The following is a 57,255-nucleotide window of genomic DNA, read 5'->3' as shown; positions in this document are numbered from 1 at the left end:
CATTTAATAGGCTCGTTATCCAAATCTTCTTTCCGTGGCACATTGCAATTAATTTTACTAATTCTGATGTTTTTACATATTCTTTATTTTGAGGAAAAAACGTCCCATTTTCTTTATTGTCTATAATTAAACGAATAAATTCACATAGGTTATTAATAAATAACATTGATCTCTCATTTTTCACATCCGGAAAAACAGGTAATTTTTTAGCTAACTTTGCAAGTAACGGATAATTACCTTTGCTATTTTTACCATAAATCATTGGCGGTCGAATAATTGCGACCTTAAAGTTTTCCGAAGTTAATAGTGCTAATCCCTTTTCCGCTTGCAACTTACTATCACCATAAAAGTTTGTTGGTTTAGGAACTGTATCTTTTGTAATAATTTTAGCTTCTTTAATAGAACTACTAATATCATATACAATAATTGAACTCATAAATAGTAATTGTCCAACTCCATCTTCCTTTGCCTTCTTTGCAACCTCTAGAGTTAAGTCAGTGTTTACTTTGTAATACTGTCGTTTTCTTTCTTCCGAAACATTCCCAACATCTGCATGTGCTATCCCAGCCACATGCAGAATCACATCGTACTCAGAGAAACTTTTTTCCCTCCACCTACTATCTCTCAAGCTGATAGTGCTGATGTTATAAAGACCTGGGAACTGCTCCATCCATTCTTTAAAACCAGAACCTACATAACTATTTACACCTGTTATTAGTATTTTTTTCATTTCGAAACGTTCTCCCTTGATATCTCAGAGTGCTTTTTAGCTCCAGTACCACCTTCCAAAACCCCATCGCGCTTTAATACACTCAAAATGGTTCCATAGAAGCACTTAACATCCAGCAAGAAACTAATTCTCTCAACATACTCCCCATCCAACTTGGCCTTAACCTCAATAGCCAACTCATCTCTCCCATTAATCTGCGCCCACCCAGTCAAACCAGGAGGCACATCATTAGCTCCATACTTATCACGCTCTTTAATAAGGTCATACTGATTCCAAAGGGCGGGGCGAGGACCTATCACCGACATCTGACCAGTCAATATATTAAAGATCTGCGGAAGTTCATCTAAACTAGTCTTCCTCATAAACTTCCCTACCTTAGTTATATACTGTTCCGGATTCTCTAGTAAGTGAGTAGGAGTGTCCTTTGGCGTATCAACCCTCATCGTGCGGAACTTTAATATACTGAAATGCTTTTTATGAATACCTACACGTTTCTGTTTAAAGAGAACTGGACCTTTTGATTCTGCCTTAATTGCAATAATTAAAACGATAAATACGGGTGATAATATCACAATACCTATTGAAGAAAGAACAATATCCATTACTTTTTTAACTTTCATATACATATGTAACTCTCCTTCTAAGTCAGTTAGTTGGGTAATTGCTAGTTCTAAGATAGTTTTTCTATCAATCTAGCAACTAACCAAGTACCCCACTATTTTGTCTATCTTTAAATTACACTTAACTTCTTATTGTTAAAGGTGTTAAGTGCACGTAAATCTGAGTGTACTTAACACCTATATATAATAACTAGTTGAAAATTAGTAAGAGTAGTTTATTTCGCATATAACATTTCCTTTTCAGAATTGACCCTATTATGCGCAATATCCAAAGCCCTTTCTCTAACACCCAGCTTATCCATATACTCAAACCGCTTAACAAAATCCATCACAACGCTCAAATCCGCATTAATCGACTTCCCAACATAAATCTTAGGATAAATCTGCTCATCATGAACCTCATCTTTCCCAAGAAGCTCCTCATACAACTTCTCTCCAGGTCTCACACCCGCAAACTTAATCCCAATCTCATCAACTGAGAAACCGGAAAGCTTGATGAGATTCTCCGCTAGATCAACAATCTTAACCGGCTCACCCATATCAAGTACAAAGATCTCTCCGCCTCGTGCCATAGCACCAGCCTGAATCACTAGTCTTGATGCTTCTGGGATCGTCATAAAGTAACGAACCATATCCGGATGCGTAACCGTCACCGGTCCACCTGTTTGAATCTGCTTCTTAAATAGTGGAATCACACTCCCACGACTACCAAGTACATTACCGAATCGAACAGCAACAAAGCGTGTGGCACTAATGTTATCCATCTGCTGCACGATCATTTCCGCAAGACGCTTCGTCGCACCCATGACGCTTGTTGGATTAACGGCTTTATCAGTAGAGACCATTACGAAGGTATCAACATCCGCATCACTTGCTGCTTCGGCCACATTTTTTGTACCGATAACGTTGTTTTTCACCGATTCATGCGGGTTTGCTTCCATTAAAGGAACGTGTTTATGTGCTGCTGCGTGATACACAACATTTGGACGATGAAGCTTCATCACTTCACCAAGACGTTCTCGATCTTGAACATCCGCTATGACTGGAATGAAGGTAATGGCGTCACCGTACGTATTTTTTAATTCCATTTCAATTGTATAGATACTATTTTCTCCATGACCGAGTAAAACAATTTGATCAGGGTTGAATTTTGAAACCTGGCGACAGATCTCAGAACCGATTGATCCACCGGCACCTGTGACAAGTACCGTTTTTCCTGTTAACGTTTCTGCGATGTTTTCCGTATCCAATTTAATTGGCTCTCGACCAAGTAAATCTTCAACTTTCACATCACGGAAGCTGTTAATCGAGACTTTACCAGTCATTAAATCTTCAATCATTGGAATGATTTGCGTCTTCGCAGCTGTTTTAGAACATTCTTCATAGATGCGCTTCATTTCAATTTTAGATAGAGAAGGTATTGCGATAACAATCGTATCAATTTCCAGTTGTCTTACTTGGTCTTCAATGTCTTCCGTTGATCCTAGGACAGGAACTCCCATGATTTCTAAGTTCTGCTTGCGGATATCATCATCAATAAAACCAATTGGATTAAGGTCAGAATCAACACTTTGTCGCAGCTGTCGAACAATCATCATTCCTGCTGATCCTGCTCCGATCACAAGTACTCGTTTCTTCTTATTCCTTGTATTCATATATGTATCCCTGAACATTCTCCATGCAAAGCGAGAACCACCAATCAACAACATGTGAAGCATCCACGTAATAGATAATGCGCGGAAGTAGATGTCCTGAAGCAAGATAAACTGAGCTAATGCTGCAAGAATGACTGAGAAAGTGACTACTTTAAATATAACGACAAGTTCTCCGATACTCGCATACTGCCAGGCTCGTTTGTACAGATTGTAATAATAAGAAAAGAAATGATGACCGAGTAGTAGAACAATTGAGCTAGCAACAATCGGCTTGGATGTTAGAAAGTCATTGTAATTGAGAAGGAATGTACTGATAAAGATGGCAAATGCAACGATGATGGAATCTATCACTATCAGATAAGATAACCGTTTTCCATAGGTCATTTACTTGCACCCCACTTCTGATTTTGCCATTCTTTCTTCAATAGACTTATTTACTAACCCCTGTATTTCAAGTAACTTCTGTTCAGGTGCATCTTGCTTAATGTATCGAATGGCTTTTCGAATCGACTTTGGCAATTGATCCGTCCCCTTCATTTCACCACTCCCCTTTTTGATAAACGCTTTTGGTGACTTAAGACACGCGCCTTTAGTCACGCTAATCTCCCAAAAAAATACTTCTATCAAGAAGTATTTTGCTATCTACTTTTGCGCGTAGTAGTAGTAATAGCTGCCGTCTTTCATTTTCTTACGGTTTAGCACAACTCCAAGCAATTTCCCTTTAGCTGACTCTAATCGTTCTTTTGCTTTAATCGCTGCTTCTCTCTCCGTCGTTCCACTACTAATAACAAGAACCGTTCCCTGCACTTTATTAGCAATAATTTGCGAATCTGCCACCGCAAGTACGGGAGGACAGTCGAAGAGTATAACGTCATAGTGCGAAAGTGCCTCTTCGATTAACGTATCCATCGCTTTTGAACCAAGAAGTTCAGATGGATTTGGTGGTACTGGACCACTTGTTAGGACTTCTAAATTTGGTACTTCAGTTTCGAGCGTCACTTCTGTTAGCTCGGCTTGACGAGTAAGAACATTTGTTAACCCTCTCGTATTCATCACGCGAAATGTATAGTGTACTGTCGGTTTGCGAAGATCCGTATCAGCAATTAGAACGCGCTTCCCCTGTTGTGCTAGCACAACGCCAAGGTTTGCGATCGTGGTCGATTTCCCTTCCATTGGTCCTGAAGAAGTAACCATGATCGTGCGGATTTCTTCTTCAACCGCTGCGAATTGAATGTTCGTTCGGATCGTTCTGTATTGCTCAGCAATTGGTGACTTCGGATTTTGATGCGTTAGTAGACTTCTTTCTTTGCTAACGCTAATCGCGCCTCTCTCTTTACGACTCAACTGCTTCACCCCTTACTGACTTTTTAGACTTCTTAGAAATGCCTGCTTCTTTATCTTCAATAACGGCAATCGTACCGAGTACTGGAAGACCAAGAATCTTCTCAATATCTTCTTCATCTTTAATCGTGTTATCAAGGTATTCTAGTAAGAATGCTAGTCCAACGCCAACCATTAAACCAACAACTAAAGCAATCGCCATATTGAGAACTGGATTTGGATTAACTGGAGCTGGCGTTCCTTCGAATCCTGCTTTTGATAGGATGCTTACGTTGTCGACGTTCATAATGCTCGTAATCTCTTTTTCAAATACGGTTGCTGTTGTATTTGCAATCTTCACGGCAAGTGTTGGGTCAGGATCTGTAACAGAGATCAGGACCACCTGCGAGTTTTGTGCATTGCTAACAGAAATTTTATTATTAAGTGCACTAGTCGTCATATCTAGTGATAAACTGTCTTTTACTTCATCAAGAATCGTAGGACTTTTAATAATAACGCTGTATGTATTAATAAGTGCTACATCTCTATTTACTTGGTTTACATCTATAGTGCTTTCTTTATCTGCTTTTTGATTTACAAGAATTTGGGTTTGAGTTTCATAGATTGGGGTAAGAAAGAAATAAGAGACAACTCCGCTTGTTGCTGTAGCGAGTAGGGTAATAAGTAGAATAAGAGCAAGTCGTTTTTTAAGTACTTCGAATATTTCCTTTAAACTGATTGTTTCTTCCATAAGGTGCCTCCAACGCAATCGTAATTTATTTTGATACAGAAAGAATTACAGGTTTTACTATAACACAGAAAATCAGTAAAAATTAGGGTTTTTTTTAGCTTAAAACCAATATTGCGTCAATTAGTAAGATAGGTACATAGAAGGGTGTCGAACGCTGTCGAAGAAAACGCTGTCTTTACAAAAACAACACGAAATTTCTTTATAAAAAAATCCGCTCATTTCGTTTGAGCGGATTTTCTTGTCCTAAAAGAGACCGAGTACTTTCTTCTTTTTAATTCGTTCTGGCATGTCTTTGTCGATCATTCTTCCTTTAATCAATTCCTCAGGATTCTCCTGCAACATATACCGCATTGTCGTTCCAAGCTCTTGCTCCACTGTTTCATAAGCGTGTCTTAACTCGAATGGTCGAGTTGTTGTATTATGCGAGTCGGATGCGATGAAATGGGCAAGGTTGTGAGATAACAGATCTAATGAAAACTTCTTAATTTTCTTCCCCATACTCCCTGTGACACTAGACGCTGTTACCTGACTGAGCGCGCCTTCCTTAATGAGTTGGTATAGTTTCGATGGGTTCTCCATGATTTCCCGGTTCCGCTCAGGGTGAACAATGATCGGCACAATACCTTTTAGTTGAAGATCAAATAACAGCTTGTTCGCATAGCGTGGAAGGTGGCTTGATGGAAACTCTACTAATAGGTAGACGCCCGAATTATTAACCGTTAATAGATCAATATCAAGATCGTCTATCATTTCGCCATACAATCTAATCTCCTGACCAGGGAGAATTTCAAGGTTAATTCCTTCTCGCTGAAGATCACTGTTTAATTCAGACACTTTCTTCAAAACATCGTGCAAAGCGTTATCAAAGCTCCCGTTTTTATGATGGGGGGTTGCGACAACTTGGGTGATTCCCTGAGACACCGCTTGTCTTGCCATCTCAACACTTTCACTTGTATCCTTAGCCCCGTCATCGATTCCGGGTAGAATATGACAATGGATATCTATCATTCTCCCATTCTCCTTTCGTATTAACTGTTAACAGTTTAGTAAGACCGATTGTTCTTTTTGAAGAACATGCATTTACTATATCCTACCATATCATTCAACCATTTGCACATAGAGAAATGAGATGACTGGTAGGTATTTACTTTACAAAATAGTTCGACTTATAATGGAATTTAGACTATCGCAGCGTCAAGACTACTACTCTATGGAAAGCTGGAATGTAAAATGAAGAAGTTCCTTATTATTACTGGTGTTATTGCGGGCGTCCTTCTCTTAGCTGGTGGTGGATATGCCTATTACTTATACTCTACGGTGAAGAACACAGCGAGCGATATGCATGAACCGATTAGCCGTGAAACATCTACACTACGTTCGGAGAAAATTAACACCGAAAAGAAAGACCCTATCTCGATTCTATTAATGGGAGTGGACGAGCGTGAGGATGATCAGGGTCGTTCCGACACGATGATTATGATTACGGTCAATCCAAACGAAGATTCCATGATCATGTTCAACCTCCCTCGCGATACGCGTACAGAAATCATTGGCCGTGGAACCGTTGAGAAAATGAATCATGCGTATGCGTATGGGGGCGTCGAAATGGCGATGGATACCGTTGAGAATTTCCTTGATGTCCCGATTGATTATTATTTTAAGGTTAACATGGAAGCTTTTCAGGATGTGGTCTCTGCCTTAAATGGCGTAACCGTGGATAACCCATTCGCGTTTGATTATAACGGATACTCCTTCCCTGCAGGTGAAGTGAAGTTAAATGCAGACGAAGCCCTTGCGTTTTCACGTATGCGCTACGAAGATCCAAAAGGTGATATGGGTCGTAACGATCGCCAGCGTGAAATTATTAAAGCCATTATCGACGAAGGCGCAAGCGTCGGAAGTATCAATAAGATTGATGAACTGCTTGCAGCTGTTGGAACAAATGTGAAAACAAACATGACATTTGAAGAAATGAACAACATCTTCAAGAATTACAAAGGCGCTCGTAAAGACATGGAAACCTTTGAAGTTCAGGGGAGTGGTGAGATGATTGATAACCTCTGGTATTACATTGTCCCTGATCAAGAGAGACAATCGATTACACAGAAGTTGAAGAATCATCTAGAGATTAGTTAATGTAAGAAGGCCGCTCACTGGGAGCGGCCTTCTTTGTAGATTCAGTCTGTTTTCAAGTTCGATGTCATGCCCATGTTCTTTGATAGAATGCTTCGAATCTGTTCAATGTATGGTTTTGCTTCGCCCGCCTGCTTCTGTTCTTTTTCGACCTGCTGCACAAATTCCTGCAGCTCCCCCCACATGGGGTTCTGTTTCTCTTGCCCTTTCATTCCGAATCCTCACTCCGTTTTCTAGTAAACTATTTTGAGAGTATACCACTATCTTCAAGTAATTCCCATTAAAATTTTGTAAATAATCTGTAAAATATTTTTGTCACAATTATTTCGATACCGTTTCGTTATCCTATCAAAGCGTTTACTCCGGAATAATCATACCCTTATCCGGGTATACTTAATCATAGCCTCATAGATTCAAAATTAACCAAAACAAGCCTATTTCTTTTTCATAGACCGACAGATTATGATAACGCTTTCATATAAAATAAAAAGAAAGTCACCCTGCTTTAACCGGATGAATTTCTTAAAAGGGGTTGAGATCATGCATTACCAAGAAGAAGGCAACTTCGCCAAAGGAATGGTATGGGGCGTCTCATTAAGTATTCCTCTCTGGATCGCAATTTTTGGGTGGGCTAAGGTTGTCATTAAACTAGTAAGTTAACATCCTTTACAATAGAACAAACGAGTAGCGCCAATGTGGCGCTACTCGTTTTTATTTAGGATTTATTAGTTAGAGTGGCACTGGCTTCGTCAACTGCTTCTCTGTATGGCCATGATAAATATTATTATAAGCAATCTCAGCTTGCACTCTTCTTAAATCTTCTTCTACCATCATCTTCACTAATTGTTCGAAGCTTACTTCTGTTTCCCATCCGAGTTGCTGTTTGGCTTTCGTGCAATCACCAAGTAGCAGATCCACTTCCGCCGGGCGAACAAATTTAGGATCTAAGACTACGTAGTCTTGATAGTCGAGATCAACCTGTGAAAAGGCAATGTCCACTAGCTCCCTTACTGTATGCATCTCTCCTGTAGAAATGACATAATCATCAGGAGTATCCTGCTGTAGCATGAGCCACATCGCTTTCACGTAATCCCCCGCGAATCCCCAGTCTCGCTTCGCATCAAGGTTCCCCATACGAAGTTCAGATTGAAGTCCAAGCTTGATTCTCGCCACAGCGTCCGTTACTTTTCTTGTCACAAATTCATGTCCGCGTCGTGGTGATTCATGGTTGAAGAGGATTCCTGAGCAGGCATACATATTGAAGCTTTCACGATAGTTCACTGTGATCCAGTGTCCGTACACTTTTGATACACCGTATGGACTTCTAGGGTAAAATGGTGTTGTTTCTCGTTGCGGTGTTTCAAGTACCTTACCGAACATCTCGCTGCTTGAAGCTTGATAGAATCTGGCATTTGGTTTCACAATACGAACGGCTTCAAGGATATTATTAACGCCAAGCGCTGTCACTTGCGTTGTTAAAGAAGGTTGGGGCCATGATGCCGCAACATACGATTGAGCGGCAAGGTTATAGACTTCATCTGGATCAGCTTCACGTACCGCTTCAATCATAGAAGGAAGATCCGTTAGATCACCAGAAATCCACTGGATTTGATCCTTGATAAGCTCGACGTTTTGAAAGTTAGGTGTACTCGTACGACGTCGCATGCCATAGACTTCATATCCTTTACTAAGAAGAAACTCCGCTAGGTATGATCCATCCTGTCCTGTAATTCCAGTAATGAGCGCTTTTTTCATGCTATTCCCTCCCATTTAATTAACAGCTTGCGTTTCATAGTTTTCGAGATACCAGCGATACGTCTCGTGCAACCCTTCTTCAAGAGAAGTTGAAGCTTCAAAGCCTAATGAGTGTAGCTTTGTAACATCAACGAGCTTCCTCGGTGTGCCGTCTGGCTTGTCGGTATTGTAGATCACTTTCCCTTCGTACCCAACAACAGCTTTGATTTTCTCGACAAGTTCAGCGATTGAAATATCCTTCCCAACACCGATGTTTACAATGTCGTTCCCATCATATGTTTCCATCAGATGAACACACGCATGAGCGAGGTCATCACTATAGAGAAACTCTCTTCTCGGTGTTCCTGTCCCCCATACTTCAATCGATGAACTTCCATTCTTCTTCGCTTCATGACATTTACGAATGAGCGCAGGAAGCACATGAGAACTGTGTAGATCGAAGTTATCATTTATGCCGAATAAATTTGTCGGCATCACAGAGATGTAGTTCGTTCCATATTGTCGATTATAAGACTGACACATTTTAATACCGGCAATCTTCGCAATGGCGTACGGCTCATTCGTTTGCTCAAGCTCTCCTGTAAGAAGGTACTCTTCCTTCATTGGTTGCGGAGCGAACTTCGGATAGATACACGTACTACCTAGAAACAATAGTTTCGTAATCCCTGCTTCATGTGCTGCCGTAATGACGTTTGTCTGAATGAGTAAGTTATCCCGAATAAATTCAGCCGGATAGTCGCGATTAGCGACAATCCCGCCAACCTTCGCTGCTGCTAAGAAAACAACATCAATGTTCTCCGTTTGGAAGAAGTGATCAACGGCTCTCTTATCTCGCAGGTCGAGCTCTTTGCTCGTTCTTGTAATCAGTTGATTGTATCCTTCCTTTTCTAGTCTTCTTACGATCGCCGAACCAACAAGACCTTTATGTCCAGCTACGAAAATTCTGTTCTGTTTATGCAAATCGCCACCCCTTTTCTCTCATTCTTAATCGTTTGAATTTACTTTGAATGCATCAAGGCCGCTGAGCGACGCTTAATCTCTCTTGAGAAATTCCATCTACGGTGCTTCCATTGCAGCGCTCTTTTTTCAATGAAGTGCCAGGATACATACGCACAAAGGAGAACCAGTGGATACGCTAGTAAGAAGTTAATATACGGATCCATACTGCCACCGAACTGTTTCGATATGATTTGTTGAATCGGAAAGCCGTAAATATAAATGCCATAAGAAAAGTCACCGCGTTTACCAAATCCTGATAAATTAACTCGCCTACCATAAGCTAGATAGAACGTCAGGTAACTACCAACGATCGGAAAGGCTGCAATCATGCCTCCATATTCAATCGTTAAAGCGAGTACTACAAGTGAAAGTAGCGCTAGTCCACCGTGATACGGTATTTCTTTACGGTAGAGGTAGAACACCATGCCAGAAGAGAAGATGGAGAACAACTCAACTGTGTTTCCACCGAAAGGTAGTGGTACATTCGACAAAATGACTGTTATAACGAACATTAGTAGCATAAGAACCCTTTTGTACAACAGGCCTGTTATACCTAGACCTGCCACAACTAGATAGAACAGAAACTCGTAAGCAAGCGTCCAGAGTGATCCATTCACAATACCGGTATTGACGTTCCCTTCAAACACACCGGGAAGTTCATAAGGCATTGGCCATAATAAGGAAGCTCGTAAGTATCCATACGTTTCTGTTTGCATAAAGTACTCTTTAAGATTCATTGAGGTCATTAATGGACCAATGATAAAGACTGTTAGGGCTACAATAATAATTAGGGCTGGGAAAATACGTAGTATCCTTGCTTTAAGAAAGTAGCCGGGCGATCGTGATTTATCAAAGCTCATTGTGATAAGAAAGCCACTTGTAACAAAAAACACAAGGACTGAGAAATAACCTAGTGTGGATTGACCATGACTCAACAACATGAATGGTTCAGTATCTTCGTGACCCAGTGAAATAGCATATGCATGTGTGAAAACGACGAGAGAAGCGGCGACGAAGCGCAAGATATCGAAGTGATTTCTTCGGCCTTCCATCCGGTCTACAAGCATATCTTTCTTGGAATTCACATTTATCCCCCCTCGAAATTAAGGCATTACCCCCTGCCTTTTCTAACGAACGACATCCAATACACGCTCGGAGAGTAGAAGTTCTTCATATTGTGATTTCACTTTATCCGCATTGAACGTTTTTGCAATGGTCTCCTGTGCTCCACTTGCCATCTCTCTCGTTTCCTCAGGATTGAGAAGCATATAAGAGATTTGGGTCGCGAATTCTTGAGCTGTGTTCGCTTGAAGAATATTTTTGCCGTTTACAAGTGTAGATCCTTCCATCCCGGCTCGCGTTGATATGATCGGAAGACCATAGCTTGCAGCTTCAAGCGTCTTAATTTTGATGCCACCTTCTTGTCGCTCAGGAACTAGGAAAATATCTCCCGCTGTTAAATAAGGTTCAATTTCTGGAACATCGGAGTGATATTCGATATTTGACAACTTACCAAGCTCTTCCTCTAGCTGTGAAGCCGATTCACCAACAAACTTGAGCGAAAGATGTGGGAACGTTTCTCGTACAAGTGGCATCACTTCGTTTGCCAACCAAAGCGCATTCTTTCGTTTTGGATACCATTTGTAACTACCGATTAATAGTAAGTTAGGCTTAAGGATTTCGCTTTTGATGGCTGGTAGCTTAATAGGGGGTGGAATTACCTTGAATTCAGGTTTACTAGAAAGTTGCTTTAAGCGATCACGATCCTCTTCCGTTAGTGCTACGCATGTATCAACCGCATTAAGAATATCCGATTCTAATCTTGTTAACTTACTCGATTCGAGCTTCGTAATCTGTTTCATCACACCTGATTCGTTCTTTGAAATCGAACCAATCGCATGTGCTTCAGCATTGTGAGCGATATAAACCAATCTGGCGTAACTTTTAATATGAGGAGCTAGCCATGCACTTCGCATATGGTTAAGAATAATAACGTCCGGTTGGATCTTAGCGATTCGATCATTGACAACTTCAACAAGATCTCTATGTTTAAATTGCCAGGTGACCATGGAATCCTTGCTAATGATCGAACGGATTTGGGATACCTTCTTATTCTTTTTAGATTTGAAAAGGACGTTCATGGAAGCTAGGTTCTCTTTCTTACTATCTCTTATCAACTCGCTTCCTGCTAAAGCAAGCAGGTGAACTTCATGCTCTTCACTTAGCATCGTAAGAACTTGTCTTGTTAGTTTGTAATAACCATCCCGCCCCTCCCACGGATGATCACCATTTAGAAACAATACTTTCAACCTGATCACTCCTTTCTAGTTTGCTTCACGCTCTACTTTATAACTGTCTTCCTTTTTCGGAAGGGATAGCTTTGTAATCCACTTCATATGTGCCCAGATGCCAAGCTTGCGCTTCGTGACAACAATCATTAGGAAATTCTGAAGTAAGAGACCAGCTGATTTCACAACGGCTACACCTGTAGGTCCATATTTCTGTACAGCGATAATACTTCCACCAATCATCAGGACGCTTGAGAAAAGCGTAATATACATGATTGCTTTCTGATTACCTGTCATCATGAGCGTTGAACCAGCCGCTCCAGCAATCACATTAAAGAATTGACCGATGCAAAGGATGGAGAGAATGACTGCTCCTCCTTTATAGAATTCGCCAAAGATTAACCCAAGAATAAGCTGACCACCTGCTATAAAAACAATGATCACAGCAATGGCTGGGATGCTTGCGATCGTCGAAACACTTCTTAGCGTCCCTTCAATCTCCTTTAATTTGTTCTGTGCATTCATTTGAGCAATGAGCGGTGGTGTGATCATATCAGCAATTACAATCGGCATGGATACGAGTAAGACGAGACGAAAGGCGGCTCCATAAATCGCCACTTCTTCTTCTGATCCAAACGCCCCTACAATCCATAAGTCGGATTGATATAAGAAAAATGCCGTCACGGTAAAAATTAATAGCGGCATGGATACGCCGAGAATACCCCTGTAAGAAATCGTCTCAAGAGAAGGAAGTGTTAACGCTGGATCAGTTTCACGAACACTACTCACCTGACGCTTAAATAACCAGCCGGCAATCGTGACGCTCGTTAGTAAGGAAATGACCATCAAACCAACGACCGTGATCAGTCTCGATTCACCTAGAAAGTAGATTAAGAAAAGACTGATAACGAGCATAAGACTTGATAGGAATCCTCCAAAGATCGAAGCGAACTTAATGTTGTGAAAGCCTCGAAACCCTTCTGAGATGATTTGTTGGAAAATATCAATGAAGATCCAAACAGAGACAAGAACAACGATTGGCATCACGATCTTCATATTAAACACGCTTGTCGCAATCGATTGGAAAAAGATGACGAAGAATACTGCAAAACCGAGTGCTCCTACAAGACCTATTTTCAGGATCCGTTTCACGAGTATTCTCACTCGATCGGGCTCGTTTAAATTCTCAGCAATCAATCTCACAACCGTTTGACGTAACCCTAACATTCCTATATAACTACCGAATGTTACGATGCTAAATAGTAGGAAATAGATTCCTACCTCTTTAGGAGAAAGAATTCTCGCCAAAAGGGAATTGACTAGTAGGCTTAGGAAAACCGTACCGAACTTCCCTGCCATCGCCCATACTCCGTGACTTAACAGTCTTTTCGCTACTGGATTCTCCATGAGTCGTGCCCATGTATTCTGAAACATTACTCATGCCCACCTTTCTTACTTAGCCTTTCATTCGTTCTCGCGATCCTGTTTCTACTTCTGAAACCATCCAACACAACCACCGCTTCCCCTGATTGAAATCATACTATCCGATGACTGACTCAAACTTGTCTGTGATCCGTGTAATGTCAAAAGCTTCTTCTGCATAAGCTCTTGCGTTTATGCCCATTTTCTTAAGAGCAACGTCATTTGAAATTAAGAGCTCTGCTTGTTTCACGAATTCATCTGCTTCGAATGGTTCTACCACTTTACCTGATTCTTGTCGGGTAACGATTTTGGCTGCTAGATTTGTACGAGGTACGCTTAGCAGCATTGGTTTTCCAGCGCAGTGATACGTTAAGACTTTAGAAGGAACAGAGAATGCACCTGCGTCTGGCTCTAATACAGCAACAAGTAAGTCGGCTGTACCAAGCACGTTCGCAACTTGATCAAACGGCTGAAATCCGAGAATAAGAAGATTTTGTAAACCAAGCTTCTCTTTTTGCTGTTTCAGCCAATCTGCACCGGCACCTTCAGACACAACCACAACCTTCACATCACTTTGTTCCTTAAAACGAACAGCTAGATCTAAAAGGAGTGAAGGATTGTGTTTCATTCCGAGCGTACCAGAGTAAACAATGCATTTCGATTCGTGAAGACCATGTTCGATTGACCACTCATTTCTTTTGGATCTGAGCGGTAAATCTTCAATCGGTGCCCAGTTCTCAATCACATGGAGATTCTCTTCCTGTACTTTCCAATCTTTCATTTGCTGTTTAAAGTCTTCAGTGATGAGTACAATTTCTTTGCTTTTGCGTAATAGTGATCGTTCTAGATTCACATAGTATCGACCAATTAGTGATCCAATGACCGGGATTTTTTTGCGAAGAATCCGATCAACCGCTACTCCATACAAATCCTGAATCCAGAAGATAAATTTTGTTTCGGTTGCATGGCACTGCTTTAGTAGAAGCTTCTGTGTATCCAGTGGTGTATTTCCTGAAAGAACAACATCAGGTTTCCACCTTTTCACTTCTTCAACTAGCAGGCGACCGTACTCGATTTCTTGCTGGCGCCTCTTAAGATAAGACTGTTTTTCAATAACAGCGGAAAGTGAAATTCCTTCAAATGATAGGTGATCTGGATCTCCTTCTTTACGCTGAAGTGAGCCTTGTGGCGACAGAACAGATTTAGAGAACACATGCCGTACTTCATGCCCTCGCTGTGAAAGTGCTCGGCTTAATTGAATGGGGAATGAGTAACCTCCGTAATCATGAACCATAATCTTCATATATACTACCTCCTTTGTTCGATTAGATAGAGTGGCTGGAGTGAGTGATGATGAGGAGGAGGCTTCTTCTGAACAGCAACCTCTTCTTGGACACTCTCACCTGTCGCAAACATCATGATGAGTATGTAACACATATAGAAAGTTACCGCTTCAAGTAACGCTCCTGAGAGAATCGCATAATTCACGAACATACAGAACGAAAGGACTCGGTTCGGCGCATTTGCAACGAATGAATACGTAATAAGAATGCTGAAAGCTGCTCCCCCGAGAAGTCCGTACTCAATTAGTAACTTAATGAATGCTAGACTATGAGCCTGCTTTAATGGACTGTTCTCACCAAACGTGTACGTGACACCTTCATAAGCATCTAACGTACCTGGTCCTATACCAAATAGAACGGTCGATAGTTGTTGCGTTTGAAAGAACTCCCCGTAAGCAAGATATGGCGCAACAAAACGAATATAAGCGCTGCTTTCAGGATTTGTAAACTCTCCGACTCTTCCAAGCATTAATTCACCAAAATCACTCGTTAGAAAGAAATAGATTGGAACGAGAGATAGAATAAAGATCGGTACAAGCTGTTTCGCTTTCATTTGAAATAGAATCGGAAGTGCTGCTAGTAACAGTAGGATGAATCCTGTTCCAGAGAATCCAAAAAGGATCCCAATCACGAAAAGTATGATGATTTTCATACGTTTGAAATAGAAGAATTCAATGATGATCGCTGTCGCAATAAATTTCGAATAGAATGATGGCTCCAACAAAAACATGCCATGCGATTTAAAAATTGGTGAGCCGAACACGAGTGGAATATGTGTATTGTAGCCCTGAAGCATGACGGTTGGTGGCAAGCTCTCGAAAGGATCAATAAATCCACCTACGAATTGAAACAGAAACTGGAAGATTCCAATTAGTGTAATGGCAACAACGACTCCCTGAAAGCTCTTCAGTAAAAAATGAAAATGCCGCTGATCTTTATATGTAAAGATAATTGGCAGATAGAATGCTAGTAAGAACAAGAGAGAAGTTAAACTAAAGCTTGTTGTAGCAAACATCGAATAGACACTCGATAGTAACAAACAACATAGCGCTATAACGAACAGAAAGAACTTCTTAGTATCTAACACTAAACGATTAAACAGAAACAGGATGAGAATGATCGGCAATCCTAAACAAAATAGAAGAGGTACAACCATTCCACTAACTGTAACACCAAGGCGTTGGAAGAAAACGAGGAGGATGACGAAGAGAAGAAGCAAGACACGTTCAATTGTTAGACCACTACGCATATCCATCTTCTTCGCCTCCTCTTATTCATGCAACTCACTTGTTTTGTTCTTTATATTGAACGATTACGCATATTATACTAATAATGTTATAAATGACAAACCATTAAAAAAGACCATTTAGTTGGAATAACATGCCATTTCCTTCTTTTATCTCACATATTCTTATATTATCAACCAAATGTACTTTATATCGAACGAACTTCTTACTCAATCTTTTTCCATTTGTATAGGGATCCTTCTTTAATACATATATAAAGTTCATCTGTTTGGCCGTTCTGAATTAAGATGATCCTCCCTCGCATTTCCTCTGTTGGATTAGGGAGTTTACTTTCATACTGCACACCAAGTTTCTCATAGAAATTCTGGTCGTTGTATCGCTTGAGGATCGGTGTGCCATCACTGTTTACTAACTTATTAAAATCCCCTATCTTCTCCACATCCCCAATGAACCGTTCGATAGTTGCAGAATTGTCTTCTTCCCCTACCGTTTCAAATATGGATAGTGTGCCACCTTCCTGGACTGTGTCCCTTGTATGGACACCATCAACAGAGAGGTTGGAATTTCCATACACTCTAAAAATGGAGCTATCTGAATGAATCACGTTATTAATGAAATCATTTCCCATCACTTTAACGTTAGAGTTATGAATATCGAAATATGATCCTTCTTCAAACAAATCGGTTCCCTCAATATGAGGACTTATAATGACGACATTTCTGCTGTTATTCAAGCTAAAAGCTGTCGTGATATCTGACCACTCGGCATTAACTTGGATAAGGGTTAGCTCAGATAAATTATCAAAGTAATAAGGTACCACTTTCTCTTCGTATCGATCGTCGCGAGTTCCGTTATGAGTATAAATGTTCTCCATGACGCTGCCCGAAAGACCACCTGTAGAAGGGGCGAAATGTAGAGCGTTTTTTGCATAATTGAATACATAAATATTACGAAGATTTAATGAGAACGCATGATTTGTTTCTTTACTAGAAGGCAGCACATAGAAACCGCGATAAACTGAAACGAGCTTAAGATTCTCAAAGCTCGAGTGCCCAACTTCACCTTCAAACACAATCGCATTTCGCTCAGGATGTTCGTCCTGGTACCAATCCTCATACTGAAGTGTTAGATCTCGTATATCACTATTTGATCCAACGACTTTAAAAATTGGCGCATCAGCATTGCTCATAATAACTGTATTCGCCATCCCTGAGCCATGAATTTTGTGTTTGTCGACTTCAAAGGATTGTGTCACAAGATACGTTCCTGCAGGAAAAAACAAATACGCGCCATCTTTAAGAGCCTTTCTAATCGCTACAGTATCATCCGTTACGCCATCGCCTTTCGCACCGTACTCCTTCACATTGATTCGATCTGGTTCAACAAACTCATCTGAAGTATTATCCGCATTAACAGGTGTCGTACGCTGAACATCATCAAATTGAATAAAGACTAACCCAGCTACAACAAGCATAAAGGCGATAACACTTGCAATTAACAGTTTCTTCATTAATCCCGGTGCTCCTCTCCACTGCCGTTCTCCTATTTTATCTGAAATTCTTTTTTACCGGATCGTTCACGAAAGCCATCAAGCGCCCCTAACATAATGAGATTGCTACGCCGTCTCTTGCTATCCTGATTCTTCACAACAACCCGTACATGGTACTCAAACACCCGCCAGAGAACATTCATAAATGCACTAATTCTAGCAAGGCCTCTCCCCTCATTCCTTAAAATCATGAGGTATGCATTTCGGATGTTGTAATACGCAAAAAATGGCGCTACTTCTCTTGAAGAAGACGCACTGGATATCTTATGGTAAACAATTGAATCTGGAACGTAGAGAATCTTCCAACCTAACCTCCCAGCTCGAATGTTCCAATCGGTGTCTTCGTAATATAGAAAATAATCTTCCTCAAGATAACCGACCGATTCAACCAGTTCTCTTCTGAATAGGAGGCTGCAGCCTACAATGTATTTCACACTCTTAATCTCATCATATTGCCCTATGTCTCTTTCTTTATATCCAATATGATGAGTTGAACCAGAATAACAGTTCACTTCGCCTCCAGCGAACCAAAGCAATCCTGTATCTGAGAAGTAAATCTTCGAACCGACAATCCCCACCTTTTCATCTCGATCAATAACCTCTACTAGTGGATGCAGAGCATTCGAATCAATTGTTGTATCGTTATTTAGTAGCCAAATATAATCATGGCCATCTTCATAAGCTTGCTTGATTCCTTTGTTGTTCCCTCCAGCAAATCCGAGGTTCCCGCCAGACTGAATAAACGTAACACCGATTGGATATGCCCCTGCATCATAGTCGTTTATAAGTTTCTGATAAGAATCATCACCCGATTGATTATCAACAATGTACACATGAAACGGGTCATACTTCAGCTCCCCTAGAGACAAGAGGCATTGAGATGTATCATCGTAGCTATTCCAATTTAATAGAATAATCGCCACAGAGCGCTTTTTAGAATTCACCATCATGATCCTCACTTTCAACTGTCATACAGGCGACTAACGCTTCTTTCCAATGTCGCGGTGTCATGCCTGCCTGATTCAGCCGCTTATGTTTTAGTACGGAATATGCCGGTCTGCTTGCCATTTGATAGTCTGGCGCAATCTTCTCTAGCTTCGAACTTATTGCCCCTATATCCAAAATGGCTTTAGCAAATTCATATCGTGAGCAAGAACCTCTATTTGTTACATGGTAGGTTCCAAACTGATCTGTCTCAACCAGTTTCATAACGATATGAACGAGATCTTCCGTATAGGTCGGGCTACTTATTTGAACATCCACAACCCCAATTGTCTCTTTCGTTTCCGTCGCATCTAGGAAGTTCAAGAAATAGTTCTGTCCTGACCATCCGTACACCCAAGACGTTCGGATAATGAAATAGTTGTTCAATGTTTGCCGAACGAATTCTTCTCCTGCTAGTTTGCTACGTCCATATGCATTGATCGGATCTTCTCTATCATCTTCTGAGTATGGTAGATCCGCTTCCCCATTGAACACATAGTTTGTACTAAGAAAGACAAGGCTTGCATTAATGCGCCTTGTCTCCTCAGCCAACCATTTCGTAGCATGAGCATTTATTTGGAATGCACGATCTTGTTCCCTCTCCGCTTCGTCAACACTTGTAAAAGCTGCACAGTTTACAATCACATCGGGTCTGACGTGATTAAGTAGGTTCGAAACTTTCTCATAATCAGTGATATCGAGATCTTCCCTTGTATACGAAAAAACCTGATGCGATGACCCTTTCAGCAATCGAACAAACTCTAATCCTACCTGACCACCAGCTCCAATAATCATCAGCTTCTTTGTAATCGAGTTGGCTTCCTTGGTTGCACCACCTCTAGACTCCATCACCATTGGACGCAATCACTGAAAATGACCGTTTGGTGGCCAACCTTCGCGCTCCATAGTCTCATCTTGCTATTCCTCCGTTATCCTTATTTAATAAGAGCAGTTTCTTTACTAAATAGTGGGCTAAAATCAATATCCTGAACAAGGAGGTTCGCTCTTGCAAGTGAGGAGTGTGTACCAGCATCTGTCCAATATCCTTCGAGCTTATTAAAGGTTAGAGCTCCCTTTGCAATATACGCATTGTTTACATCCGTAATTTCAAGCTCCCCTCTCGCCGATGGAATTAGCGTATCGATGATATCGAACACAGTTGAATCGAACATATAAATCCCAGTCACAGCATAACGAGATTTCGGAACCAGTGGTTTCTCTTCAATTGAAACGATAAAGTCTCCAACGATTTCAGGGACGCCAAAGCGTTCAGGATCATCTACTTCTGAAACCAACAGCTTTGCGCCAAGACCCTGATCTTTATAACTCTCAACATAAGGAGCAATATTATCTTGAAATATATTATCTCCAAGGATCACGACCATCGGTTCATGATGAGTAAATGTCTTCGCCAAACCTAATGCTTCCGCAATTCCACCTGCTTCATCTTGAACGCGATACGTTAAGCTAACATCAAATTCTGCCCCGCTCCCAAGTAAATTCACCACATCACCCATATGCTCTCGTCCCGTAACGATTAAGATGTCTTCGATTCCAGCTTCTTTCAGCTTGTAAATCGAATGATAGATCATAGGAAATTTCCCAACGGGTAATAAGTGTTTATTCGTCACTTTCGTTAACGGGTAAAGACGTGAACCAGTTCCTCCAGCTAGAATAATTCCTTTCATAACGATCCATCCCCCATTTCAAATTTGCCTCTCGCTAAATGAGAAGCATTCCGTTCCTTAGTAAGCACCTCTCTTTTTCAATACTGCCGAAAACGTTCCAATGATAATTTTGATATCCATCTTGATCGACTGGTTGTACACATAGAATAGTTCCACATCAATACGCTCTGGATAACCAACTGCACTTCTTCCACTTATTTGCCAGTATCCGGTCATACCTGGCTTGACTGAAAGAAAGACTCTTTGTTTGTTTCCGTATTGCTGAAGCTCTTCGTTCACAATTGGTCTAGGACCAACAAGACTCATGTCGCCTTTTAACACATTGATTAATTGAGGGATTTCATCTAAGCTCGTTTTTCTAAGAAAACGTCCCAATTTCGTAATACGGGGATCTTCATCAGGTTCGAGCTTAAAGTTATTGGTGACGTATTTCTGGTAAAGCGTCTCATCCTTCTTCAATACTTGTTCTGCATCAGTTACCATTGAACGGAATTTGTAAATAGAGAAAGGCACGCCGTCCTTCCCAAACCGCTGCTGTTTAAAGAAAATTGGACCTCTGTCAAAGATAGAGATGACCATTATGATAGCCATTAGAGGAGAGAGAAGAAGAAGGGCTATCAGGGCAGCTACAATATCCATTACGCGCTTGGCTGCATAGTATCCAGCTGATAATTGACTTGGAGTTACCGGTTCGGAAGCTGGATATGATTTAACTGCTTCTATCTCTAAATTAGACTTTGACACTGAACCATCATCCTCCAATCGTTATTATTATTCTGTCTCGTTAGCCTTGGATTCGTTCTTATTAAAGAACGATAGGGTGCAATATCTTTTATTTACTCGCAAAGGCACAGTGAGCCTCAATCTCATCCCATGTAAGGAAAAAACGCTCAATATCTCCTTCAATTAGCTCTGACCCGGTCTGAACTTCAATTAATTCTAGGTCAGTCAATGCTTTGATTCCATGCTTGCTACCAACTGGTACTTGCAGAACATCGCCCGCTTTAACAAATCGAATTTCACCATTTAGTGCAAACAGTCCTTCGCCTTTAAGAATTGTCCACACTTCACTTCGTCTCGTATGAAGCTGGTAGCTAATGTTCTTACCTTTGAATACTCCGATTCGCTTCGTAAGAACTTCATCACCTTCAGCATATTTAACATGATCGAGTACTCTGTACCAGCCCCACCTTCGTTCTTCAAACATTGGTCGTTGCACAAGATCTTTAATGAGATTCTTCACATTTGGACTCGACTGTTTATCCGTTACAAGAATTCCATCTGGACTAACGGCTACAACTGCGTTTTCAATGCCAAGGACGGTGACAGGAATATCAAGCTCATTAATGATGTGGGTGTTTGTTGACTTGTCACAGAGCTTTCCTTTGCCAATCTGCGTAGTCGACATTTCTTCTGTGAGCGTATTCCACGTTCCAAGGTCCTTCCAGCTCCCTGCATAAGGTAGAGCTACAATTTTCTTTGTTTTCTCCACAACTTCATAATCAAAGCTTGTTTTCATTAAGCGCCCGTATTGCTTGGTTAACTCTTCATAATGAATCGGTAACCCTTTCTGAACAAGTAAATTGATGATGTAATCGAGTTTGAAAGCAAATACACCACAATTCCACAGTGCTTTCTGTTTCATTAATCCTTCTGCATCCTCTTCGCTCGGTTTTTCTTTAAAATGACTAACAGTGAGTCCGCTTGTTCCAGGATGCTGTGGGAGCTCTGGAATGATATATCCATACTTTGAAGAAGGATATGTAGGCTCCACCCCAAGCAAGGCAAGATCAGCATCAGATGTCATCAATACGTCTTCCAGTTCCTTTACTTTCTTGAAAAAATTATTGTGCACATAAGGATCAACTGGAAGAACGCCAATGACCTCATTTAAACTAGCACCAGCCATTGAATATAAATAGGTTGCTGCTAGAGCAATTGCAGGAAACGTGTCTCTCCGTTCCGGCTCAATGATGAGAGGAACCTCCCCCCCAAGTTGGTTCTGAATCATATCAACCTGACTTTTGCTCGTTGCTACGAAAGCGGATTGGTCTAGATCAACGGCTTTAAGCTGTTTCCAAACACGCTGAACCATTGATTCCATTTCTCCATGTTCATTCTTCAGCACTTTAAGGAATTGTTTCGAGCGTGAATCATTCGATAGTGGCCATAATCGCTTACCCGATCCTCCAGATAACAACACAAGCTTCATAATCTCAACCCTTTCGATGTTGGAATATATCAATCGTTCTTTTTATGATTCGACAAAGTTCTTTAAAAAGAACGATATCACCAAAAGAAAGAACGTTGCTACTGACGTCCGTAGTAATAGAATGTTTTATCTCGACGTTTGTTCTTGCGATTTAGAACGACACCTAATAACTTCGCCTTCGCATGAATGAGGGCGTCCTTCGCTTGATTAGCAGAGTCAGACTCCGTTTTACCGCTATTCACGACTAGAATCGAGCCTTGGCAACGGTTTGCCATGATTTGTGCATCGGAAACAATAAGAACAGGCGGAGTGTCAACAAGAACAATATCGTAGTGTCGACAGGCTTCTTTCAGAAGTTGCTCCATTTGTGGAGAAGCAAGTAACTCAGATGGATTTGGTGGAATTGGACCGCTTGCTAGAATATCGAGATTTGGCACTGCTGTTGGAATAACGGCTCCTTTTAAAGAAAGTTGACCGGTTAAGACATTTGTAACGCCTTTGATGTTATTTCGTTGGAAAGCGTAATGCACAGAAGGCTTTCTCGTATCAGCATCAATAATCAACACTTTCTTCTCCTGTTGAGCCATCACAACAGCAAGATTCGTAATCGTTGTTGTCTTCCCTTCTCCAGCCATTGGAGAGGTTACCATATACGTTTGGATTTGTTCATTGATCGAAGCAAATTGAATGTTTGTGCGAATCGTTCGATATTGCTCAGCTACAGGAGACTTCGGATTAAGGTGGGTGACCAACATTTGGTTTCTTTTCATCTTCGGTTTATTAAGAGCCAATCATCTTCCCTCCTACTTCTTTTTTCTTTGCTTTCGTTTTCATTTGGGCTATTTGTTGAGGTGTTGTGGTTTCTTTAATCTTTGTAATTGCACCAAGGGTCGGTAGCCCAAGTTTGCTCTCAATATCTGCTTCTGTTTTGATCGTATTATCAAAATACTCTCTCGTAAAGGCAATGCCAATTCCAATAAAAGCACCAGCAAGTCCTGCGACAATAATATTCAGGAGTGGTTGAGGTTTAATTGGTTTCGGATCTGCTTTTAACTTTGCAGGATACAGGACATTAACGTTATCCACCTTCATGAATTTCTTAATTTGATCTTCAAATACTTTCGTAATTGAATTTGAGATGTTCACTGCTGTTTTTGGATCTTCATCTTCTACAGTGACAACAACTACCTGAGAATTTTCCTGACTGCTTACTGTAACCTGCTCATAAATCGTATCGAAATCACGATTCAGATCAAGTTCAGTAATCACCTTTTCAAGGATTAGAGGACTTTTAATGATGACGCTATACGTATTAATCAATTCAATGTTAGATTTCACTACGTTCACATCGAAAATGTTATCTGAGTCAGCTTGATTCACAAGAATTTGCGTTGAAGATTGGTAAACAGGCGTTATGGCATACTTCGAAACAACACCACTAATGACCATTGCTACAATTGCAATAAGAACAATCATAACCAAATTCTTTTTAACCATCTTATACAAATCTCTTAAATTCAATTTCTCTTCCATTACAGCCTCCATCCCAATGAATTAGACTTGTAGGAATTCGTCTGTACTTTAAAACGAACACCTAGATAAACAACAATACTGACTCTTTTGCTATCTATAACTCCCCCAAATACTTTATAAAATACCTATCTGTTCTTTTTAATGAACTTAATGTTATTATAGTGTATTCTATACAAAATACAAGTTTAAATTTCTAAGGGGAACTGCGATTATCTCAATTCACACTCTATTTTACTTTAATTTCCTTATAAAGTCTTCCGTTTTGACTTTTTGTGGGAAATTAAAAAGAAAGAGGGATCAGACACGTGTCTGATCCCTCTTAAGTCTTTTATTCAAACAACATTCTAATATCTTCTTCTACCCCGTCACCAACTGCGCTCTTTCCACCAAGAATCGTGTAGTACATTGTTTCGTTATCTTGGAAGAGTGTAGCTGCTGGATCCGGGAGGCTGTCTTTTCTCGTTAAGACAACTGGCTCGTACCAGTTTGCTGCGAGTACTGAACCTGTTAATGCGTCAGCAAAGCCTTGACCTGTTGCGAGAGTTGCTCCGAATACTGGGACATCAAGCTGCTTTACAACTTGTACAGATGTATCGTAGCGGTCTTTTCCAGCAATACGCTTACGGTTAGGGAGTTTTTTGTAAACAGTATCACTTATTACTGCTGTTCCACCAATTGCATACGTATCGTTGTAGTTCTTCAAAGCCTTAGCTGTTTCAGCTGGAAGCTCTTTTGTTTTTGTTAGAAGAATTGGGCTACCTTGGGAAGCAGCGATGGAAGCGACTGATAGGGCGTCTGGGAAGTTACCACCGTATGTTACGAACGCTGTGTCACTCCATGGCTCTAATTCAGCAGCAATTTTCGCAGCTGTGTCATAACGATTCGCACCAGCGATGCGGTCGAATGTAATGTTCATTTTCTTAAGCTGGGTTTCAACGTCTTTCGTAACAACAGATTGTCCACCAAGGATCGTCACGTGCTCGACTCCGAAGTAAGTTAACGCCTTTTTCACAGAATCAGGAATTGATTTTGTTTTCGTTAATAGAATCGGTGCATCCATTTGATAGGCAAGGGGCGCTCCTGCAAGGGCATCAGGGAAATCGAGTCCTGTTGCGAGAACCACTTCAGGTGTATTTCCTTCTTCAAAGCCAGCTTTCGCGATTTCAACTGCTGTTTCGTAGCGATCTAGGCCTTCGATACGAGTGATTTCTGGTTCACCTGTGTAGGCAGATGCTGTGAAAAAGTACTCAACGCCGTTGTTTTTATTAGCTGTATCAGATACGACGAAATAATAGGTTCCTGGTGCAAGGGCATCGAAACTAGCGTAGAAACCACCATCTTTATCCGTAAAATCTGGTGTGATCTTTTTCTGAGAACTGTTATACACATCAACCTGAAGTTTTAAAGATGGTTTCTCTTCATCAGTTCCAGCAATAAGGTCTAAGAAAACTTCCTTATCCGCATCAACTACGAGCTTATAATAGTCTTTATCATTGTTTGTTAGTTTACCTGATGCGAAATCACCATTTTGTAGCTTGTTCGCCTGAGCAAAACTATTGTTTGGTTCTACCTCATTAAAAAAGCCAAACTCATCATAGCCGTTCATTGAAATGTTCTGCGCTTTTTTGGCAAAAGCGTCCTGGTTATTGGCTGAAGCAGCAGGAGCACCAATCAAGCTTCCTGCAAGGATTACTGTAGATAACATAGCGAATGCTTTTTTCATTCTTTTCGTTTTCCCCTATCATTCTAATTTTCTAGTACACATCCGTTATCGAGCACGTCCCCCTGCTCCTTCATCACCCTTCCATTTTTTCACACTAAGATGATTATATATAGAAATGGGTGTAAGCGCTATAGGAAGATTTTGTCGGAAAATGGAGATGTTTTGAGAGGGGTCAGAGAGGGGTCAGACCCCTACCTACTTTTTTACTACAGTTCAAACTGTTCCTTTTGGTTTGAACTGTGCTAAATTGAGGAACTCAGTAAGAAAAGATACGGTTGTGACTCTCTATTCACATTTAAAACACCTTCACAATTTGTTTACATCTTGAAGGTACACATACACATACAGCACGATATGAGCGAAAATCCTAACAAAGGAAGGAGGTTTGTTAAATGGGCGTATTGCTTCGTAAAAGGATTACTGATCGTAGAACCTACCTTATTCGCAAGCTATTAAACTCACCTGACAACAGAAAAGACCTCACTCAACTTCATTTGCTTACACTAACAGAGCTTGAACGTGTGTATGCAAGGGATCTAAAGCGTAAATTAGTGCTGTAAAATAGAGAAGCGCAAAGTCCGCCTGAGGCGGACTTTGCGCTGTTTTTGTCTTTGTAGGGGGTCAGGCACGTGCCTGCCCCCCTTTCTTACTTCAACTGCTGATTCAATCCATACCAAATGACATCAACTCGATCTGCGGCCTCTGTCAGATCTTGATAAGCCCAACCTGTTAAGTCCCGCCAGTCGCGTTCTTCCCTTTCTAATGGGACAATCCCCTTCGTAATATCGGTCCCGATAATTACAACGGTTCTTTCTTTATTTTCACTTTCCCACGACTGCCAAATGCCTAATAATGAACGCCAGATCGCTCGGCATTCTTCAAGACTTGCGTCTTCAGTAAGACCTTTAATCCATTCCTCCATCCTTTCAAGAACGACTACATTTCCATAGAATCGACTAACATCAATTGGGATCTTCGGTTTATCGCTTGGCGATTTCCAATAGTGAATTTCCGTTAATCCATAGAACGACTTCACCCATTTTGCTTTGCCGTTATTGGCGCCTCCTGTAACGAAGTGCATCGCATCTCTCTCCTTCGTTCATCCTCTTCTAATTTAATTCCGTTCCTAAACCATTCGGAATGAGACAGTACTAGTACGACCGCTTCATTTGTAGTTGCTACGAAGAAATAACGGAGAACCTGTGAAAATCAATATTGCTTATGACATTCAAGGTTATCGTGTGTTTTTCCTTCTTGATTGTGAAGGAGCGGTTTTTTGTGGGTGGGGTCAGACAGGGGTCTGACCCCTTGTTACATTCTTCACAAAGTCTTAACACACAATAGCATCAAAACACGTTATGCTAGAGTAGAACGTGATTGTAATGGAAGGAGGTTGTGTAAACATGGGCGAACTGCTCCGTAAAGGCATGACCGATCGACGCACCTACCTCATTCGTAAGCTACTGAATTCACCAGACAATCGAAATGATCTAACAAAGCTTCACGAGCTCACTCTAACTGAGCTTGAGAAGATGTATGCTAATGAGAATCGTAAACAAGTACACGTACACTAATTGAAAAATAAATAGAAAAGCGCTCGAAGTCCGTCTGAGACGGATTTTAAGCGCTTTTTGTCTTTTTAGGGGGTCAGGCACGTGCCTGACCCCTCTTATTACTCTTATAAATATATTAATTCATCACTTCAATTTTTTATCAATCTCAGATACTAGCTCTTCAAAAAGCTCCTTAACAGTCATCTCCTTATTCAATCGCGTTCCTTGTCCTGCCCAGAGTGACATATAGTCTGCATTCCCCTGGTTAGCTGATTCTTTTCTGATTGGTTTTGTTAGGGTGTTTTGAATAGGATATGGTGCAATAAAGGCATTATCATTCATGAGACGAATAAAGTTATTCTCCATTCCTCTTGCTTCTTTTCCTGAAAAGGATTTGGTTATAACGGTATTCTCTTTGGTGGCATTCATAATTGCTTTCTTGTGAAGATCATGTGCCCCACTCTCGACAGTTGTTAGAAAAACCGTACCCATTTGTACGCCTTCTGCACCTAACATACTAGATGACGCGAAACCTCTTGCATCCATAATTCCGCCGGAAGCGATGACTGGAATCTTTACATGATCGACGATTTGAGGGACCAGGGCCATCGTTCCAATGAGACCACCTTTGCTCTCTCCTAAGAATGATCCACGATGACCTCCTGCTTCACTTCCCTGAGCGACTACCGCATCCATGCCAGCTCTTTCCACTGCTATCGCTTCTTCAACCGTCGTTGCTGTGCCGATAACGATGATGTTGTTTTCTTTTAGACGAGTGATGATCGATTGAGGAGGAATACCAAACGTAAAGGAACACACTGAAACACCTTCTTCAATAATGACTTCCACATGTCGTTCGATAGTTAAGGAAGCTTTTACATCTGGTACTTCATTCGGTATTTTTAATGCCTTACGTATGGGCTCTAGTGCATCGAAACTTTTATGTAAATCACTTTCTGAGATTTCCTGTTCTTCCACTACAAACAAGTTCACTCCGAATGGAAGCTTTGTTTGTTGATGAACTTCTTGAATCACTGTTCTTACTTGATCTGCGCTTAAGTAGCCCGCCCCAATCATTCCAAGACCGCCCGAATTGCTTACTTCTGAGACTAGTTGAGGAGTTGTTGGTCCTCCAGCCATTGGTGCTTGAATGATTGGATACTCGATTTGTAGAAGTTGTGATAGTACTGTTTTATTCCACATACCATTCCTCCTAGAGCATTATTTTTGATTATGTACCTAGCATAGTTGGGTTAGCTCAAGTTGTAAAATGCTGTTAATCATTTATGTAATTAAGATTAGTAGTGAAGGTAGGATGTCAAAGTCCGTGTGAGGTGGACTTTGACTTGCTTTTGTTCTTTTGTGGGGTCAGGCACGTGCCTGACCCCATTTCTTCTTTTCTTACATTCTTCCCATATCTTTCCTATACCACCTCATTTATAATGAACCTATTATCGATGAAAGGAGAGTTTCTATGAAATTTGTACACGTATTAGGCTCTATCGTTCTTGCGGCATGCTTTTATTTATTCATCCTAGAAGACAGTGCTTCTGCTTTAATGGATACGGGGTCAAATGGATCAGAAGTTGAACACATGCAGTCGATTTTGGAGAAGTTAGATTACTTCCATACAACGCCAACAGGCTATTATGGATCCATCACGAAGGAAGCTGTCCGAGATTTCCAAGTCGATTTCGGGCTCAGAGCAGATGGTATAGCGGGAACGAATACGCTGAACATGCTAAGCAATCTTGAAATGATGGCTCACACTGTACATGGCGAGTCGCGTGGTGAAACATACGAAGGAAAAGTTGCGGTAGCGGCCGTTATTTTAAATCGCGTCCAGTCTACTTCATTTCCTAGTAGTACATACGGCGTAATCTATCAGCAAAATGCCTTCACGGCTCTAAATGATGGACAGTTCTGGCTCACGCCGGATCCTTCTTCTTATCAAGCAGCTAAGGATGCTTACTTCGGATGGGACCCGTCCGGTGGGGCAACGTATTACTACAATCCAAGTGGCGTAACGGACGAGTGGATTTACTCTCGTGATGTGATTAAGACGATCGGGAAGCATGTTTATGCAAGGTAAGCTCTAAAGAAAGCCGCAAAGTCCGCCTCAGGCGGACTTTGCGGCTTTCTTGTTTGTGAGGGGGGTCAGGCACGTGCCTGACCCCCTTTTTATTTTTCGCTTTCTTCTTCTATTTCTACTTCGATCTGATAAAAGTGTGAACCTGCCTCATCTTTCACCTGCTCATGAACAGCTTCATCATACGCAACAATAAAACAAGTCGAAGGTCCTGCAGATTTATGAAGGTCGAGATCCACCGTCACCATTTCCTCTTCAATGTGTACAGAGGAGGATACAAGCTGATTCAATTCATAAAGAATCCCCTTTGATCCTACAGGAATAACACCTCGAACTCCTTCTTGCTCACACATCCATCTGAATAATAAGAGCGGTGCAATGACAGATTCCTGACTAACGACTTCTTCCCCAACTAGCGGCTCACCAATAACAGCAAATTTCAACTCGCCGATACGAATATCCGCTAGCTCATTCGTTTCCTTCTTCCCAATCACAACAACCCCAAGCGCTGACTGAAGCAACGGCATATTTGTTTCCGAACTACCTGTGATCGTTGTGTCGCTTAATCCGATCTCCCGTATTCCACGCTCAACTCCGCTTACTAGTGTCGCCCATTCTGAATCACCGCAAAAGTTATGCATGACAACGGAAGAGGGGGTAGCTCCAAGTGACAGGCACTCCATTACAGCGACCCTGAACGAATAGTAGGAAACAAGATCATACGGAACTTGGACAATATCGTGCTCTTTACGTCCAATCCCACCGCTGTTATCGCTCGCAATAACAAGATACTGATCTCCTAAAGGAATAACTGTCGCATCTCTCATGAATTCACCACCCCTTTTTTCTCAACTATCATCGCGAGGCGTGGGATTAACACGATCCCTAGACCAAGGTTAAGAAGAGAACCGACAACAAGGACTGGTACTAGAGCCACATAAAATCCACTTCCAAGTATAAAAAGGAACGGCAGTGGTGCTACGAAAGCATTTCCTACCAAGAATGAGACCGTAGCCAACTTTCGTTTATTATTCTTATACAGATTTCCGAAGAGCCAAACGAGCGCTGCCATTTCTGCTGCGATTAACAAGTGGAGCGGGCCAAGTGGCAAGCCAACGAGTAAGGCTGATAAAAGATGTCCGAAGCTTGCGATCAGCGCTCCGCTTCTACTTCCGAGCAGAACGGCTGCAACGAGGGCTGGGAACACGTCGAGGGCAACGCTTCCAACGATAGCGGGTATTTTAATGAAAGCTCCTATGACTGACAAAGCAATGAATATGGCAAGGATGCTTGCCCGTTTTCCATTCATTGCTTACTCTCCTTTACGCTTCCCACCGCGAAATACTTTCGCGCTTCTTGCGTATTCTACGTCATTTACGTTCAGACGGAAGTTGATGACTCTGGCAAGAGCGAAGAAGTAATCGGATAGTCTGTTCAAGTATTTCATTGGAACAGGTGGTAGATTCTCCGCTTCCTTTGCTAGTTTCACAACATGGCGCTCAGCGCGACGGGTAATCGTGCGGGCGATATGGATGGTAGCAGACGGTTTGCTTCCACCTGGAAGGATGAAGCGCTCGAGGGCTGGTGCTTCTTCAATGTATTCATCGATGCGTCCTTCAAGGTACGTAATCGATTCTTCCATTAGTTTGTCTTCACGTTTCGGTGAGACGTTCGCTAAGTCCCCACCGCAATCGAACAGCTCATGCTGAATTTTTTCTAAATCTTCTACTATGTCACTGAATTTCTCCTCAGCCAATTCACTCAGTTCAACGATTGCTTGTCCGACAAACCCATTCACTTCATCGACCGTTCCGTAAGCTTCCACTCTCACATCGTCTTTATCAACTCGTCCACCGATGATGCTTGTTTTTCCTTCGTCCCCAGTACGTGTATAGATTCTCATTTCTTTTCCTCCTTATTTTAGCTGTTGATTCAGGCCATACCAGATCACATCAACGCGGTCTGCAACAGCAGTTAGATCTTGATAAGCCCATCCTGTCAGGTCACGCCAGTCTCGATCTTCTTTTTCCATTGGCACAATTCCTTTTGATAGATCCGTACCAATGATCACAACGGTTCGTTCCTCTCGCTCGTTTTCCCATGCATGCCAGATGCTGAGCAACGATTGCCATATTTCTCGACATTCTAAAAGGTCCGCGTCCGAGGTTAGCTCTTTGATCCAGTGCTCAACACCTTCAAAGACGACTACATCTCCATAAAGGCGACGATCATCAAGGGGAATCTTTTTCTCATTGAATCCAGATTTCCAGCAGTGGTTCTCCGTTATTCCATAGAACGTTTTCACCCATTTGGCTTTGCCGTTATAGGCACCTCCCGTAACGAAATGCATCGTGCATCACTCCTCCATTCGCTCCGTTTCCATTCGAGCGAAACGCCTGTGCCGTGTTGAACGTGCCATTCCCAGAACGAACGCTCTATAGGTGCGTACTTCGATAACAAATAGCGAATAACGCCACCGTGCGTCACGATCGCTGCACTCCGATTTGGCGTTTGCTTGACCTGATCGATGACGGAATCGAACGCTTTATCAACACGTCCCCCAAATTCTTTGAAACTCTCTCCACCAGGAGGGGAAACGGTTAGAGGGTCGGATATCCACCTTCGATAGTGATCGTCATGCTCAAGGTCGGCATACGCCTTTCCTTCCCATTCGCCAAAGTGCATTTCTCGAAAAGCATCATTCTTCTTCTTTCCCTTGGATGGAAATAGGTGTTCTGCTGTTTCCGTACACCGGTCGAGATCACTCATCCAAATAAGAGCGTAGTCATCCTCATCTACTTCTGGAAACGTTGCTTCTTCACTCAAGTGAGAGTTCGTCCACCCGATATAAGCACCGCGCCGATTGTCTTCTGTTACCCCATGACGAAATAATGTAATAACCACACGATCATCCACAGCACGACCTCCGTTCCTTCCACACTAGCTCCAAGCAAATCACCCGTCACACCGCCAAACCAGCGAATGATTTTCCTTTTCATAAACCATGCTACAACCACCGTCACTCCGCACAGCAGAATGATAAGCATACTTCCAACGGTTGAACTAAAGAGCGTTGCGAAGATGATTAGCCCAACATAAACGAGATAGATCCATAGAGAAGACCTTGGCATTTTATTCTGAAAAAAGTAAGCGAGACCTTCCTGTTTTGCCGGCTCGATTGTTATGAGAAACAACCCCATCACACTTTTACTTAAAAAGGGGATGATAGCGATTAATAGATACGTCATCATCTCCGCTTGTCCGGCAATTTCATAGAGAAAGAGAAACCTCGCGCTAAGCAACACAGTGACTGACAGTACACCGAACGCTCCTGTTCGCGGATCCTTCATAATGTCTAGCCGCTTCTCAATATTTTGATAAGAAAAGAACGCATCGCTCGCATCGATCCAGCCGTCAAGGTGAATGCCACCTGTTATGATCATCAGAAATAGCCAGAGAATAAACGCGACGGCGAGCGTGCTAAACGGCGTCCATTCAATCAGCGAATAGAGAAGCGCTGACGAGAGAATGCCCTGGAGAAGCCCAAGCAGCGGAAAGGATTGGACCGAACGCTTGAGTTGCGCCTGCTCCATCGGAATCTCACGGTGAACGGGAAAAACTGTGAAGAATTGTAGGTTGATGAGAAATCCCTGCCACCAGCTCATTCGTGATCACGCTGGAAAAGAAATTCTTTGATCAGCTCCCAATTCAGGTGCGGCTTCAGCTGATTCGCGAGATTTTCGTAGATTTGCTCTTTCATTTGAGAGCGATTGACTTGTTTTTGGTGCATAAGTCCTTTTCGCGTACGAAGGCGGTTCAGCCACATTGTCCGCCATTCATCATTGTGAAAAAGATGATGCACATACGTTCCGATCACTCGACCGTCTTGGCTGTAGTACCCTTCCGCGCGACCGTCATTCAATTGAAGAAAGGGCTTTTCAGCTGGAAGTTCGAAAACCGTTTCTCCTAAATGAATCTCGTACCCTTCCATTTCGCACTCTACGTTTGTAGCTGGATGTAGCTTTCCGCTCACTCGAATGGTCGTTTTCCTACTGTGAAAGGATGTTGTCGCCGGTATCATTCCGACACCTTCAATTGATGTACCGGGCTTGCCTGTGTCTGATCCGTACTCATCAACGAGCGTATCCGTCAGCATTTGATAGCCACCACAAATGCCGATAACGCTTCCTTCATATTCGCGTAAATAATCGCCAAAGCCTCGTTCGTTCAGCCAGTTCAAATCGCGAATCGTGCTTTTCGTTCCTGGAATGATGATCGCATCGGGGTTCCCAAGGTCACGGACGTGCTGAACCCAGCGTATCGTGACATCTTCTTCAAGAAACGCCTCCAGGTCACTATAATTTGATAGATAAGGAAGCTGAATCGCAGCGATATCAATCATGCCTTTCTGGCTTGAAAAGCGATCGGTTATGGAGAGAGAATCCTCCCCTTCCACTCTGTGCTCGACGTAAGGAAGAACACCTACTACTGGAATCCCGGTTCGCTCTTCCATCCACGTAATCCCGTCTTCAAAAAGCTCCGGATCGCCGCGGAATTTGTTAATGATGATTCCTTTAACGCGCTCACGCTCATCAGGTTCTAGTAACTCAAGCGTCCCAATAACGCTTGCAAACACGCCGCCGCGGTCAATGTCTGCCACAAGAAGAACGGGTACATCGGCCATTTCAGCTACCTTCATGTTCACAAGCTCGCGATCTTTGAGATTCACCTCGACTGGACTGCCAGCCCCTTCCATGACAATCACGTTGTAAGTGTCATTCAGGTGACTGAGGGCACGCTGAATGCTTTCGATGCCCATGTGATAGTAGGAATCGCGGTAGTCTTTTCCGGAAAGCGTACGGTAGGATGTTCCAAACTGAATCACCTCAGCATGCTGATCAGACCTCGGTTTAAGCAAGATGGGATTCATCCAAACGCTCGCTTCCGTTCTCGCCGCTTCTGCCTGCGCGCCCTGTGCTCTACCAATTTCCTTCCCTTCCATCGTCACGTACGAATTGTTGGACATGTTCTGAGATTTAAAAGGAGCAACAGCGTAGCCTTCGTTTGCGAGCAGGCGACAAAACGCGGTCACGATTAGGCTTTTCCCAACGTCTGAAGCCGTGCCTTGAATCATGATTCCATTCATTCCATCACCTCTCCTTTCATTAATCGTGGTATTCCATTCTCTACGAGATAAGCTTCATTTGATTGCTCAACGATCCACTGATGAAGCTCACCAAGTAAGCGCGCGTAGACCTGGACAAGATCTGTTTTCAACGGTTCGTGCCCTAGTTCGTTGCTAACGATGATGAGTGTGGCACACCTTTTACCGATCGAAGCGAGATCGCTTTTTATCGACTGCATGACCTTTTCCTGAAAGGCTTGATCTGACCAATCACCGGTTTTGAAGAGTTCATTTGAAAGTAGCGTTGTTAAACAATCAAGGAGCACAACCCCGTTCGGGCTCAGGTGAGGTGCGACATTCCCTATCGCAGTCGGGCATTCGAACGTTTCCCACTCAATAGGTGCCTCCGCTCGCTGCCGTTTGTGATGGGCGATTCGTTCTCTCATTTCCGAATCGCTCGGTTCACCACAGGCAATATAGTGTAGGAATTGACCTCCGCTTCCAGCTATTGTCGTTGCCCGCTTTTCCGCAAAGCGACTTTTACCGCTTCTAACACCACCGCTAATAAAAATCACCTTCGCCATTTGCCTAAAACCTCCATCAGAGTTCGGTTCTCATCCTTTGTTCGAATGGCGAACCTAAGCCATCTTCCTTCGAGTCCCGGGAAGTTTTCGGTGTGTCTTGGAACGATTCCATTGGTCATGAGAAAGCGAAGCAGTGGCGTTTGATCGTCTAAATTCAGATCCTTTAAAAGGTAAAAGTTCACGCTTGATGTAGAATGTATGTAGTTGTTTTCCTTGAAAAATTGATGCAGCTTTCTTCGTTCTTTTTCAATCAGTTCACACGTTTTCGTCATATGATCCTCTTGATCAATGCACAGTTCGCCTGCTATTAATGCGAGTGCGTTCACGCTCCAATGTGGTTGTAGTGCTTTGATGGAGCTGATGATACCTGAGTGCGCAATCATGTAGCCGAGACGCAAACCTGGTATCGCATACATTTTCGTAAGTGAACGTAGGATGATGAGCTTTGAAAAGGTAGGTATCGCTTGCGCATAAGTTGCATCATCCGAAAGAAAATCGACAAACGCTTCGTCAAGAATGAGAAAGCAGTTGCGTTTCTCTGATTCTCTTAAAAGTGCCATCATGGAATCCCGCTCGTAGACGACGCCAGTCGGGTTGTTCGGCGTGCAGAGAAAGATCGCGTCGAGGTGATCCATTTTTTCGATAAGGTGCTCAGGATCAAGCTGCCATTCTCCATCTTTCAACGTGTGATCGATGAGGTCGCATCCGGCGCTTCGGCAAGCCGCCTCATATTCTGAGAAAGCAGGTTGCACGATGCACACACGCCCCCCTGCTAGAAACCGTCCTATCAACGTGATTAATTCGGCTCCTCCGTTTCCGACGAGAAGCTGATTTTCTTCTACATGACATTGCGTTGCTAGTTTACTCGTTAACGATGAAGCGTTCGGATCTGGGTACGTTGTGATTAACTCGTACGCTTCTGTCCATTTTTCCTGAAGTGCAGGAGGTGGTCCGAATGGATTCAGATTTGCGCTGAAATCGATGAATTGCTCCGGCTGAGATAGGTTAAGAGATTCATATAAATAGTGAGGGTTAGAGCCATGTGAAGGTAGCGCCAAGGATGAGACCTCCTATCCATAGTGTGATGAGAAATATTAGTGAAGCACGATGCATGATTGTGATGGACTTTGGGATATGTATCGCGCTGAGCTTTGTAATCGAATCACCCATACGAGCTCGATTTGACACTACACCTTTATATGTATTGATGCCACCAAGCTGAATGCCTAGAAGCGCTGCCGTTGCTGCTTCTCCCCAGCCACTGTTTGGGCTTGGATGTTGGTGGGCATCTCGAAATAGAATGTGCCATGCGTGTTTAGTTGAATGGTGATCAGGCTTTTGGAATAGCATCATACAAAACCCGGTAAGTCTGCTTGGAATCCAGTTCACAAGATCATCGAGTCTCGCAGATACCATGCCAAATTTTTCATATTGCTCATCGCGGTAGCCAACCATCGAATCGCACGTATTGATGGCACGGTAAGCCATCGCGGCTGTGCTTCCCCCCATCAATGCCCAAAAAAGAGGTGCGGTAATGCCGTCGCTTGTGTTTTCAGCGACCGTTTCGACTGCCCCTCTCACAATTTCGCTTTCTTCTAAATGCTCGGTGTCACGTCCGACGATATACGAGAGATTCACTCGTGCTTCGCTTAGCTCGCCTTTTTGTAGTGGCTCGTACACATTGAGAGCTGCTGTGCGAAGGCTTTTCTGTGAAATGGTCGTAGCGATTAGGACGGCTTCAAAGAGAACGCCAATCAGGGAAGAAAGAGAATAGGCGAGATACACACTGAAACCCGTTGCGCCGATCACAATAGCGAGAACGGTTAGCGTCATCCCGCCTCCCTTCAACTTGCGATGCGAGCCTTGGTTCCATCGCTTATCGAAAAATGAAATGAGTGATCCCATCCATTTGACCGGATGCGGCCATTTTGGCGGATCGCCGATGATGCGATCGAGCACAAAAGCGATGCTGATCGCGATCAGGTGGTTCGTGATCATACCGATACCCTTGCTCTATATTTCTGAAGCGCTTCTGTCGTACACGTGTAAACGCCTTGACTGATGAGTTTGCCTAACGTTGTAATCGTCCCGGCATACGGGAGATGCTTTCCTCTTTGAGTAGCGGCGATTAGAATGCTGTCAGTTGATGTGCCTGTTGCAGATGATCCTGTAACAGCGTCTTTCACATCCTGATCCTGCATCACTTTTACCTTCGCTTCAGTTGCGGTCATGATGCTTTGGATGAACGCTTCATCCGTTAATGTTCCATTGACGAAAACCCACGTGTTAATGGTGCCTGGTTGAGGTTCATAGATGTGCTCTCTACTTCTGGAAGCATCAACGGCGTTTCCAACACCAGCGGTTACAACGATAAAGACAGAAACCCCTTCTTCTTCGATCAGTTTGTAAGCTACATCTTCAAGCCTAACCGCTGTCATCATGCCTACTGTTTCAGTAGGATCGATCATGTGGCCTTTTAAATACTCCAACATTTCCTCACGATGATTCGAGCAGTTGTAGCTTTTATCAACATGGCGATTAACGAATGTCGTATACCAGCCTGTCCCAGATCCGACGACGCCTGATGACATTGTGCGAAGTGGGAATGGCGAGCGAAGCGTAATTCGTTCATCCGATCGATCCAGGTAACGCTCATCAATGATTAGTCCGCTCAAATCCTCCGCCTGCTTCTCTGGTAAAAGGAGCATTTGCGGTTTTGGCACGGTTGGGTGCGGATGCTTCTCGATCGTTGTGCGATACACCGTTTGAATGCGCTCCTCGTTTAGCACCTCGTTCGGCTTGTTGTGAAGATTGATCTTGCCGTTCTCAAGAAGAAGCAGACTATCGCAGTAAAGGCCAGCAAGGTTCAGATCATGAAAAATCGAAATCACCGTGAGCCCCGTCTCGCGGGTCCATTTTTTCAGTAAATCAAGCAGTTCTTTCTGATAAGAGAGGTCAAGATGGTTCGTCGGTTCATCAAGCAACAGAATCTCCGGCTCCTGCGCGAGTGCCTGCGCAAGAAAAACGCGCTGGCGCTCACCGCCTGATAACTCGTTCACGTAGTGATCCTGAAACTGAGCGATTCCGGTTTGCTCCATCGTCTTCTGCACGACGGTTTCGTCATGCTCACTCCACATTTGGAACCAGCCGGTGTGATGCGCATAGCGACCGAGCGAGACGGTTTCTTTGACGGTATACGGAAAGGCCTGTTCAGCATGCTGTGGCAGGACGGCGAGCACTTTCGCTAGCTGTTTCGCAGAGTAACTCGCGATCGTCTTTTCTTTTAGTAGAATCTCTCCTGCTTGCGCCTTTAGAATGCCGCTAACCATTTTGAAGATGGTCGTCTTTCCGCTTCCGTTCGGCCCCACGATTCCGAGGAGCTCTCCTTTTTCCACATTAAATGAAAGATCATGGAGTACGTCATGACCTGGATATCCTCCTGTTACGTGATTCACGCTTAGCATACTTATCCTCTTCTTTCCTTACGTCTTCGAATTAAAATGATCGCAAACACCGGTGCTCCGATTAATGATGTGATGACGCCGATCGGAAGCTCAGTTGGTGAAATGATCGTTCTTGAAATCAGGTCTGCCACGATGAGAAAAGCAGCCCCGAGTAGTATCGATAGCGGCAGTAAATGCCTGTGATCCGGTCCCCATAATAGCCGGGTAAGGTGTGGGATGACGAGGCCGACGAAGCCGATCGTTCCAGAAACCGCGACGGCCGCTCCTGTTAAAATGGAGCCTCCGATTAAGATCCATAGTTTTCGTCGTGCGACGTTCACGCCAATGTGCTGAGCGCGTTCTTCGCCAAACGACATCGCGTTCAGTTCCTTGCTACTGAATAGCAATATGGCAGTTCCGATGATGAAAAACGGAATGATAATCGCGATATACTCCCATCCCCGCATTGAGACGCTTCCGAGTAGCCAGCCGATAATTTGGCGTAGCTCCTCTCCCGTTAGCGCGATCATGAGGGAGAGCAGTGAGCCAAGGAATGAGCTGAATACGATACCTGTTAGAATGATAGTCTCCACTCGCATCGATCGTTCAATTTGTCTCGCAAAGAATAGCACGAGAAAAATCGTAAGGATTGATGCGGCGATGCTCATGATTGGCAGAGTGAAAATCCCGATGAACGGGAGCGATAGGTTAAAAAATAAGACGAGCACCGCTCCTACTGAAGCACCGGATGACACCCCGAGCACGTACGGGTCTGCCAATGGATTACGCAGGAGACCTTGAAAGGCCGCTCCCGCTATCGCGAGAGAGGCACCAACAAGTCCTGCCAGGATCACACGCGGCAGGCGGATGTCCATCACAATTGTTGTGTACATTGAATCAATTGTTCCCATTCCAGGGAGATGCAAGACTTCTGCCCCGATTAATTGAAGGATGGTGAGCACTGGGACAGAAACCGTTCCGATGGAAATGCCGAGTAGCATGGCTGCTATGAGCAATGCTGTTGCGATGACATAAGCGATCAGGCGATTATTCCGCAAAAACATCCGGGTAAACCGCTTTTGCAAGTTCCTCTACTCCTTCAACAAGACGAGGACCAGAACGTGTGACAAGATCAGAGTGAACGTCGACTACTTGCTTTTCTTTGACTGCCGTTACATCCTGCCATCCATCTCGGCTCATCACTTGTTCAACTGGTTTTTCTGTGTAGTAACCGTAGGTTGTCACGATCACGTCAGGATTCGCTTCGATAATCGCTTCCTGATCGACTTTTGGCCAGCCCTCTTCGTCGTGCGTTACGTTTTTCGCATGAATCATCGTTAGCATGTCATCCATGAACGTGTTTTTACCTGGCGAATAGATTTCTGGTGCAGGAGATACTTCGACAAAGACGTTCTTCTGCTCATCTTCACTAATCGCTTCTGCTTTTGTTTTCACTTCATCAAGCTTCTTCTCCATGTCTCTGATCGTTGTTTCTGCCGCTTCCATTTCACCGGTTGCTTGTCCGATCATTTCCATAGAGTTGTACACTTCATCAAAGCTTGTTGCGTCATTTACAACAACGACTTTTATACCCGCATCGCGAAGCTGTTGAAGTCCTGCTTCTGAGTTATGTGCGCTTGAGCCATGCGCTAGCACAAGGTCAGGCTCCAGGGAGATGATTTTCTCAAGGTTGAATTCCATCCCGCCAACTTTTTCGATATCAGCCGTTTCTTCGGGGTAGTTCGCGAAGTCCGACACGCCAACGACTTCTTCACCTGCACCGAGTGCAAAAAGAATTTCTGTGTTACTTGGAATTAGAGAGACGATTCTCTCAGGATCATTTTCGATCGTCACTTCCTGATCAAGCGCGTCAGTGATTGTGACTGGGAAAGCGCTATCTTCTGTATTCTCAGCCTGTTCTGTATTTGTATTTCCTTCATTCGTATTGTTCTGCGCTTCATTTGATCCACATCCGGCCATGATTCCTGTAACGAGTAGTAGTAAGACGAGTAATGAATAGAGCTTTTTCATGTGTGTTTCTCCTCCTGTTTTTAGAAAAACCCAACTTGGTGCCAGATGGCAGTAGTCTTCGTTTTCTTATGCTTTACTCCTCCGAAAGGGATTTTTCATTTTGGCTTTATTCTTATGAATTGTTGATTTGAAAAAGGTTTTGGTAAAAAACCACACTTAGCTGATTGGAGCGGAAGGATGCTCACCGCCCGCCCCGCGGAAAGCGAGCATCCTGGAGCGAAAATTAACCACTTTTCAGCAACAATATCTACGGAAATTGCCTTCAATAAAACAAAAAATCCCCACGCACGAGCATGGAGATGGCCGAATGGAAGTAGAGGTTGTTGAGTTGAAAAAGTATACACCAACACCTGAATCCGTTCGCACATCCCTATCCTCGTAGGTTGTTCGTGCTTGTGATTCAGGCAGGTCTCCTGGCTCATGGTTAACGCGCGCTGCTCCTTCCCATTCGCTGAGCGAACAGTGGATTTTGCAGCTTACGACCATTTACAGTGGCGGGACCGCGCTGGATTTACACCAGCTTCCCTTTTAAGTCTTCATCGTGAAGACACCTGGATCGAGTGATATGTAATTGCAGTTTTTATTATACACGATTGGAGTGGAAAGTGGGAAGGGGGTCTGGGAAGGGGGTCAGACAGGGGTCAGACCCCACAAGACCTTTTTACTATCTTCTCTTCGTCAGAAAGTACAAAAACCATACAGAGTGATTTTGTTCATCAGCAGCTGCTCGTTTGAACGTTTCTTTAATGTATGGATCCTGTGTTTGATCTGCAATATCTAGATAGAAATCGACTGTCTCTTGTTCATCTCTAAAGGCGAAATCAATAGCAGCTCTATAGTCATCAGGGCATTCCTCTGTCACCTGAGGTGAAGACGGTTGACCTGTGAGCTGGGTGTAAATGGTTTGGAAAGCTTGAAGGTGCATTTTCTCATCTTTTCTAATTTCCTTAATTTGCTTTCGCTCGGCTTCATTTGGTGCGAGCCTAGCGAGTTTCTTATAACACTGAACAGCACTGTATTCACCGTTGATTGCGGTGGCAATATCCTCTACAAGCGTGCGGTAATACGGATACATGATCTCTCTCCTTCTGAACACGTGATAGCACAGTGTATGATGGATGCCTATGTTTTGGTGAATGGAAAGGGCGGGGGGTCAGACAGGGGTCAGACCCCGTTCGTTATATAGCACATCCTCTAACCCCCATTTTCTCCTTTCGCCCGCTCTTCTCCCCTCACCCGCTCATATGCTAATAGCAATAATTACCTTATGTAGAAAGGAGAACGACTCAGTGATTGAACCACATGGAGGACTACTCATTAACCGAATAGCGGAAGACACTGAAAGGAAATCCCTATTAGAAAAAGCAGCTTGGTCACCGTCTATCACCTTAACTTCCTGGAGCTTATCTGATCTTTACCTGATTGCGACGGGGGCATTCAGTCCATTAACGGGCTTTATGAAACAAGCGGATTACGTGAATGTGCTTAAAGAAATGAGGCTCGAAAACGGGACAATCTGGAGCTTGCCTATTACACTTTCTGTTTCTAAAGAAATGGTCGAAACGCTCTCTCCTGGTGATACCGTCTCTCTAAAGGGTGAAGATGGAAAGATCTATGGATTACTTCAAGTTGAAGAGATGTATGAATATAGCAAGAAAGCTGAAGCGTTTTTTGTTTATGGGACGGTTGATCCCGATCATCCTGGCGTTCAGAAAACGCTAGAAAAGGAAGATTATAATCTCGCAGGTCCGATTACGCTCCTCACTCATCCTGAAAAGCTTCGTGAGAATTTCCAAACGCCGGCTGAGCTAAGGACAACTTTCGAAGAGCTCGGTTGGAAGTCAATTGTCGCCTTTCAAACACGAAACCCGATTCATCGCGCACATGAGTATCTTCAGAAAACGGCGCTTGAGATCGTGGATGGTCTCTTGATTCACCCGCTCGTTGGCGATACGAAGAAAGATGACATTCCTGCTCCAATTAGAATGAAGAGCTACGACGTTCTTTTGAAAAATTACTACCCGAAGGACCGTGTTATGCTGTCTGTTTTTCCAGCTGCAATGCGATACGCCGGTCCGCGTGAAGCTGTTTTTCATAGCCTTGTGCGCAAAAATTTTGGCTGCACTCATTTTATTGTTGGAAGAGACCATGCCGGGGTTGGCGATTACTACGGAACTTATGATGCTCAGAAGATTTTTGAACAATTCTCAAAAGAAGAGCTTGGCATCGAGATACTGGCGTTCGAGCATGCCTTTTACTGCATTACATGTGCGAGCATGGCGACGGCGAAAACGTGTCCGCACGAAGCGAATTTCCATATCCATTTAAGTGGCACGAAGGTTCGTGAGATGTTGAAGAATGGACAAATCCCTCCGAAAGAATTTTCGCGACCTGAAGTGATTGAGGTATTAATGGATGAAATGAATCGTACTAATGAAGAAAAATAACTGGCGATGGAGCATCTACAATGATTGAATTTTATTTTGTAGTGATTGCGATGAGTTTGATGTTAATGAGCCTACTCTTTGAAATCGAAAGGCCAGAAGTAATCCTCGCTTCCACGCTGATGGTATTTGTCTTAACAGGCATCATTACACCTGCTGAAGCGATTTCTGGCTTTTCGAATGAAGGGATGCTGACAATTGGGCTGTTGTTTATTGTCGCCGGGACAATCCAAAAAAGCGGCATTGTCGATCGTGCTCTTCAACGTTTACTTAAAGGCGCAACGTCCAATCATCACATTATGGCGAGACTGCTCCCTCCGATATCGCTCCTTTCTGGCTTCGTGAACAACACCCCGATCGTGATTGCGGCGACGCCGATGGTGAAGAAATGGTGTGAGGATAAAGGCATTTCTCCGTCTAAATTTCTCATCCCACTCTCCTATGCCACCATTCTCGGTGGCACGATTACGCTAATCGGAACGTCAACGAACCTCGTTGTTCACGGACTTTTAATTGAAAATGGGCATAAGGGGCTGTCCTTTTTTCAGTTAAGTGCTGTCGGAATTCCAATTACGCTTATCGGGCTTGGGTATTTGATTTTCTGTAGCTCGGCGCTATTGCCAGATCGCAAGGTGAACGTGATTACGGAATCAGAGGCATTAAGAGAATTCACTGGCGAGGTACTGGTGACTCGTGACTTTCCTTACTTAAATCAGACGGTAAAAAACGCAAAGCTTCGGAGTTTAAAAGGGCTGTATCTTGTTAGCATATTGCGAGACAACACGGCGATCGCACCAGTCTCAAGCACAACGCTCTTGCATGAGGGTGATCTTCTTCTTTTTACAGGTGATATCTCAACGATTACCGAACTTCAACGCGTAAAAGGACTCGAGCTTCAAAGCAGTTCAGGCTCTCATTTCCCTGAAGATCACCGACTTATCGAGGCGGTTGTCACGCATCATTCTTCGCTTCTTTTTAAGAAAATTAAAGACACCGATTTTAGAAGCCAACACCAGGCCGCTGTTATCGCGGTGCATCGTCAGAACCATCGATTGAAAGCCAAAATTGGTGACATTATCCTGAAGCCTGGCGACATTCTTTTAATGATTGTAGGAGACGAGTTTAGTAAAAAGAAGCGTTCAGCTGATTTTTATTCGATTACACTCCTTGATGAGAAGTTGGTAACGCCGAAGCAAATCAAGAAGGGCTGGTTAGCGATTGGCTTATTAGCTGTGATGATTGGGCTTGTGACGAGCGGGATCTTATCGATGTTAACGGCGATGGCTATTACAACGCTGCTCCTTTTTCTCTTTAAGTTCGTATCGCCTGGCGAAATTCAAAATCAAATCCAATGGCACGTCCTCCTTATGATTGCTTGCTCATTTGGAATTGGGTTAGCTCTAACAAATTCAGGAGTGGCCACGTCGATCGCCCATTTTCTTATGAATCTTGCGAGTCCGTATGGCCTGATCGCGGTGCTTCTAAGCGTATATCTTCTAACGAACATTTTCACAGAAATGATGACAAATAGCGCAGCAGCGGTCTTAATGTTTCCGATTGTTGTGGAGGTTGGAAAAACGATGCAGATCGATCTATTGCCACTCGCGATTATTGTTGCCATCTCTGCATCGTCGAGCTTTATGACACCAATCGGGTATCAAACAAATTTGATTGTCTATGGCGCGGGCGGGTATCGATTTAAGGATTTTATTAAAATTGGCGCTCCACTGACAGTCATTGTGATGATTGTAACGGTTATTACTGTTCGGTTTATGTGGTTCTAGCTTAGTCGAATGAGGTAGGAGGTGTTAAGTGGTGGAAGAGAATCATTTAACGTGGCATGAAGGAAAAGTGACGAAGCATGACCGCGAGACGTTAAAGAAACATAAGGGCGCAGTGCTCTGGTTTACTGGACTTTCCGGTTCAGGGAAATCAACCATTTCGGTCGAGCTTGAAAAAGTGTTGCACGGGTTGAATGTTCATACGTATCGGTTAGACGGCGATAATGTGCGGCACGGGTTGAATCGTGATCTTGGATTCGCTGATAAAGATCGGGTTGAGAACATCCGTAGAATCGGGGAAGTGTCTCGGTTATTTGTGGATGCTGGGATCGTGACTCTGACGGCGTTTATTTCTCCGTTTCAGCGCGATCGAGAGATGGTGAGGTCCCTTTTCCAGGATGGCGAGTTTATTGAAATTTACGTGAAAGCAAGTCTTGAAGCGTGTGAAGCGCGTGATCCGAAAGGACTTTATAAGAAAGTGCGGAATGGCGAGATTAGTCAGTTTACCGGCATTGACTCTCCATACGAAGCGCCTGCTTCAGCTCAGATTGTGGTTGATACGGAGAAGCAAACCGTTGTGGAAGCGGTGGAGATGATCGTTGGGTATTTGAAGGTGAATGGGTATTTGGAGTAGGTCTTTAGGAGGGGGTATAAAGAAGGGGGTCAGACCCCTGTCTGACCCCCTTCTTCTTTTTCTCAATAATAGGATGCGTACAAACAGGGTAACTTATCTGTAAGTAGACCTATTAAAGGAGGAACTTACATTGATTATGAAGCTTGTGAACATAGCTGCATTCATCTATTTACTTATTGCATCGTTCGTTTTTGCTGGCGATATGGGTGGGAGCGATGAAGCCTTTATCGCACCTTCTGGATTTACGTTCTCCATCTGGTTTTTAATCTATTTGTTAATTTTAATCTCGCTTGTAAGGCAATTTACGGCTGATGAACGAGATCGAGCGCTTTATAAGAAGATCTCATTTTTGTTTTCATCAAGCATGTTGCTCTCAGGTACATCAGTGCTAGTTGGCACCACTGCTTCACTCCTCTTTATCGCAGGTTCGTTAATTACACTGTCTGTGCTTTACGCACTAATTACGAAAAACCCTGACCGCTCTTCTTTCTTTATTATTCCTTTCTCCTTCTACCTCGCCTGGACATCGATCGCAACGATTGTGGATGCCTTTATCGTTGCAAATGCAAATGGCGTGGATTTGATATTTGGATTGAACGAACTCGGTTGGACCATCATTATGCTGATTATCGGAGGCGGACTTGCGGTTTACTTTAGTCTCTATAATGATGATTTAATCTATCCCTTCGTTTTTCTATGGGGTTACTTCGGCATCTTTGTGAAAGATGACAAACCTGTGCAAGTAACCTACACGCTGAGTATTGTGATGATTGGGCTCGGAGTGTTTATTATGTGGAAGGTGTATCGTGAGGTTCGTGGGAGAAGGATGCGGGCTGAGACTGTTTGATTGTGCAGTGATGGGGGTCAGGCTCGTGCCTGACCCCTCTCACCACTTAAATGCAGAAAACCGCTGCCCTATAAGGGTTTAATGAACACTAACCGTATAAGATGTTGAGAAAAAGTGTCCGCCAATGGTGGACACTTTTTGTTGTTTTGTCTTTTAGTGGGGTCAGGCACGCGCCTGACCCCACTCTTTTTTAATTCTCTTTTTTTCGCTCCGACCCCCACCATAGAGCCTTTTATACTACTCCCACACAAACTCTCAACTAATCAAATTAATCCGCTTTCACTTGTAAAAAAATCGTAATAATTGACATTTTATAGCCTCTATTTTCGCTTAAACCCTTAGCCCTCATAGAAAGTTTTATTACAAAAGTGATCCACCCTGTCCAAAAGATGGAAAAGTAATGCTTCTTTTTACCAATTACCGTTTTGGTGACGTTTCATCCTATTCATAACGAGGTATATTCCGTTTAATTCACTGCCCAAGCAACTGAGAAAAAACGGGTCTAAAGACTTAAGACACACAATTAGGAACAGATTGGAGTGAAAGTGATGAGTATTCAAAAAAGTTCGGATAGCTCGAGTCTTGCGGAAGTCATTGATCGAATTTTGGATAAAGGAATTGTGATTGACGCTTTTGCGAGAGTTTCTCTCGTGGGAATTGAAATTCTTACCATTGAAGCTCGCGTGGTTATTGCAAGTGTGGATACGTGGTTACGCTATGCGGAAGCTGTTGGGCTTCTCCGTGATGAGGTTGAAGAAGATGGTTTATCGAAACAAGATAACGAACGAGCACCACAGTTCAGTGTTTAACGTTACTTCTATATTTTTAACAGAGATGAGGGTGAATCATGGCTGAAATCAAAGATAAAAACACAAGCAGCAAGATCCTTTCGCAACCAGCGGAAGGCGATACACAAACACAGGGTAACAGCGGGGATCGGCCTTCTGTTAATTACGCGATTCTCGGAGGCGTAGTTGGTGCAGGGATAGGTCTTTTATCGAGTCCCGGCGCTAGCAAAAAGGTTGTTGATAGCATCGGGAAGTCTGAAGCAGTTCGAAACGCTGGGCAGGAGATTAGAAGAACTGCTCAGGAATTCATTACGGAACAGGCTCTTATTACGTTAAGGCAGACAGCTACCGGTTATATGAGCAAATACGAAGGACGTTTGGCTCCAAGGAAGAAAAACGAAGAAGCGCAGGAAACGGAACAACCTTCTTCCCATTCAAACGAAGAAATCGAAGAAATTAAGGAAGAGAATAAGAACTTAAACGAACGACTGGATCGTATTGAAAACATGTTGTCGAGTCTTGTGGATTCAAAGTGATCAGCATTCAGCTTTCCTTAAAGGAGGGATTGGATGAGTAATCCGGGTAAGAAAATCGCCAAGAAGGTCATGGAACATGCACCTGAACCTGTGAAAGATAAGGTGAAGGAAAAAGTGAAAGAAAAAGTAGTCGATGATTTTCGGGATAATGTTCAAGACGGGATTCAATCGAAAGTAACGGAAGCTTCTGAGAAGTTGGAGCGGACGAAAAAAGAGAATGCCGATCAGGTTCACTCGAAAGCAGAAGATGCGAAAGAGAAAGTTCAGGACGTTCTCTTGTCCGTCCGTGAAAAACTAGGCAATGCGAAGGAAGCTGGCGAAGAGTTCCAAGAAAAAGTGTCTTCATCCAACAAAAGTCGAACGAAGATCAAAGGTGTTACCGATATTAAGAGTTCGATGGACATTAAGAGCTCGACTCAAATTAAACGTTCTGAAAATATTAAATCATCAAAAAACATTAAGAGCATGACTTCTTAATTCGAAAGGAGAATGAACATGGCTATTCAAAAAAGTTCAGATAGTTCAAGTTTAGCGGAGGTTATTGACCGAATTCTTGATAAGGGGATCGTCATTGACGCGTTTGCTCGCGTATCTGTTGTCGGAATTGAAATTCTGACAATTGAAGCTAGAGTCGTAATCGCGAGTGTTGATACTTGGTTACGTTATGCCGAGGCCGTTGGTTTGCTTCGTGATGACGTTCAGGAAGAAGGACTTGCGAACCAAACGAATGAACGAAATGCACAGTTTAGTATTTAAGCACAAAACTAGGTAGCGAGGTGGCTCTAGGGCCATCTCCCCTACTTTAAGATGGAGGTCCCTATGGAAATTAAAGAGATCATGAATAATGTAGCTGATTTTTTCAATAATCATATCGCTCCTCTCCACAAGATTACCTCAGTTGAAGTGAATGAAAATGAAGGCTGGCGTGTCATTGCGGAGGTTATTGAGGAGAAGGAATATATGAAGAAGTATGCAAAAGATGAAATGCTCGGGACGTATGAAGTCCTTTTAAATAACGATAAAGAAGTAACGTCTTTCTCAAGAAAAGATATTCGTTACCGAAGTGCGATTGGGCAGGAAATGTAGGAAGAGCGGGAGGTTAGTGATGTGACGGTTCTAACGAACAGAAGTAAGAACAATCGAGAGCTCATACAGGACGATGAAACGAAAGAACTGCTCTCTCGTTCTCTTCAATACCTGAAATCAGGTTATCCTGTCCATTTTATTGGTCCTTCTGGAGCTGGGAAAACCTCTCTCGCACTTGCGTTAGCGAAGAAAAGAAAGCGTCCGGTTATGCTGATGCATGGAAATCATGAATTAAATAACAAGGATTTAATTGGTGATTTCACGGGCTATACAAGCAAGAAAGTGGTCGATCAATATGTACGATCTGTTTATAAGAAGGACGAAAGTGTAACTGAAACGTGGCGAGATGGACGATTGTTAGAAGCAGTCAAAAACGGCTATACGCTTGTTTACGATGAATTCACTCGTTCGAAGCCAACGACGAATAATCTTTTCCTTTCGATTTTGGAAGAAGGTGTTCTTCCGCTCTACGGATCTAAATTAACGGAGCCGTTTATCAGGGTTCATCCAGCTTTTTCAATCATTTTCACAAGCAATCCTGCCGAATATGCTGGTGTTTATCAAACGCAGGATGCGTTATTAGATCGCTTGATTACAATCCATGTGGATTACAAAGACAGTGAGCGAGAAATGCTAATCGTTTCTGAGAAAGCAAACTTGGTGCTGAGTGAAGCGCGGGCTATTACAAACCTGATCTCGGAAATGCGTGATCATTGTAACGGCGGCGGCCCTAGTTTACGCGCCTCTCTCATGATTGCAAGGCTCGCTATTGAATCAGATATTCCCATAGACGGTAAAGATTCTGAATTTCAACGTCTATGTCTCGATATAATTGCACACAGCGTCAGTCAATGCATTGACGATGAGAATCCGATCAGAAAAGCAGAAGAATTAATTATAGATGCATGTGAAAACATGAAAGTCTACGAAGAGTAAAGGAGTGCTCAGCATGAGTCAAAACGAAGAAATGGGTATTTATATCTTTTGTGCCATCCAAACAAATGAAGATGATCAGTTTGGAACAATCGAACTTGAAGATGAGGAAAGAGAACTTTTCACGATTCGATATAAGGATGCAGCGATGGTTGCAGCCGAAGTTCCGATGAAAATCTATCACCCTAACAAAAAGAACCTATTAACGCACCAGGAAGCCGTTTCCTTCGTAATGGGTCAGAAAGATACTGTCATTCCAATCAGTTTCGGGAATACGTTCAAATCCCGTGACGATGTGAAGGTTCTTCTAGAAAATCTCTATCCGCAGTTCGAGAAGCTATTTCCTAATATTAAAGGAAAAATCGAAGTTGGTCTGAAGGTTATTGGCAAGAAAGAATGGCTGGAATCGATGGTGAATGAGAACCCAGAAGTCGAGAAGATGGCCGCGTCTGTTAAAGGGAAATCACAAGCAGCAGGCTATTATGAACGCATTCAACTCGGAGGTTTGGCTCAAAAGTTCTTCGCTTCCCTTCAAAAGGATATTAAAGAGGAAATTTACGCTCCGCTTGAGGAAACATCTGAGGCAGCGAAAACCAATGATCCGCTCGGAGAGAAAATGTTACTAAACGCAGCTTTTCTTATTGATCGCGAAAATGAAGAGAAGTTCGATCAGCTCGTGAATGAGGCTCATGATAAATGGAAAGACAAAGTGGATTTCAGCTACACCGGTCCATGGCCTGCCTATAATTTCGTTAACATTCACTTAAAGGTCGAAGAAGCCTAATGATTCACAAACTGGTTACCGCGCCTTTTGATTTAGTCATAAAAGTCGGTGAGAAAATAAAAGAAGAGGCAGATAAAGAATTATTTGATCTTCCTACCATTCAACAGAAATTAATTCAGCTTCAAATGATGTATGAGCTTGGCGAGATTCCTGAAGAAGCCTATACGGAGAAAGAAGAAGAACTGCTCATCCGTTATGAAATCGCGAAACGACGAGAGTTAGAGCAATGGGAAGAACTTACGAAAAAGGATGGAAGGTGAACACATGAGTAATCTCCTCTATTTATACGGTTTAGTTCCTAGTCATGAGGCTACTACTACTCCCCTCCCTTCTATTAAAGGGTTCGATCACGATAGCGTCATTTATTCTATATCTCTTAACGACGTAACAGCCTATGTTTGTGAACTAGATTCCGATTACTATTCTGAAGAAACGATTAGCGACAAGATTAATAACGATATGGAATGGCTTCAGGAAAAGGCTTTTCATCATCACGAAACCGTCCAGCAGCTAGCCAAACAGTATACAATCGTGCCGTTAAAATTCTGCACGTTATATAAAAGTGAAGACAGCTTAAAACACACAATTGAGAGCAATAAAGAAAAGCTGAAAGAAACATTCAAGATGTTGGAAGGCAATGAAGAATGGAATCTCAAAATCTACTGCAATGATGAACAGCTTAAGAAAAAAGTGAGTGAAAGCAATGCTTCAATTGAAGCGAAGAGGCAGGAAATAAGTCAGTTACCTCCTGGAAGACAATTTTTTGAGAAGAAAAAGATTGATGAGCTAATCAATCAGGAGTTAGAGAATGAAAAGAATCTCTTTTGTGAAGAAATCCATGAAAAGTTAAAAAAGATCTCTCTGTTTGGGAGTATTAAGAAAAATTGGAGCAAAGACGTGACGGGACGGAAAGAAAAAATGGCTTGGAATAGCGTCTTCCTCCTTCCTACTCCTAATGTCGAGGAGTTTATCGAGGAAATTAAGCTCGATGAAGAAACCTACGGAATTGATGGATGGGATTTTGAAGTGTCAGGTCCATGGCCAGCTTATCATTTTTCTAGTTTTACTTAATAAAGCGAGGATGAAGATCCATGACAGTCAGAGAGTCTATTGAAAACAAAGACATCGCCCTTATCGATATATTGGATGTCATTCTCGATAAAGGTGTTGCCATCAAAGCCGATTTAATTATCTCCATTGCAAACGTTGATCTCGTCTATTTGGATTTACGCGTATTGATTTCGTCAGTCGAAACCTTGGTACAACATAAGCAAGGAACTCGCCATACACTTCAATCCAATCAATTCGACAAAGAAAGGGAGGCATTGATCAATGCAACTGGCCAACCAGACAAATGGCAGAATTAATATTGACCCTGACAAAGCTGAACAGGGATTAGCACAGCTTGTTCTGACTGTTGTTGAGCTTTTGAGACAAATCGTCGAACGCCACGCCATGAGACGTGTTGAAGGCGGTACACTATCAGACGAACAAGTTGAGAACCTTGGTGTTGCGTTAATGAATCTAGAAGAAAAGATGGAAGAATTAAAAGATGTTTTTGGGCTTGATGCTGAGGATTTAAATATTGATCTTGGACCACTCGGGAGCTTACTTTAATTCGGCCGAGCCAGAGGAGGCGTTTGGATGGCTGTTGAACATCAGGTTCAATCAAATACCATTGTAGATGTGTTAGAAAAAGTGCTTGATAAAGGTGTTGTCATAGCAGGCGATATTACCGTTGGCATAGCAGACGTCGAGCTTCTCACCATTAAAATCCGTCTAATTGTCGCGTCTGTCGACAAAGCAAAAGAAATTGGGATGGACTGGTGGGAAAATGACCCATATCTTAGTTCGAAAGCTGCAGATAACAAAACAGCAGCGCTCGAGCAAGAAAACAAGCAACTACAAGAACGATTAAATTCAGTTGAGAAAATGTTAGAAAACAATCGCCTTAACATGGCAGAAAAATAATAACTGGAGGGATTTAAAATGACAGAGCAAAACACGACGGTAGAGAACCAAACAGAGGAAAAGAATTCGACGAATGAAAGCACGAATCAAACAAAATCCGGCATGAACGGTCCATTAACAAGAACGGTTACCGGTAGTATTCTTGGCGCGACGGTTGGTTACCTTGCCACTCCTGAAAACGGGAAAAAGCTGATCGCCAAAATCGATCAGGAGAAACTCAAAAGTAAAGGGAAAGACTTCGGTAATTCCATCAAAACGTCAACTGCTAATCTATTTAAAAGGGACAAGCAACAGGAATCTGAAGCTGCCAATGAAACGGAACTTGAGACCGCTGCAAGCTCGCAGAATGCTACCGCAGATCCAGAGGTTGAAGACGATCAAGAGCAAGACTACGATTCACTTCAACAGGAAAACGAAGAACTAAAAAGTCGTCTCGAGCAAATTGAAGATAAAATCGATCGACTGACTCGCGCTTTCGAAGCAAGTACTGATGAGGATGAGGACGAAGAAGAGCCTACTTCCTCTCGCGCCAAGAAAAAAACGACTAGAAATGAAAACGAAGAAGAAAGTGAAGATGAGGACGATGATGATGAGCAGGTCTCTTCTTCAAAGAAAAAGAAACAAAGTTCGAAAGCTTCAGAGCCAACGAATGAGGATGACGATGAAGACGAAGAAAACCTAGAATTGAAAGATAATGAATCGAGTGATGAAGAAGATACTGAAGATGAGAACGAAGACGACGATGATAGTGAGCCGAAGAACACTAACAAGAAGAAACGTCGTACAACTCGCAAAAACGCTTCTAAGAAAAACGACAATACGAATACAGAAGACGAAAAGGAGAAAGTCACAACTCTATCTAGTAACGATGACACATCTTCTTAAGTAGATCGATTAGAAAGGAGAAGTGAAAATGAGCTTTGAATCAACTACCCAAAAAGATAGTATTCTAGAATTTTTCACACAAGCATCCAATAAACACGACTTTTCCCTAGATATCACATTAAATATCAACGGTGCCATCGTCACAGGAACAACCGTCTCCGCAAAAGAATATTTCGATACGCTGAGCGATTCCATTGGCGCTGGGAACGATGTTGCTGAGAAGCTAAGTGAACAATTCGCAAATGCTGGCCAGGCATTGGAAGACAATAACGGTGCTGAAACGAATTATATCCATTTAAAAAACACAAAAGTGTACGTAGGAGATAATAAGCCCACTCCTTCAAAGGGAAAAATTCTATGGCGAGGTAAGATCAGTGAGATTGATGGGTTTTTTCTTGGGAGAATAAGTGATTCGAAATAGGTAGTTAGGGCGGTGAGTGGGGGTCAGGAGGTGAGCGGGGTCAGGTGCGAGTCTGACCCCCTCACTACGTTTTAACCTTCAAACCCTTGGTATATATGGTCTCGAGGAGTTTATATGCATATGATAAAGTGCAAAAGTGTCCGCCTGTGGTGGACACTTTTGTTTGTTTTGTCTTTTGGTGGGATCAGGCACGTGCCTGACCCCCGTTATTATCAATCCACATAGACCGAAACAGATCCGCCATTCACATGGAATTCTCCCCATCCGTCGTTATTGATCTTAACGGAGTTGGATTTGTTTCCTGTTATGTCATTCCACGTTTCGCCAGCGTTTTGAACGCCAACGTACATCCACTTCGATCCACCAGGTCCGTCTGTAATAAGTGTGGCTAGGCCAGAGTTTACATGTGATGCGTCGCCTTCTCTTGTCCAGCCGATAATGTCCTGGTGATTTAAATAATCGTGCTGCGTTCCATAAGCAAAGGATTTTCTTGCTTCAAGCAATGGATCGAGCTTTGCCTGTTGAGCTGGGATTTCATATGATGAGCTCCCTTTTGTTCCATAGTAATCACCGTAGAATACGCTTGGATAACCCTGCCCTCTTGTTAAGATGAACGCATAGGCGAGCGGCTTAAACCATGATTGCACTGTAGACTCAAGTGCTTGTCCTGGCTGCGAATCGTGGTTATCGACGATTGTAACGGCTTTACTTGGATTCGACCCCATTACTGTCCCGTTAAGGAGATTCCTCATGTCATAAGACCCACTGCTCGTTGATGCTTGATGGAAATTGTAATGAAGCGGCACGTCGAACACCGATTGGGTGTAATTTGTTTTTTGAAGGTAATCGTTAATCGCGCCAAGGTCATTTTTCCAGTACTCCGCAACTGTGAACATTTCTTTTCCTGTATCCTGTCGAACGGATGTAATCCAATCGCTGAGATAAGAATGCTTAATGTGCTTCACGGCATCAAGTCGGAAGCCATCGAGGTTCAACTCGTTCGCATACCAAGTGCCCCACTTTTTCATCTCACTTGCAACTTCCGGATGTTCAAAGTCGAGATCGGCATACATCAAGTAATCGTAGTTGCCATTTTCAGATGAGACAGTCCAATCCCACGCTTTACCTGTTCCTTTGAACTGATAAATTCGCTTCAGACTACGTGACTGATCCCAGTCCGTTCCGTCAAAGTGATACCATTTCCAATCAAAGCTCGAGTATGTATCTCCTCTTCCTGGAAAATTAAAACCTGTCCACGCCTCAATCTGGTACTCTCCTGAGACAACTTGATTGCGATTGCTGCTGTTCACTTCAACCGCTGTTACAGTTTCCGTGTAATCCGCTCCACCTTTATGATTCATAACAACATCACCATAGACGTCGATGTTCTTTTGATGAAGCGACGTTATTGCATTTTTCAGCTGACTCTTTGTCCCATATTTCGTCCGGACTGTGCCTTTCTGATTAAACTCACCTAAATCATACAAATCATAGGCTCCGTACCCAACATCATTCTGCTGCGTGCCTTTATGAGCAGGTGGAATCCAAACCGACGTTACGCCAATATCTTTCAGATGCTGCGCGTCACTGTTCAGACGGTTCCAATGCGCACCATCATTCGGCAAGTACCACTCAAAATATTGCATCATCGTTCCATTTGTTGAAGCAGCCTCGGCAGTCATTCCCGGACCAAACATAGGTAGTAACATGACAGTTGCAACGATCAACGATAACAGTCTTCTTCCCTTTTTCAAAAAAGCCCTCCCCTGATTTCAATATGTGAAAGCGTTTGCATTTTTAAGTTTACGTGTGCAACTTGTGCATCTCAATCGACTTTCATCACATATTAGGGGGTGACTTTTGTCTTGTTATGAACACTAAACTGAATTGTCAGGTGTATAGACTTAGTTTAAAAGTCACGGTTATATTGTCTATTAAACTAAAGGATTGTGGTCGACCAGCCTATTTATTTTTCTAAACAGGCTGAATCTTTCTCCTTTATTAAAATCGTATCGAGTAAATCAGATAGGCTACCGGTGCACCTAGTCACGTTCGTTGTATAGTAAAAAGTAGTTGATTCTGATGCTGCCGGAAAGTCTCCTTCTGAGTACAGGTAAACCGGAATTGAGAGGCCGAGAGCGATGCCCATTTCAATATGAGTCCCCTTGCCACCTGGGAGAAGAACGACTAAAAAGTCAGCATTTCTTACAGCTTTTAGTTCGTTTTCTCCAATATCCTCAAGCTCTTCTTCAGTTGATGCCCTTACGTTCTTAGTCCAATCATACGTTTGAGTGTATCCCTCTTTCTTTAATTGCTCGCTAAACTGCTGTACTTTTGCTTTGTTTTGAAAGCCTGATGCGACGTAGAATTTCATGATTGTTACTCCTTTTTTGGTTTACTAGTGTAATGAAGGGGGACAGGTGCGGGCCTGACCCCCAGTGCTTTAAATCGATAACAACTTAGCGCGTTTTGCATCGACATGTTTCCGATCCAAAACGTCTAGACCATTTTGATCAAATCGATTCATAATGTATTCACTAATCTTTTGAACTTCCTTTTTCACATCATCTTTACTATGTTCGGAAATATAGATCAGTGTATCGAATATAGCAAGAAGAATCGAGATATCCTCTCGGCCATAGAAGCTGATTTGATAGAAAGTAGAATACAATAATTCCTCTACATTTTTTTGAGTGCCAATGACACGAGGTTTGTTGTCTTCGTAATAAGTAACAAAATCTCCCCCTAATTGATATGCTTCAACTAAAGGTACTCTCAAATAATCGATACAGCCGATCGCAGTATTTGGATCATTGATTCCAGGAGAAATCGCTCTTAATGCAATTTCAACCATCTTTTGAATACCGAAATCGATGTCTTGAACGCTTGATCGCTCGTCTCCAACTGTAATGAATTGGTTAATATTGACGGTAACTTCTTCGGTTTTATGATAAATGGAAAGGATTTTACTTTCTGGTGTAACAAAGCTACCAATTGGTTCACTCACTTCAATCACATAGTCATTGTTAATAGCGAGCGTTAGAAGTCCATCATAATCGATCAATTTTATATAACCATAATTTGTTGCGGTGACTTCTTCGACAGATGCATAGCTTGAAGAAAATTGAGGCTTCACTTCAGAGACTTTATTGCGATCATCATCGAGTGCAGCTTTTGCCTCACGAACCATTTCTAACGACTCGTCTGTTAATTCTTTTATTAAGTTACTAACTTGAATGGAACTTGCTACTCTATGCAAAAAGAAAGCGAAAAAGGCAAGACATACAAACGCAGTAATTACGCCTACTGTTGCGGATATCACTTCATGGTCGATCAGTTCTTTTCGCATAAATAATAGCGATAGTATC

65 protein-coding genes and 1 riboswitch (2 of these 66 running past the window's edge) are annotated in these 57,255 nt (G+C 42.8%); of the genes, 22 read left to right on the top strand and 43 right to left on the bottom strand.

What is annotated here, in order from left to right; all coding sequences use genetic code 11:
* From AB986_RS12435 to AB986_RS12405, 7 genes are all read right to left on the bottom strand, one after another.
* A protein-coding gene (locus AB986_RS12435; RefSeq protein WP_048311456.1) for an NAD-dependent epimerase/dehydratase family protein crosses the window boundary here: on the bottom strand, positions 1-730 show its 5' portion. It extends 158 nt beyond the left edge of the window; 730 of the gene's 888 nt are visible here — the first part of the coding sequence; it begins with the start codon at positions 728-730; the stop codon falls past the left edge of the window.
* Complete coding sequence (locus AB986_RS12430; RefSeq protein WP_048311455.1) at positions 727-1,356, bottom strand: sugar transferase; 630 nt, start codon at positions 1,354-1,356, stop codon at positions 727-729. Before AB986_RS12430 ends, AB986_RS12435 begins: the two co-directional genes overlap by 4 nt.
* Before the next feature lie 209 nt (positions 1,357-1,565).
* Complete coding sequence (locus tag AB986_RS12425) at positions 1,566-3,389, bottom strand: polysaccharide biosynthesis protein (RefSeq protein ID WP_048311454.1); 1,824 nt, start codon at positions 3,387-3,389, stop codon at positions 1,566-1,568.
* Positions 3,390-3,602 (bottom strand): hypothetical protein, encoded by a 213-nt coding sequence (locus tag AB986_RS22585; protein WP_048311453.1) that lies wholly within the window; start codon positions 3,600-3,602, stop codon positions 3,390-3,392. It lies immediately after the preceding gene.
* A 45-nt stretch (positions 3,603-3,647) separates the two neighbouring features.
* On the bottom strand, positions 3,648-4,349 hold the full coding sequence (locus tag AB986_RS12415; protein ID WP_048311452.1) for a CpsD/CapB family tyrosine-protein kinase: 702 nt from the start codon (positions 4,347-4,349) through the stop codon (positions 3,648-3,650).
* Positions 4,339-5,076: a YveK family protein gene (locus tag AB986_RS12410; RefSeq protein ID WP_048311451.1), complete on the bottom strand. Its 738-nt coding sequence runs from the start codon at positions 5,074-5,076 to the stop codon at positions 4,339-4,341. The genes AB986_RS12415 and AB986_RS12410 overlap by 11 nt, the downstream gene beginning before the upstream one ends.
* Positions 5,077-5,319: 243 nt before the next feature.
* A complete protein-coding gene (locus AB986_RS12405; protein WP_048311450.1) occupies positions 5,320-6,084 on the bottom strand; it encodes a tyrosine-protein phosphatase in 765 nt (254 codons plus the stop codon).
* A 222-nt stretch (positions 6,085-6,306) separates the two neighbouring features.
* On the opposite strand from AB986_RS12405, the gene AB986_RS12400 reads away from it, so the two are divergent.
* Positions 6,307-7,212 carry an LCP family glycopolymer transferase gene (locus tag AB986_RS12400; RefSeq protein WP_048311449.1) on the top strand — a complete coding sequence of 302 codons (906 nt, stop codon included), beginning with the start codon at positions 6,307-6,309 and terminating at the stop codon, positions 7,210-7,212.
* A gap of 41 nt (positions 7,213-7,253) precedes the next feature.
* On the opposite strand, the gene AB986_RS22395 is transcribed toward AB986_RS12400, so the two are convergent.
* The 17 genes from AB986_RS22395 to AB986_RS21190 form a co-directional block, all read right to left on the bottom strand.
* Entirely contained in the window at positions 7,254-7,421 is a 168-nt protein-coding gene (locus tag AB986_RS22395) for a hypothetical protein (protein WP_161797370.1), read from the bottom strand.
* A gap of 517 nt (positions 7,422-7,938) precedes the next feature.
* Positions 7,939-8,964, bottom strand: a complete 1,026-nt coding sequence (gene gmd / locus AB986_RS12395) for a GDP-mannose 4,6-dehydratase (RefSeq protein ID WP_048311448.1) — start codon at positions 8,962-8,964, stop codon at positions 7,939-7,941.
* Between the two features lie 15 nt (positions 8,965-8,979).
* Positions 8,980-9,924, bottom strand: a complete 945-nt coding sequence (gene fcl, locus AB986_RS12390) for a GDP-L-fucose synthase (protein ID WP_048311447.1) — start codon at positions 9,922-9,924, stop codon at positions 8,980-8,982.
* Positions 9,925-9,962: 38 nt separating this feature from the next.
* Complete coding sequence (locus AB986_RS12385) at positions 9,963-11,048, bottom strand: acyltransferase family protein (RefSeq protein ID WP_053216162.1); 1,086 nt, start codon at positions 11,046-11,048, stop codon at positions 9,963-9,965.
* A 42-nt stretch (positions 11,049-11,090) separates the two neighbouring features.
* Positions 11,091-12,272, bottom strand: a complete 1,182-nt coding sequence (locus tag AB986_RS12380) for a glycosyltransferase family 4 protein (protein WP_048311446.1) — start codon at positions 12,270-12,272, stop codon at positions 11,091-11,093.
* Between the two features lie 15 nt (positions 12,273-12,287).
* The gene (locus AB986_RS12375; protein WP_048311445.1) at positions 12,288-13,685 is read right to left on the bottom strand and encodes an oligosaccharide flippase family protein; all 1,398 of its coding nucleotides are present in this window, start codon (positions 13,683-13,685) and stop codon (positions 12,288-12,290) included.
* Positions 13,686-13,791: 106 nt separating this feature from the next.
* Positions 13,792-14,976 (bottom strand): glycosyltransferase family 4 protein, encoded by a 1,185-nt coding sequence (locus AB986_RS12370; protein WP_048311444.1) that lies wholly within the window; start codon positions 14,974-14,976, stop codon positions 13,792-13,794.
* A gap of 5 nt (positions 14,977-14,981) precedes the next feature.
* Positions 14,982-16,271, bottom strand: a complete 1,290-nt coding sequence (locus tag AB986_RS12365) for a hypothetical protein (protein WP_048311443.1) — start codon at positions 16,269-16,271, stop codon at positions 14,982-14,984.
* 197 nt (positions 16,272-16,468) lie between these two features.
* Entirely contained in the window at positions 16,469-17,773 is a 1,305-nt protein-coding gene (locus AB986_RS12360) for a glycosyl hydrolase family 28-related protein (protein WP_048311442.1), read from the bottom strand.
* Positions 17,774-17,805: 32 nt separating this feature from the next.
* Positions 17,806-18,762: a glycosyltransferase family 2 protein gene (locus AB986_RS12355; protein WP_084006543.1), complete on the bottom strand. Its 957-nt coding sequence runs from the start codon at positions 18,760-18,762 to the stop codon at positions 17,806-17,808.
* Positions 18,746-19,651, bottom strand: a complete 906-nt coding sequence (rfbD, locus tag AB986_RS12350; protein WP_053216160.1) for a dTDP-4-dehydrorhamnose reductase — start codon at positions 19,649-19,651, stop codon at positions 18,746-18,748. Before rfbD ends, AB986_RS12355 begins: the two co-directional genes overlap by 17 nt.
* Positions 19,652-19,731: 80 nt before the next feature.
* The gene (locus AB986_RS12345; RefSeq protein ID WP_048311441.1) at positions 19,732-20,484 is read right to left on the bottom strand and encodes a sugar phosphate nucleotidyltransferase; all 753 of its coding nucleotides are present in this window, start codon (positions 20,482-20,484) and stop codon (positions 19,732-19,734) included.
* Between the two features lie 57 nt (positions 20,485-20,541).
* The gene (locus AB986_RS12340) at positions 20,542-21,228 is read right to left on the bottom strand and encodes a sugar transferase (RefSeq protein WP_048311440.1); all 687 of its coding nucleotides are present in this window, start codon (positions 21,226-21,228) and stop codon (positions 20,542-20,544) included.
* Between the two features lie 88 nt (positions 21,229-21,316).
* Positions 21,317-22,696 carry a sugar phosphate nucleotidyltransferase gene (locus AB986_RS12335; RefSeq protein WP_048311439.1) on the bottom strand — a complete coding sequence of 460 codons (1,380 nt, stop codon included), beginning with the start codon at positions 22,694-22,696 and terminating at the stop codon, positions 21,317-21,319.
* 98 nt (positions 22,697-22,794) lie between these two features.
* Positions 22,795-23,487, bottom strand: coding sequence for a CpsD/CapB family tyrosine-protein kinase (locus AB986_RS12330; protein WP_321212258.1), 693 nt, complete (start codon positions 23,485-23,487; stop codon positions 22,795-22,797).
* Complete coding sequence (locus tag AB986_RS12325; protein WP_048311438.1) at positions 23,477-24,229, bottom strand: YveK family protein; 753 nt, start codon at positions 24,227-24,229, stop codon at positions 23,477-23,479. Before AB986_RS12325 ends, AB986_RS12330 begins: the two co-directional genes overlap by 11 nt.
* Positions 24,230-24,557: 328 nt before the next feature.
* On the bottom strand, positions 24,558-25,952 hold the full coding sequence (locus tag AB986_RS21190) for a cell wall-binding repeat-containing protein (protein WP_053216159.1): 1,395 nt from the start codon (positions 25,950-25,952) through the stop codon (positions 24,558-24,560).
* Between the two features lie 392 nt (positions 25,953-26,344).
* Here AB986_RS21190 and AB986_RS22580 point away from each other — a divergent pair, with 392 nt between their 5' ends.
* Positions 26,345-26,512, top strand: coding sequence for a hypothetical protein (locus tag AB986_RS22580; RefSeq protein ID WP_169749942.1), 168 nt, complete (start codon positions 26,345-26,347; stop codon positions 26,510-26,512).
* Positions 26,513-26,598: 86 nt separating this feature from the next.
* On the opposite strand, the gene AB986_RS12315 is transcribed toward AB986_RS22580, so the two are convergent.
* Entirely contained in the window at positions 26,599-27,033 is a 435-nt protein-coding gene (locus tag AB986_RS12315; protein ID WP_048311437.1) for a bifunctional adenosylcobinamide kinase/adenosylcobinamide-phosphate guanylyltransferase, read from the bottom strand.
* Between the two features lie 322 nt (positions 27,034-27,355).
* Here AB986_RS12315 and AB986_RS22085 point away from each other — a divergent pair, with 322 nt between their 5' ends.
* Positions 27,356-27,526, top strand: coding sequence for a Fur-regulated basic protein FbpA (locus AB986_RS22085; RefSeq protein ID WP_152670987.1), 171 nt, complete (start codon positions 27,356-27,358; stop codon positions 27,524-27,526).
* A 123-nt stretch (positions 27,527-27,649) separates the two neighbouring features.
* Here the strand turns inward: AB986_RS22085 and AB986_RS12310 are convergent, their stop codons facing one another.
* Positions 27,650-28,708 carry an NAD(P)H-dependent flavin oxidoreductase gene (locus AB986_RS12310; protein ID WP_048311436.1) on the bottom strand — a complete coding sequence of 353 codons (1,059 nt, stop codon included), beginning with the start codon at positions 28,706-28,708 and terminating at the stop codon, positions 27,650-27,652.
* Between the two features lie 271 nt (positions 28,709-28,979).
* Here AB986_RS12310 and AB986_RS12305 point away from each other — a divergent pair, with 271 nt between their 5' ends.
* Positions 28,980-29,597, top strand: a complete 618-nt coding sequence (locus tag AB986_RS12305; protein WP_048311435.1) for a cell wall hydrolase — start codon at positions 28,980-28,982, stop codon at positions 29,595-29,597.
* Positions 29,598-29,686: 89 nt separating this feature from the next.
* Here AB986_RS12305 and AB986_RS12300 read toward each other — a convergent pair whose 3' ends face one another.
* From AB986_RS12300 to AB986_RS12230, 14 genes are all read right to left on the bottom strand, one after another.
* Complete coding sequence (locus AB986_RS12300) at positions 29,687-30,421, bottom strand: hypothetical protein (protein WP_048311434.1); 735 nt, start codon at positions 30,419-30,421, stop codon at positions 29,687-29,689.
* Positions 30,418-30,903 carry an ECF transporter S component gene (locus AB986_RS12295; protein ID WP_048311433.1) on the bottom strand — a complete coding sequence of 162 codons (486 nt, stop codon included), beginning with the start codon at positions 30,901-30,903 and terminating at the stop codon, positions 30,418-30,420. The genes AB986_RS12300 and AB986_RS12295 overlap by 4 nt, the downstream gene beginning before the upstream one ends.
* A 3-nt stretch (positions 30,904-30,906) precedes the next feature.
* Complete coding sequence (locus AB986_RS12290; RefSeq protein ID WP_048311432.1) at positions 30,907-31,497, bottom strand: cob(I)yrinic acid a,c-diamide adenosyltransferase; 591 nt, start codon at positions 31,495-31,497, stop codon at positions 30,907-30,909.
* Between the two features lie 12 nt (positions 31,498-31,509).
* Positions 31,510-31,944, bottom strand: a complete 435-nt coding sequence (locus tag AB986_RS12285; RefSeq protein ID WP_048311431.1) for a bifunctional adenosylcobinamide kinase/adenosylcobinamide-phosphate guanylyltransferase — start codon at positions 31,942-31,944, stop codon at positions 31,510-31,512.
* Positions 31,896-32,510: a histidine phosphatase family protein gene (locus tag AB986_RS12280; RefSeq protein WP_048311430.1), complete on the bottom strand. Its 615-nt coding sequence runs from the start codon at positions 32,508-32,510 to the stop codon at positions 31,896-31,898. The genes AB986_RS12285 and AB986_RS12280 overlap by 49 nt, the downstream gene beginning before the upstream one ends.
* Positions 32,468-33,259 (bottom strand): adenosylcobinamide-GDP ribazoletransferase, encoded by a 792-nt coding sequence (gene cobS, locus AB986_RS12275; protein WP_048311429.1) that lies wholly within the window; start codon positions 33,257-33,259, stop codon positions 32,468-32,470. The genes AB986_RS12280 and cobS overlap by 43 nt, the downstream gene beginning before the upstream one ends.
* The gene (locus AB986_RS12270) at positions 33,256-34,740 is read right to left on the bottom strand and encodes a cobyric acid synthase (RefSeq protein ID WP_048311428.1); all 1,485 of its coding nucleotides are present in this window, start codon (positions 34,738-34,740) and stop codon (positions 33,256-33,258) included. The genes cobS and AB986_RS12270 overlap by 4 nt, the downstream gene beginning before the upstream one ends.
* Complete coding sequence (locus AB986_RS12265) at positions 34,737-35,303, bottom strand: bifunctional adenosylcobinamide kinase/adenosylcobinamide-phosphate guanylyltransferase (RefSeq protein WP_048311427.1); 567 nt, start codon at positions 35,301-35,303, stop codon at positions 34,737-34,739. The genes AB986_RS12270 and AB986_RS12265 overlap by 4 nt, the downstream gene beginning before the upstream one ends.
* On the bottom strand, positions 35,291-36,361 hold the full coding sequence (cobD, locus tag AB986_RS12260; protein WP_048311426.1) for a threonine-phosphate decarboxylase CobD: 1,071 nt from the start codon (positions 36,359-36,361) through the stop codon (positions 35,291-35,293). The genes AB986_RS12265 and cobD overlap by 13 nt, the downstream gene beginning before the upstream one ends.
* Positions 36,336-37,301, bottom strand: a complete 966-nt coding sequence (gene cbiB / locus AB986_RS12255; RefSeq protein ID WP_048311425.1) for an adenosylcobinamide-phosphate synthase CbiB — start codon at positions 37,299-37,301, stop codon at positions 36,336-36,338. The genes cobD and cbiB overlap by 26 nt, the downstream gene beginning before the upstream one ends.
* Entirely contained in the window at positions 37,298-38,767 is a 1,470-nt protein-coding gene (locus AB986_RS12250) for an adenosylcobinamide amidohydrolase (RefSeq protein ID WP_048311424.1), read from the bottom strand. The genes cbiB and AB986_RS12250 overlap by 4 nt, the downstream gene beginning before the upstream one ends.
* 2 nt (positions 38,768-38,769) lie before the next feature.
* On the bottom strand, positions 38,770-39,810 hold the full coding sequence (locus AB986_RS12245; protein ID WP_407921921.1) for a FecCD family ABC transporter permease: 1,041 nt from the start codon (positions 39,808-39,810) through the stop codon (positions 38,770-38,772).
* Positions 39,794-40,777 (bottom strand): ABC transporter substrate-binding protein, encoded by a 984-nt coding sequence (locus AB986_RS12240; RefSeq protein WP_048311422.1) that lies wholly within the window; start codon positions 40,775-40,777, stop codon positions 39,794-39,796. The genes AB986_RS12245 and AB986_RS12240 overlap by 17 nt, the downstream gene beginning before the upstream one ends.
* 386 nt (positions 40,778-41,163) lie before the next feature.
* Positions 41,164-41,347: riboswitch (cobalamin riboswitch) on the bottom strand.
* Between the two features lie 94 nt (positions 41,348-41,441).
* On the bottom strand, positions 41,442-41,852 hold the full coding sequence (locus AB986_RS12230) for a ferritin family protein (protein ID WP_048311420.1): 411 nt from the start codon (positions 41,850-41,852) through the stop codon (positions 41,442-41,444).
* A 169-nt stretch (positions 41,853-42,021) separates the two neighbouring features.
* Between AB986_RS12230 and sat the strand changes: the two genes are divergently transcribed.
* The 18 genes from sat to gvpU all read left to right on the top strand — a co-directional run bounded on the left by sat (position 42,022) and on the right by gvpU (position 53,887).
* The gene (gene sat / locus AB986_RS12225; protein WP_048312840.1) at positions 42,022-43,224 is read left to right on the top strand and encodes a sulfate adenylyltransferase; all 1,203 of its coding nucleotides are present in this window, start codon (positions 42,022-42,024) and stop codon (positions 43,222-43,224) included.
* Positions 43,225-43,244: 20 nt separating this feature from the next.
* Positions 43,245-45,005, top strand: a complete 1,761-nt coding sequence (locus tag AB986_RS12220) for an SLC13 family permease (RefSeq protein ID WP_048311419.1) — start codon at positions 43,245-43,247, stop codon at positions 45,003-45,005.
* A 28-nt stretch (positions 45,006-45,033) separates the two neighbouring features.
* Positions 45,034-45,636 carry an adenylyl-sulfate kinase gene (gene cysC, locus AB986_RS12215; protein ID WP_048311418.1) on the top strand — a complete coding sequence of 201 codons (603 nt, stop codon included), beginning with the start codon at positions 45,034-45,036 and terminating at the stop codon, positions 45,634-45,636.
* 130 nt (positions 45,637-45,766) lie between these two features.
* Positions 45,767-46,483 carry a hypothetical protein gene (locus AB986_RS12210; RefSeq protein WP_048311417.1) on the top strand — a complete coding sequence of 239 codons (717 nt, stop codon included), beginning with the start codon at positions 45,767-45,769 and terminating at the stop codon, positions 46,481-46,483.
* Between the two features lie 548 nt (positions 46,484-47,031).
* Positions 47,032-47,292, top strand: coding sequence for a gas vesicle protein GvpJ (gene gvpJ, locus AB986_RS12205; protein ID WP_048311416.1), 261 nt, complete (start codon positions 47,032-47,034; stop codon positions 47,290-47,292).
* A 38-nt stretch (positions 47,293-47,330) separates the two neighbouring features.
* Entirely contained in the window at positions 47,331-47,807 is a 477-nt protein-coding gene (gene gvpT, locus AB986_RS12200) for a GvpT/GvpP family gas vesicle accessory protein (RefSeq protein WP_236690374.1), read from the top strand.
* A gap of 33 nt (positions 47,808-47,840) precedes the next feature.
* Entirely contained in the window at positions 47,841-48,284 is a 444-nt protein-coding gene (gene gvpQ, locus AB986_RS12195) for a gas vesicle protein GvpQ (RefSeq protein WP_048311415.1), read from the top strand.
* Positions 48,285-48,302: 18 nt separating this feature from the next.
* Complete coding sequence (gene gvpJ, locus AB986_RS12190) at positions 48,303-48,563, top strand: gas vesicle protein GvpJ (RefSeq protein WP_048311414.1); 261 nt, start codon at positions 48,303-48,305, stop codon at positions 48,561-48,563.
* Between the two features lie 63 nt (positions 48,564-48,626).
* The gene (gene gvpO, locus AB986_RS12185) at positions 48,627-48,893 is read left to right on the top strand and encodes a gas vesicle protein GvpO (protein ID WP_048311413.1); all 267 of its coding nucleotides are present in this window, start codon (positions 48,627-48,629) and stop codon (positions 48,891-48,893) included.
* Between the two features lie 21 nt (positions 48,894-48,914).
* Positions 48,915-49,829 carry a gas vesicle protein GvpN gene (gene gvpN / locus AB986_RS12180; RefSeq protein ID WP_048311412.1) on the top strand — a complete coding sequence of 305 codons (915 nt, stop codon included), beginning with the start codon at positions 48,915-48,917 and terminating at the stop codon, positions 49,827-49,829.
* A 13-nt stretch (positions 49,830-49,842) separates the two neighbouring features.
* Positions 49,843-50,610 carry a GvpL/GvpF family gas vesicle protein gene (locus AB986_RS12175; protein WP_048311411.1) on the top strand — a complete coding sequence of 256 codons (768 nt, stop codon included), beginning with the start codon at positions 49,843-49,845 and terminating at the stop codon, positions 50,608-50,610.
* The gene (locus AB986_RS12170; protein WP_048311410.1) at positions 50,610-50,870 is read left to right on the top strand and encodes a gas vesicle protein GvpG; all 261 of its coding nucleotides are present in this window, start codon (positions 50,610-50,612) and stop codon (positions 50,868-50,870) included. The genes AB986_RS12175 and AB986_RS12170 overlap by 1 nt, the downstream gene beginning before the upstream one ends.
* A gap of 4 nt (positions 50,871-50,874) precedes the next feature.
* Positions 50,875-51,681, top strand: a complete 807-nt coding sequence (locus AB986_RS12165; RefSeq protein WP_048312838.1) for a GvpL/GvpF family gas vesicle protein — start codon at positions 50,875-50,877, stop codon at positions 51,679-51,681.
* Between the two features lie 20 nt (positions 51,682-51,701).
* Positions 51,702-51,977: a gas vesicle protein gene (locus AB986_RS12160; RefSeq protein WP_048311409.1), complete on the top strand. Its 276-nt coding sequence runs from the start codon at positions 51,702-51,704 to the stop codon at positions 51,975-51,977.
* Positions 51,943-52,227, top strand: coding sequence for a gas vesicle protein K (locus tag AB986_RS12155; protein ID WP_048311408.1), 285 nt, complete (start codon positions 51,943-51,945; stop codon positions 52,225-52,227). The genes AB986_RS12160 and AB986_RS12155 overlap by 35 nt, the downstream gene beginning before the upstream one ends.
* A 27-nt stretch (positions 52,228-52,254) precedes the next feature.
* A complete protein-coding gene (locus AB986_RS12150) occupies positions 52,255-52,581 on the top strand; it encodes a gas vesicle protein (RefSeq protein ID WP_048311407.1) in 327 nt (108 codons plus the stop codon).
* Between the two features lie 18 nt (positions 52,582-52,599).
* Positions 52,600-53,466, top strand: coding sequence for a YtxH domain-containing protein (gvpT, locus tag AB986_RS22635; protein WP_048311406.1), 867 nt, complete (start codon positions 52,600-52,602; stop codon positions 53,464-53,466).
* Between the two features lie 28 nt (positions 53,467-53,494).
* Complete coding sequence (gene gvpU / locus AB986_RS12140; protein WP_048311405.1) at positions 53,495-53,887, top strand: gas vesicle accessory protein GvpU; 393 nt, start codon at positions 53,495-53,497, stop codon at positions 53,885-53,887.
* 212 nt (positions 53,888-54,099) lie between these two features.
* Here gvpU and amyS read toward each other — a convergent pair whose 3' ends face one another.
* The 3 genes from amyS to AB986_RS12125 form a co-directional block, all read right to left on the bottom strand.
* Entirely contained in the window at positions 54,100-55,623 is a 1,524-nt protein-coding gene (gene amyS, locus AB986_RS12135) for an alpha-amylase (RefSeq protein ID WP_407921926.1), read from the bottom strand.
* Between the two features lie 230 nt (positions 55,624-55,853).
* Complete coding sequence (locus AB986_RS12130) at positions 55,854-56,261, bottom strand: nucleoside 2-deoxyribosyltransferase (protein ID WP_048311404.1); 408 nt, start codon at positions 56,259-56,261, stop codon at positions 55,854-55,856.
* Between the two features lie 69 nt (positions 56,262-56,330).
* Positions 56,331-57,255, bottom strand: the 3' portion of a protein-coding gene (locus tag AB986_RS12125; protein WP_084006541.1) for a DUF2254 domain-containing protein. 353 nt of this gene lie beyond the right edge of the window; the window shows 925 of its 1,278 coding nt (coding positions 354-1,278); the start codon falls outside the window, past its right edge; the stop codon is at positions 56,331-56,333.

It is taken from the genome of Guptibacillus hwajinpoensis (assembly GCF_001039475.1).
Taxonomy (GTDB): Bacteria; Bacillota; Bacilli; order Bacillales; family Guptibacillaceae; genus Guptibacillus; species Guptibacillus hwajinpoensis.
Note: the sequence above shows the minus strand (reverse complement) of the source record. Positions and strands in the feature narration are given on the sequence as shown.

Excerpts from the sequence above, each read along its gene's own strand:
- AB986_RS12430 (WP_048311455.1), bottom strand. The coding sequence starts at position 1,356 with ATGTATATGAAAGTTAAAAAAGTAATGGATATTGTTCTTTCTTCAATA.
- AB986_RS12425 (WP_048311454.1), bottom strand. The coding sequence starts at position 3,389 with ATGACCTATGGAAAACGGTTATCTTATCTGATAGTGATAGATTCCATC.
- AB986_RS12410 (WP_048311451.1), bottom strand. The coding sequence starts at position 5,076 with ATGGAAGAAACAATCAGTTTAAAGGAAATATTCGAAGTACTTAAAAAA.
- AB986_RS12405 (WP_048311450.1), bottom strand. The coding sequence starts at position 6,084 with ATGATAGATATCCATTGTCATATTCTACCCGGAATCGATGACGGGGCT.
- AB986_RS12400 (WP_048311449.1), top strand. The coding sequence starts at position 6,307 with ATGAAGAAGTTCCTTATTATTACTGGTGTTATTGCGGGCGTCCTTCTC.
- AB986_RS22395 (WP_161797370.1), bottom strand. The coding sequence starts at position 7,421 with ATGAAAGGGCAAGAGAAACAGAACCCCATGTGGGGGGAGCTGCAGGAA.
- gmd (WP_048311448.1), bottom strand. The coding sequence starts at position 8,964 with ATGAAAAAAGCGCTCATTACTGGAATTACAGGACAGGATGGATCATAC.
- AB986_RS12375 (WP_048311445.1), bottom strand. The coding sequence starts at position 13,685 with ATGTTTCAGAATACATGGGCACGACTCATGGAGAATCCAGTAGCGAAA.
- AB986_RS12370 (WP_048311444.1), bottom strand. The coding sequence starts at position 14,976 with ATGAAGATTATGGTTCATGATTACGGAGGTTACTCATTCCCCATTCAA.
- AB986_RS12365 (WP_048311443.1), bottom strand. The coding sequence starts at position 16,271 with ATGGATATGCGTAGTGGTCTAACAATTGAACGTGTCTTGCTTCTTCTC.
- AB986_RS12360 (WP_048311442.1), bottom strand. The coding sequence starts at position 17,773 with ATGAAGAAACTGTTAATTGCAAGTGTTATCGCCTTTATGCTTGTTGTA.
- AB986_RS12355 (WP_084006543.1), bottom strand. The coding sequence starts at position 18,762 with ATGATGGTGAATTCTAAAAAGCGCTCTGTGGCGATTATTCTATTAAAT.
- rfbD (WP_053216160.1), bottom strand. The coding sequence starts at position 19,651 with ATGGTGATGGAGTCTAGAGGTGGTGCAACCAAGGAAGCCAACTCGATT.
- AB986_RS12345 (WP_048311441.1), bottom strand. The coding sequence starts at position 20,484 with ATGAAAGGAATTATTCTAGCTGGAGGAACTGGTTCACGTCTTTACCCG.
- AB986_RS12335 (WP_048311439.1), bottom strand. The coding sequence starts at position 22,696 with ATGAAGCTTGTGTTGTTATCTGGAGGATCGGGTAAGCGATTATGGCCA.
- AB986_RS12325 (WP_048311438.1), bottom strand. The coding sequence starts at position 24,229 with ATGGAAGAGAAATTGAATTTAAGAGATTTGTATAAGATGGTTAAAAAG.
- AB986_RS21190 (WP_053216159.1), bottom strand. The coding sequence starts at position 25,952 with ATGAAAAAAGCATTCGCTATGTTATCTACAGTAATCCTTGCAGGAAGC.
- AB986_RS22580 (WP_169749942.1), top strand. The coding sequence starts at position 26,345 with ATGGGCGTATTGCTTCGTAAAAGGATTACTGATCGTAGAACCTACCTT.
- AB986_RS12315 (WP_048311437.1), bottom strand. The coding sequence starts at position 27,033 with ATGCACTTCGTTACAGGAGGCGCCAATAACGGCAAAGCAAAATGGGTG.
- AB986_RS22085 (WP_152670987.1), top strand. The coding sequence starts at position 27,356 with ATGGGCGAACTGCTCCGTAAAGGCATGACCGATCGACGCACCTACCTC.
- AB986_RS12310 (WP_048311436.1), bottom strand. The coding sequence starts at position 28,708 with ATGTGGAATAAAACAGTACTATCACAACTTCTACAAATCGAGTATCCA.
- AB986_RS12305 (WP_048311435.1), top strand. The coding sequence starts at position 28,980 with ATGAAATTTGTACACGTATTAGGCTCTATCGTTCTTGCGGCATGCTTT.
- AB986_RS12300 (WP_048311434.1), bottom strand. The coding sequence starts at position 30,421 with ATGAGAGATGCGACAGTTATTCCTTTAGGAGATCAGTATCTTGTTATT.
- AB986_RS12295 (WP_048311433.1), bottom strand. The coding sequence starts at position 30,903 with ATGAATGGAAAACGGGCAAGCATCCTTGCCATATTCATTGCTTTGTCA.
- AB986_RS12290 (WP_048311432.1), bottom strand. The coding sequence starts at position 31,497 with ATGAGAATCTATACACGTACTGGGGACGAAGGAAAAACAAGCATCATC.
- AB986_RS12285 (WP_048311431.1), bottom strand. The coding sequence starts at position 31,944 with ATGCATTTCGTTACGGGAGGTGCCTATAACGGCAAAGCCAAATGGGTG.
- cobS (WP_048311429.1), bottom strand. The coding sequence starts at position 33,259 with ATGAGCTGGTGGCAGGGATTTCTCATCAACCTACAATTCTTCACAGTT.
- AB986_RS12270 (WP_048311428.1), bottom strand. The coding sequence starts at position 34,740 with ATGAATGGAATCATGATTCAAGGCACGGCTTCAGACGTTGGGAAAAGC.
- AB986_RS12265 (WP_048311427.1), bottom strand. The coding sequence starts at position 35,303 with ATGGCGAAGGTGATTTTTATTAGCGGTGGTGTTAGAAGCGGTAAAAGT.
- cbiB (WP_048311425.1), bottom strand. The coding sequence starts at position 37,301 with ATGATCACGAACCACCTGATCGCGATCAGCATCGCTTTTGTGCTCGAT.
- AB986_RS12250 (WP_048311424.1), bottom strand. The coding sequence starts at position 38,767 with ATGCTAAGCGTGAATCACGTAACAGGAGGATATCCAGGTCATGACGTA.
- AB986_RS12245 (WP_407921921.1), bottom strand. The coding sequence starts at position 39,810 with ATGTTTTTGCGGAATAATCGCCTGATCGCTTATGTCATCGCAACAGCA.
- AB986_RS12240 (WP_048311422.1), bottom strand. The coding sequence starts at position 40,777 with ATGAAAAAGCTCTATTCATTACTCGTCTTACTACTACTCGTTACAGGA.
- AB986_RS12230 (WP_048311420.1), bottom strand. The coding sequence starts at position 41,852 with ATGTATCCGTATTACCGCACGCTTGTAGAGGATATTGCCACCGCAATC.
- sat (WP_048312840.1), top strand. The coding sequence starts at position 42,022 with ATGCTAATAGCAATAATTACCTTATGTAGAAAGGAGAACGACTCAGTG.
- AB986_RS12220 (WP_048311419.1), top strand. The coding sequence starts at position 43,245 with ATGATTGAATTTTATTTTGTAGTGATTGCGATGAGTTTGATGTTAATG.
- gvpJ (WP_048311416.1), top strand. The coding sequence starts at position 47,032 with ATGAGTATTCAAAAAAGTTCGGATAGCTCGAGTCTTGCGGAAGTCATT.
- gvpT (WP_236690374.1), top strand. The coding sequence starts at position 47,331 with ATGGCTGAAATCAAAGATAAAAACACAAGCAGCAAGATCCTTTCGCAA.
- gvpQ (WP_048311415.1), top strand. The coding sequence starts at position 47,841 with ATGAGTAATCCGGGTAAGAAAATCGCCAAGAAGGTCATGGAACATGCA.
- gvpJ (WP_048311414.1), top strand. The coding sequence starts at position 48,303 with ATGGCTATTCAAAAAAGTTCAGATAGTTCAAGTTTAGCGGAGGTTATT.
- gvpO (WP_048311413.1), top strand. The coding sequence starts at position 48,627 with ATGGAAATTAAAGAGATCATGAATAATGTAGCTGATTTTTTCAATAAT.
- AB986_RS12175 (WP_048311411.1), top strand. The coding sequence starts at position 49,843 with ATGAGTCAAAACGAAGAAATGGGTATTTATATCTTTTGTGCCATCCAA.
- AB986_RS12170 (WP_048311410.1), top strand. The coding sequence starts at position 50,610 with ATGATTCACAAACTGGTTACCGCGCCTTTTGATTTAGTCATAAAAGTC.
- AB986_RS12165 (WP_048312838.1), top strand. The coding sequence starts at position 50,875 with ATGAGTAATCTCCTCTATTTATACGGTTTAGTTCCTAGTCATGAGGCT.
- AB986_RS12160 (WP_048311409.1), top strand. The coding sequence starts at position 51,702 with ATGACAGTCAGAGAGTCTATTGAAAACAAAGACATCGCCCTTATCGAT.
- AB986_RS12155 (WP_048311408.1), top strand. The coding sequence starts at position 51,943 with ATGCAACTGGCCAACCAGACAAATGGCAGAATTAATATTGACCCTGAC.
- AB986_RS12150 (WP_048311407.1), top strand. The coding sequence starts at position 52,255 with ATGGCTGTTGAACATCAGGTTCAATCAAATACCATTGTAGATGTGTTA.
- gvpT (WP_048311406.1), top strand. The coding sequence starts at position 52,600 with ATGACAGAGCAAAACACGACGGTAGAGAACCAAACAGAGGAAAAGAAT.
- gvpU (WP_048311405.1), top strand. The coding sequence starts at position 53,495 with ATGAGCTTTGAATCAACTACCCAAAAAGATAGTATTCTAGAATTTTTC.
- AB986_RS12130 (WP_048311404.1), bottom strand. The coding sequence starts at position 56,261 with ATGAAATTCTACGTCGCATCAGGCTTTCAAAACAAAGCAAAAGTACAG.